This window comes from Akkermansia massiliensis, from assembly GCF_018847375.1.
GTDB lineage: Bacteria > Verrucomicrobiota > Verrucomicrobiia > Verrucomicrobiales > Akkermansiaceae > Akkermansia > Akkermansia massiliensis.
Genome location: NZ_CP072036.1, coordinates 2,588,735 through 2,646,405, shown reverse-complemented (window position 1 = coordinate 2,646,405; position 57,671 = coordinate 2,588,735). Strand labels below are relative to the sequence as shown.

Below are 57,671 nucleotides of genomic sequence, written 5' to 3'. Positions count from 1 at the left end.
ATGCCGGGCGCGGAAATGGCAAGAGTGTTCGTCTGCAAATGCAGCGGCTCCACCGTTCCTGCGGCCGCCTTGTCCTTTTCTCCGGCAGAGCCCGAGACGGACGGGTCCGTTAAAATAGCCGTTCCTATCAAAAGCGCCGCGATCCCCAGGCCGATGCCTATGGACCAGGATGTTCCCTTTTTTTGAGGGGCCTCGCTCATGAACAGCTCCGGGGGGAACGCGGCCCGTTATTTGGGATATTCCGTCTCCATGATGTGGGAGTAGGCTTCCGCCGTTTCCACAGCCACGGTTTCAATGTTCTTCATCAACTGGGCAAACTGGGCTTCCGTGAGGTCCATGCCTTCCAGAACGAAGGACTGGCGGTAGTAGACGTATCCGCTGTTGGGGTCCAGTTGGAAGGCGCCGGCCGTCTGGTCCGCATTCAGCTCACTGAGGATGATGCTGACTTCCACACGGCGGTTTTCAGGCACCTTGGCGGCAAAAAGCACGTCAATCACCAGCGTCTCCGGACGATCAATCATCGTGTACAGGAGGCTCACGGGCGTGAACGTATCACAGGGGACGAACGCGATGCCCGTTCTGAGGTTGTGGTTGTCCGCGGAAGTAATCCATTCCGTTTCTTCCCCTCTCTTTCTGAGAACGGTGTACACACGGTCCAAAAGGCTGAGCTGCTGGTTTTCCATATTGAAAATTGTTTAACAGGAGGGTTGCTTGCGAAGGCGCATGCAACGTACGCGCCCGTTTACTGGATTCAAGCTTACTGGCATCCTTCTGATTCGTCAAGCTCTCCTGACGTAAAGAAATTGAAAAAGCATGTACGCATCCGGCATAAAAACGGACGCCGCCCGGATGGACGGCGTCTGGGAAGTCTGGGAATAAAGTGCGTACCGAAGCGTACGGCGCCCTTACAGGATGTCTCCGGGCTGGTAGCCCGCGCCGTTCGGGAACCTGTCCGTCAGCTCCTGCACCATGGAGCGGAACGCTTCCACCTGGGCGTCCGCCATGCCCGTGGCGGAGGAGTTGGAGTCAAAGATGGCCTGGAGGTCCGCCCGGTCAATACCCAGGCGACCGTCTTCCGCCAAGCGGTCCAGCAGGTTGTTTTCCATGATTTTTCCGGCCCTCAGGTCGTTGGAGACGGCCACGGCGTGTTCCTTGATCACCTCATGGGCGGTTTCCCGGCCAATGCCGCGCTTGACGGCTTCCATCAGGATGGTGGTAGTCATCAGGAAAGGCAGGTAGCGGCGCAGTTCCGCGGCCACCACGGCTTCATACACCCCCATCTGGTTCAGGACGGTCAGGAATGTTTCAAACAGGCCGTCCGCGGCATAGAAGGAATCCGGCATGACTACGCGGCGCACCACGGAGCAGGATACGTCCCCTTCGTTCCACTGGTCCCCGGCCAGTCCGGAGATCATCATCAGGAAGCCCTTCAGGATGACGTGGAAGCCGTTGACGCGTTCGCAGGAGCGGGCGTTCATCTTGTGCGGCATGGCGCTGGAGCCGGTCTGCCCCTTGGCGAAGCCTTCCGTAGCCAGTTCATGGCCGGCCATCAGGCGCAGGGTCTTGGCGAAGGAGGAACAGCCGGAGGTGAGCTCCACCAGGCCGGAAACCACGGAAAAGTCCAGGGAACGGGGATACACCTGCCCCACATTCATCCACTTGGCGGGAATGCCCAGGTGGGCGCACACGCGGTCTTCCAGCTCCAGCACGCGGCCCGCGTCCTGCCCGAAGAGGGAGAGCTGGTCAAGCTGGGTGCCCACGGCGCCTTTCAGCCCGCGCACGCTGTAGCGGTCCATCAGGGAAATCCAGGAACCCAGGCCGTGCACGATGTCTTCCCCGAACATGGCGACGCGCTTGCCCATGGTGGTGGTCTGCGCGGCTACATTGTGCGTGCGGCCGGCGATGGTCACGTGCTTCCATTGTCCGGCAAGGGCGCTCATGCGGTTCAGCACGGCCACGGCCTTGTCCCGGATGATCTGCATGGACTTCCAGATCTGGAGCTGTTCCACGTTTTCCGTCAGGTCGCGGGAGGTCATGCCCTTGTGGATGTGCTCGCAGCCGGCCAGCTCGCAGAACTCTTCAATGCGCGCCTTCACGTCGTGGCGCGTGACGCGTTCGCGGGCGTCAATGGCGGGAAGGTTCACCTGGTCCTTCACCCGTTCGTAAGCTTCAATCACGCCGTCCGGAATATCCAGCCCCAAATCCTTCTGGGCCTTCATCACGGCGATCCAGAATTCGCGTTCCAGGACGATGCGGCCCTCTGCGGACCAGATGGATTTCATGGCGGCGGAGGCGTACCTTTCAGCCAGGACATTGGGAATCACGCTCATATCAAAATGTGTGTATGCGGGGGTTATCAAAAACGGTGAGCCGCCATGATCATGACGGGAGGGAAAAAAGCAAGCACTTTCCCGCAGCTTCACGGATTAGGAATCCCACGGGATTCCACGGTCCGGAAAAGAGGTCCTTTCCAATGTTCAGGGATGGCTGACAGGCCCCCAATAGACGCCCGATTAACATTCCCGCCATTCCCTTTTCACAGCCGCACACCACGCTGGGAGCCAGAGCCTCCCTGCCCTGGCGGCTCGCGATGGTTTCACCCACGAAAGGCAGGAGCCTGCCGCTCCCAGGAGACGGAGCCGCAAAGCCGCCTTCCATCGCCGTTCCGCTAGTTTCCGGCGGGAGGTTCCAAACCGTACCGGGCGTAGCCGGAAACGATTTCCTGGAGAATGGCGGAAATTTTTTCCAGGGAACGGACAGGAACGTATTCATACCTTCCGTGGAAGTTGTGGCCTCCGGCGCACAGGTTGGGACACGGCAGCCCCATGAAGGAAAGACGGGCTCCATCCGTACCGCCGCGCACCGGGATAATTTCCGGCTCCACGCCCACGGCCGCCATCGCCCTGCGGGCATGTTCCACCAGGTGCATGTGCGGGAGGATTTTTTCCTTCATGTTGTAATAGGAGTCCTTTACCTCCACCTGCACGGTTCCTTCCCCGTACTTCCGGTTCAGCAGGGCGGCGCACTCCTGCATGAATTCCTTCTTGCGCTCAAATTCCGCCGTGTCGTGGTCCCTGATGAGGTACTCCCCGACCGCCCGTTCCACATCCCCCCGGAACGAGTCCAAATGGTAGAAGCCTTCGTATCCTTCCGTAAAGGCGGGATTCTGGAACGCGGGAAGCATTCCCTGGAATTCCATGAGGACCAGGCACGCGTTCAGCATCCTGCCCTTCGCGCTGCCGGGGTGGATGCCGGTGCCGCGCACCGTCGCCACGGCAGAGGCCGCATTGAAATTTTCATATTCGATTTCCCCCAGGGCTCCTCCGTCCACAGTATAGGCGAAGTCCGCGCCGAAGCGCTCCACGTCAAAGGCATCCGCCCCGCGGCCTATTTCCTCGTCCGGCGTGAAGGCGATGCGTATCTCGCCGTGGGGCCGTTCGGGATGCAGCAGGAAGGAGGCGGCCATATCCATGATTTCCGCCACTCCGGCCTTGTCGTCCGCGCCAAGCAGGGTGGTTCCGTCCGTCACGACCAGGTCCTGGCCCGCATAGTCCGCCAGTTCGGGGAAAACGGCGGGGGAAAGCACGATGCCCTGTTCCCGGTTCAGGACGATGTCTCCGCCGTCGTAGGAGCGCACGATGCGGGGCTTCACGCCTCTGCCGGAGACGCCCGGGGCCGTGTCCACATGAGCCACCCAGCCGATGACGGGAACCTCCCTCTCCACGTTGGACGGGATGGAGGCGTACACGATGCCGGAGGCTTCATCCAGCTCCGCCTGGGCTCCCAGCGCCTTCAGCTCCCCGGCCAGCAGCCGGGCCAGTTCCGTCTGGCCGGGAGTGGACGGAACGCTGCGGGAATCCGCATCAGACTGGGAACCCACGGAAACATACTTTAAAAAACGGTCTAAAACGGAGATATTCATCAGAAAAATCAAGGATTGAGGAGAGTCTAGCACCGGGCCCCGCGAACACAAGCACAAGACACGGTTTATCCTTGCGATTCAAGATGGTTTACAGTATGTAAACAAAGCTTCTCCCCATGATGACTCCTCTACCTCTTGGCATTGCCGTTGCCTTATCCCTGACCTGCGGCGCCCTGCCCCTTCTGGCCCAGGGCGCCTATGTGCCGGGCCCCATGCCCGTTTCCGCCGGGACAAGGCAGGACCCCACGGACATGTACCTGGAAGCGTTAAAGCTGGTAACCAGGTCTGCCGAACTGGTGGAAAAACGCGACTACATAGGAGCCATCCGCCTGACGCAACAGGCGGAAGAAAAGTTGGGACGCCTGGTGAAGGCCTATCCACAATGGCGGCCCAACCTTCTTCAAACACGCCGCCAGCTCAACAGGGAGAAGCTGGACCAGTGGCAGAAGCTGGCGCAGCAGCAGGCCGCCGCCGTTTCATCAGGCCCCGGCCTGGAATTGGAACGTCCGGCCGCCGTGCCCAAGCGACCCAGGCCCAAGCCCAACATCGTCCTTCCTCCGGGCTACAAGGGAGTGGAGTTCCCTTCCCGCCCCGGAGAATCCCTCGTCAACACCATCCCGTCCCCGTCCGTTTCCCCCGGAGCGGCCCCGGAAGTAGTGGAAAGCAATTACGAGCGCATCCGCAGGCTGCTGGACAAAACCACCATTGAAAACAAGGCCCTGATCCAGGCGCTCAAGCGCACCCGCAAGGAACAGGAGGACATTCTGGCAAAACTGGCCATAGCGTCCGCCGGAGAATCCGTTTACCGGGACGAACTGCTCAAGGTCAAGAAGCAGATGGAGGATGAGAGAAAGACCAGCAACAAGCTCCTCCAGACCCTCACCAAGCGGGTGGAGGAGCTGGAACAGAAAGTCACCACGCTGGAACAGGAAAAAGTCCAGTATCTGGCGCAGATTGCCGATCTCCAAATTCAGCTCAAGGAGCACCAGGACAAGCTGGCCAAGGTCACGGATGAGAAAAACGCCCTCCAGAAGGACCGCGACCAGTTGGCCGCCCTGGTGGAACTCAACAGCCCGGACAAAACCAAAAACCTGCTGGACCGCAACCTGACTCTGGCGGCCCAGCTCAAGGACGCTCAGGATAAAATCGCCGCCCTGGAAACGGCCAAGTCCGACTCCGAAGAACAGCGGAAGGCCAACCTGAAAGCCCTGGAAGAGGCGCGGGAGGAATCCGCGGACCTGAAGCAGAAACTGATTGCCATCCGGGATGAAAACATCGGCTACCGCAAGCGCATTACGGAGCTGAACACCAAGCTCATCAATGCGGATGTGGAGCTGTCCAAACTGGAAGCCAATCCGGAAAAAAGCCCTCTCCTGCTGGAGGAAAACCAGTTGCTGCGCTCCACAATCGCCAAGCAGCTCCGCATCCTTTCCGTGCAGGACCAGAGCCGTTCCCTGCTCATCAGCACTTACAAGCGCCTGCTCCAGGAAAACGCGGACACTTCGGAAATCGCCTCCCTGATGGACAATGAAGAAGCCATCAAGCTCACCCCGGCGGAAAAGCAGATTGTCAACGTCATCGCCAGAGACAACAAGATAGACATCCCCCTGACGGACCAGCAGAAGGAAAAGATCAACAAGCTGGCCCAGGCCCTTTCCGCGGAACGCGACAAGGCCGCCCAGCTTGCCAGGGAACTGGAACTGGCGCGCAGCCAGACGAAGACAAAAGCGGCCAAATCCGCCAGGAATGACAAGAGCCATGCGGAAGCCCTGGCCCGGACCCAGAAGGCCCTGGAACAGAAAAACCTTCAAGTGGAGGAGCTAACCCGGCAGATGGATGAACTGAAAGCCCGTTCCGCCGAACAGGCGCGCCTGGCCGCCATTTCCGCCGGAGCCATTACGCCGGAGCAGGAAAAAGCTCTGAACAGGAGCATGGAAGCCACGGTGCGCCGGAAGCTGGAAGCGGAAGCCCTGGGACAGGGAGCCGCGGAGGCCTTCGCCAAAAAACGCTACGCCGCTGCGGAACAATTGTACCGCACCCTGCTGGACTTCCAGCCGGCCCACGTTCCGGCCCTGGTCAACCTGGGCACCATCCTGCTCCAGCGCAACAAGGCGGAGGAAGCCATCGAATACCTGAAAAAGGCCACGGAACTGGATGCAGCCTCCTCCCCCGCATGGTTCATGATGGGCGTGGCCCAGTACCGCGCCGGGCAGGACCAGCACGCCATCGCCTCCCTGACGGAAACGGTCCGGCTGGACCCGGCCAACGCTCCAGCCCTGCTTTACCTGGGCAACCTGGAAACCAGCGCAGGCAACTATGAAAAAGCGGTGGGCCACTTTGAAAACGCCTTGAAAATCCAGCCGGAATCACCGGACGCCCACTTCAACCTGGCCTGGACTTATTCCCGGCTGGGCCGTACGGCGCAGGCACGCAAGAGTTATGACGCCGCCATCCGCAGCGGCGGCCTGCCGGATTCCGACCTGGAACTCGCCATCACCGGGACCACCACCCTTCCCCGCAAAAAACAGGCTCCGGACAAAGCTCCCTCGCCTGCCGCGAACGAGGATGAAATGCGCCTGGCCGCAGCAGTAAGCGATCCATCCGCCATTCCCCACGATGCCTATGAGGTGCCCGCCCATGTGGCGGAGGACCCCAATGCCCTGGAAAGGCCCTCTGCCGGGCCCAAGCAGGTCGTGGTCAGCCACCGTCCGGAGGCCGGGCCCGTCTCCCTGGCGGACCAGATGAGGGAAACGGCCTCCGCGGCGCCTGCCGCACAGCCTCCTGCGGAAACCGCCACCGCCGCAGCGGAACCGCCCAAGCCGGAAAAACAGGAAGCACCCCGCAGGAGAAGCCGCTTCCGCATCGGTTCCTGACGGATCCGCCCCTTCCTTTTTCTCCTGAAAAACGCCATGTATCAAGTTTCCATTTTAGGACTGGGCCTCATCGGCTCACGGATTGCACGCCACATGACCGGACTGGGTGACAAGGTCACCGTCTGGAACCGGACGCCCCGGGAAGACTTTCCGGAAGCCGTTCCCACCCCGGCGGACGCGGCCCGCGCCTCCAAAATCATCCAGCTCTATCTGAAAGACAGGAATGCCTGTCTGGAAGTATTTGAACAGATGAGGGGCGCGCTGACCCCGGAACATGTCATCCTGAACCACTCCACGATTGACCTGGCCACCGTCGGCAAGCTCTCCCTGATGTGCTCCGCCATCGGCTGCACGTATGTGGACTGCCCGTTCACCGGATCCCGCCTTCCGGCGGAAAAAGGGGAGCTGGTCTATTATGCGGGAACGGACTCCTCCACTCTGGACCGCGTGCGGCCAGTACTGGAACACAGTTCCCGTGACATCCTGCACCTGGGGGGGATTGGGGCCGGAACCGTCGTCAAACTGGTCACCAACATGGTCTCCGCCACCATGGTGCAGAGCCTGAGCGAAGCCCTGGCCATCACCCAGGCATACGGCATTTCCCCTCAACTGCTGGGGCAGGCCATTTCCCGGAACGTCATCGCCTCCCCCCTGGCGTCCTTCAAGCTGCCCCTGATGGCGGAACGCGACTTTTCCACCCACTTCTCCCTGGACAATATGCGGAAAGACAGCATCTACGCCCAGGAACTGGCCGCTGAAAAGGGAATCCACACGCCCGCTGCCGCGCTGGTCTCCTCCATCATGGGGAAACTGTGCCGTGAAGGGCACGCGGAAGAAGACTTCGGCTGTCTGGCGGAACAATTCGACTAAGCTTTTCCCATTGATGAAATTCAGAGGAACATGCGCCCTTCTGCTGCTGGCCCTTCTCCTGCCCCCCTGCGTTCGGGCGCAGGAACAGAAGGAGGCAGGGAACGCCCCTTCCGCGGAAGCGCAGGCCGCTTCCCCCGTTCCCGTTCCGGACACCGCCCTGATCGATGACGCCTCTGACCGTCCGGTATTGCAGGGCAGCTCCAACGTGAGCGCCGTACCCCCCGCTCCCCAGCATCCGGCCGCGGCCCCTGCCGGAACGGAAGGACAGTCCGTCAAACGGCAGCCGTTCACCAGCGTTTCCGCTTCCAAGCAATTTCACGTTACAGGGATGGATTCCCTGTTGGCCGGGGCCATTGCCACGCGGGCGGACTCCATACGCACGGCCCTGGTGAAAATCCTCAAGCAGCCTGACGAATGGAAAAACAACATCATCATCCGTCTGGTAGGGGAGCCGGGAAGCCCGGTTCCGGCCAACCCCATCCGCATGCAGACCGTGATTGTGGGGAATACCCTCTCCTACAACATCTTCATTCACCTGGGACGCGGCATCAACCAGGACAAGCTGCGCCACGCCATCGTCTCCACCCTGCTTTATGAGATGATGCTGCGCACGGTGGACCCGGAAGGACTGCCGGACGAAGTAACGCTGCCCCCCTGGCTGATTGCCGGGCTGGAGCAGGCCGTCCTGTGGCACACCAATGAAGCGGACCGGGCCATGTACTCCACCCTGTTCCAGCAATCCGGCATCATGACCCCGGAAGAAATCCTGAACTGTCCGGAACCGGAAAAGGAACTGGACGCCACCTCCTACGCCGCCTATCAAACCTCCTGCGGCGCGCTGGTGCTCTGCCTGCTGAACCAGGAAAACGGTCCGGAAGGGATGAAACAGCTTCTGGACCAGGCCATTCTGGGCAATGACGATCCCAGGAATCTCATCAAACGCCATTTTCCGCAGCTCAACCTGACCCCCTCCTCCCTTCATAAATGGTGGACGCTCCAGCTTTCCCGCATGGCGACTCCTCCCCTGACGGAAACCCTCACGATCACGGAAACGGAACGTCACCTGCAGGAAGCCCTCACCCTGGTCAAATACGATCCGGACACCCGGACGACCGTCACCTTCCCCCTGGACAATCTGGACCAGGCCAATTCCCTGACGGACCTGAACAGGCAGCTTTCCAACATATCCGGCAGCCTGCTCAACCTCAGCCGGCGCTCCTTCCCCGCCTACCGGCCCGTCATTGTGGAATACGCCAAGCTTGTGGCCCTGATGCAGACCGGAAAAATCAACGGCCGGGAAGCCGCCCCGAAAATCGGGCAGCTTCGGGAAATCAGGGAGCTATCCATGAAAACCGCCCGGCGCGTCCGGGACTACATGGACTGGTATGAAATCAATACGCGGTCCGGAACCGGCAAGACATTCGCCTCCTACGCGGCAGCCGTCAAACTGCTCCGTGAACAGGAACAGCCGGCCAATACCCCCATTTCCCGGTATCTGGACGATATTGAAAAACTGTACACCCTCCCGGCGAAGGCTCCCGTTCCTTCCCTGCATGGAAAGAATTGAAGGAAACCCGTTCCGCTGCCTGGAACGGCCATTTCTTTCCAGATGAATCTCCGCCCTCCGGGGGGCAATAGGCATTCACGCATTTCTATTAAAAGACGGGAGATTTCGCGGTATTTTGATCTATACCTGATTCAACCATGATTGCTTTATTTTTCATAAGTTAATCATGCATAACAGGATAATTCCGCCGCGGATTTACAATCCGGAAGTCAACTTATTTTTTTGAGTTCAAAAAAGTAACGGCAAATATTCCCACATATAAAGTAGGAATAATAAACAACGCCTAATACGGAAACCTTATTTATTTATAAGAAGTTATTGAATTTGAAGCGGTCTTCCGGATTGTAAATCCGATACTGGCTCCATTCAGTAATTTTTTTAATAATTTCATGAAATCCTCTCTGTATCTTACGATGTTCCTGCTTTGCTCAGGGTTGGGAGCCCAGGCCGCCACATTGAAATATTTTTATGATTTCAACAAGCTTGACGGAAACCTGTCATCTTTAAATGACAATAATCTGGCCGGCCCAAATGCGGGCAACGCCACGTTCAGCGGATCAGGCTGGATGAATTATACCGATGGCTATGAAGGCCGGGGCTATGATAGCCGCACGAACGGCGGACAATTGACGCTGGGCTCCTCCAGTACGGGACTGGGGCTGAATGCTACGGAAGGTTTCAGCCTTTCCATTGCCGTCAAGGACTACTCCCCCGGCAATACATCGTCCTCGGCTATATGGAAAAGCATCCTGACCTTCACATCCGGCAACAGCCAGAACATGTACCTCCAGAAGGATTCCGGCGACGCCTCCACCGCCGGGGCATGGGCGGCCTATTGCGGCGGAAACGTGGGCAACTGGGCCAACCTGACGATTTCCAGGGATTCCTTTTCCAACATCATCATCACCTTCCAGAACGGGGAATTGAACATTTATCTGGACGGGCAGAAGAAAATCACGGCCTCCGGAGTCAATTTCACCGGAGACGTGCAGTCACTCAAGCTGGCGTCCACCGCCAATACGACCATGGATGACCTCCAATTATATGCCGGTGTCCTGAATGACGGGGAAATAGCCGCGCTGGCGGCCAACCCCGCCCTTCCCGTTCCGGAACCCGCCACGGCCACACTGAGCCTGCTGGGGCTGGTTTCCCTATCGTGCATGCGCCGCCGCCGGGGTTAAGTCCCCTGATTTTTTTTAAGGGAAAACAAGTTCGTTCTTGTTTTCCCTTTTTTATTCACTATCACTCTATCTGTTAGAACCTACATGAAAATTACCGCACTGTTCTTCGGCGTGTTCGCCGGCTGTCTCTCCTGCATCCCGGCCCATGCGGCGGACTACCTCTGGAATGGAGGAAACGGCTCCTGGACGGATTCCGGAGCGTGGCGGCTGGATGATTCCTCCGCCGACTGGAGCAATGGAAATACGGCCCAATTCCAGACGGATTCCTCCATCACAGTAGGAAGCGGAATCTCTGCGTCCGAAATGCTTTACAACGGTGCGGCCATCACGCTGAACGGAGGTTCCCTTACCCTGACGGGCGCGGCTGCCGGGAACAACGGAGGTTCCGCCACTCTTTCCAATACCGGGCTGATTCTGGACGCCCCCAATGCGGAAGACTCCTATGAAGTCCGGGATACCAGCCTCACCGGCTCCGCCACGCTCGCCAAGACAGGCGCCGGAACGGTTACCCTGGATGGAGCGCATACGGCCAGCGGCGTCTGGAACATCAACGCGGGCACCCTGGTTTTCACCGGGGAAAGAAACATCACCGCCAGTGACAACAACCGGATTAACGGAAAAATCAACATTGCCTCCGGAGCCGTGCTGGATGCCAGCAACGGCCGCCTGTTTCATAACGGCGTTTATACAGCCAATTTCCAGTCTCCCACCATTACGCTGAACGGAGGAACGCTCAAACTGAACCAGTTCGGGTATGACTCCGCCTCCCTGGGCAAGCTGCACAACAATTTTTACGCCCTTAAATTCGCTTCCGGAACCTCCAGCCGCATCGTCATTTCCCAGGGCTATGAATCCGGAGGCACGGCCAGCCGCGGCATTTACATCGCCGGCTGGGGCACGACGGCCACCATTGAACTGGGAGCCAACCAGACCCTTACATGGACTTCCTCCAATGCGCAGAACCAGGATGCCATTGTCTGCGAAACCGGAGCCGGCAGTGCGCTGGCGCTCGCCATCGGAGAAAATTCCGTACTCTACTTCAACCAGGTTTTTGCCAATAAAAACACGTCCGGCGAATACGGAGACCCCACCACCGCCAACTTCTCCGGCCTGAGCCTCATTAAATCCGGCGCCGGAGAGCTGGTCATCCAGAGGGCCAATACGATTTCCTCCGGCCGCACGGTCCGCGTGGATGCGGGCAAGCTGACGCTGGAGGTGGACAACGCCTTCGGCGCCGGCAGCAATCTGGGCAACGTAAGCATCGCTTCCGGAGCCCTGTTCTCCATGAACGGCCACACTCTTGCCAATGTCATTGACGTCCAGGACGGAGCCACGCTGGACATGGGCGGCAGCTCCTATGCCAGCATGGTCAACTGGCATGAAGGCGGCATCCTCCTGAACACGGAAAACAACAAGGGCACGCTCAACATCATGACCCGAGCCGCTCTGAAACTGGGCTCCAAGGCTTGGGCGGGAAGCGTGCTGACGGATACGGATACCGTTTTTACGCTCACGGCGGACCAGAATCTGGGAGCCCTGGGAGCAAACGTCAACTGCTGGACAGGCGGCCGCGGGTATAACAACACCCTCCAGAGCATCACCTTCACGGGCGGCCACGGAATCAACATTGACAACTACGGAGCCAAGTGGGCCGTCATTCTCTCGGAAAACGTCACCTTCCAGGACATCGGCAGCCTGACCTTCTCCAACAATGCCGCCGACATGTCCAATACAGAGGCCCTTTACGGCGCGGGGGCCATTGCCGCCAATGATACGGTCGCCTTCAGCAACACCGGAGCCCTTACGTTCAGCAACAACAGCGTGAGCGCGGATTCCGGCGCTTCCGGCGGAGCCATTTACGCCTCCGGAGGAGCCTCCTTCACCAGCACGGGCGCCATCAGCTTCTCCGGCAACTCCGCCATGACCCACGGGGGCGCCATCCATACGGGAGGCACCACGGGCAGCCTCACCTTCTCCGACATCTCGGAAAACATCTCCTTCTCCGGAAATACGGCCGGAGAAAACGGCGGCGCCATCAATAACGATTACGAAACCGTGGAATGGTCCAGCGTGGGCCACGTGGCCTTCTCCGGCAACCTGGCGGAGGCGGGCGCGGGAGGCGCCATCTGGTCCGGCGGGGACGTAACGGTCAATACCGCCGCCTCCTTCAGCATGACGGGCAACGAGGCCCGGGACGGCGGCGGGGGCGCCATCTATTCGGATGGAAACGTCACCTTCTCCGGCGTGGGGGCCCTGACCTTTTCAGACAACCACGCATCCACCTACGGGGGCGCCATCGGAGCCTACGGGGACATCACCATCTCCGATTCCGGCGCCGCCTCCTTCTCCGGCAACACAGCTTATGAAGGGGGAGCCCTGGACGCCTACAACGTTGCCATTTCCGGCAACACCGGGACGGTGCTGTTTGAAAACAACAGTGCGGAAAACGCCGGAGGCGCCATCAACCTGCAGGGAGGAGGCTCCATTTCCCTGACGGCGGACCAGGCGGACATCATCTTCCGCGGAAACACAGTCCAGGACGGAAGCGTTTACAACGCCATCCATTTCAACGACGGCGCCATGGCTTCTTTCAATGCGGCGGACAACCGCCGGATCCTCTTTGAAGACGGCCTCAGCTCCCAGGACGAATCTGTCGTGGACATCAGCGTCAATGACGCCGCCGGGGCCGGAGGCACGGTCGCCATGTCTGGCGCAAACAGCCAGTCCGGCATCCGGGCCAATACGACCGTGTACGGAGGCACCTTTTCCGTCAGCAGCGGGGCAACCTACGGCTACCATTCCGCAGACTGGAGCACGGAAGAAGCGCGAACCTCCTTCACCGTAAGCGGAGGAAGCCTCCACATTGGCGAACAGGCCGCCCTGAATGCGGCGGACGTGAGGCTGGAGGACGGAACGGAGCTGTCCGTCATGGGAACCGGCAGCCTGAATGCAGACACGCTGACGCTGGGAAACAACGTCTCCATCCTCGGAACGGGCGAAGGCAGCTTCTCCATCACTGCCAATGCCATTGATATTTCCAACGGAATCACGATTGACCTCTCCCGCGGCTCCATGATCAGCCTGGAACTGCATGCGGACACCCTGACGCTGGGAGGGACGCTGGCCTTGGGCGACGACCAGGTGGACTACACCTCCTCCATCTGGCAGAGGGACCAGTCCTACCTGGTCATGGATGCGTCCGGCGTCACGAACATGGACGGGACTTTCTCTGAAATCCTCTCCTCCCTCTCCAACTCCGCCACCATCACGGTGGGGAATCTGGGGCTGGAAGGCTATGACCCCTCTCTGGAACTGGGGCGCTGGGAACTGCGCTGGGACGAAGGAAACGCCCTCCATCTGGACTGGATTTCCAATGGCCTGGTAGTCCCGGAACCCGCTACCTCCCTTCTGCTTCTCCTGGCGGCAGGCGGCCTGCTCGCCGTCAGGAAGCGCACTATCTAACAACCGCCATCTCTTAATAAAACATGAACAGTACCTTTAAAACCTGCATGTGCGCCCTGGCCCTGGGCCTGTCCGGCGCTGTCCCCCTGTACGCGGCTTCCGCCACGGCAGCCTGTGAACAAACGCACTCCATCCTTTATGCGGGCGCGGACAGCCAGGCCATCATGAAGATCAAGGTGACCGTTACGGAAACCAGCCAGATCCTGAAGGGAATGACCTTCTCCATGGCCGGAACCACCTCCGTCTCCGACATCGCGAAGGCCCGGATTTTCTACTCCGGCGCCACTCCCTACTTCTCCCCGAACGCGGAGCAGGCCAACCGGAGGGCCATCCCCGTCCTCAACACCATCTCCAAGGGGGCCAAAACCTTCCAATTCGAGGGAAGCCACGCGCTCTCCGCAGGAGACAACTACTTCTGGCTGTGCGTGGACCTCAACCCCCGCGCGCGAGGGTTGAACAAGGTGGACGCCTCCTGCACGGGCGTGGCCCTGCTGGAGGACTCCAATGTAGCGGTCGCCAATCCTTCCCCGGAAGGCTGCGCGGAGGTGTATCCCTACCAATTCCGCGTGGTGCCCTACTACCGCAACACCAACCTGATGCAGTGGAACCCCAACCACCTGACCGCCCAGCACTTCAAATCATTCACGGACCTCATTTACTTCAACGTGGGATGTGACACGGAAGGAAACCTGACGGGGCAGAACAACGCCCAGTTCCTGAATGGCCTGGACAAGCTTAAAAACCTTCGCGGAACGGCGGGCAGCAAGATCATTCTGGGCGTGGCCCACTGTGACGGAGGGTTGACGGCTTTCACGGGAAATGCGGAAAAAAGGCGGCAGTTCGCGTACCAGCTCGTTTCCTTCGCCAGGGAAAAGGGATTTGACGGAATAGACATTGACTGGGAATACCCGGACAACGGCACGGAGTGGTACAACTTCTGCCTGCTGCTGGGAGAAGTGCGCTCCGCCATGGGAGCCAGCGGCATGTCCCTGAGCGCGGCGATCAATCCGTACTACCTGGCGCCCACCAGTGAAATGATGGACCTGCTGGACTTCGTCAACGTCATGAGCTATGACCGCGCCGGACAGCACTCCACCTATCCGGACATGCTCACGGACATCGAAGCCATCCGCAGGAAAAACATTCCGGACTGCAAAATCGTCGTCGGCCTGCCGTTCTACACCAACGAGACGCGCTCCAACCGCAACTGGGACGCCCAGAAAGGCTATTCCAACGTCGTCCAGCTCTACCCCAACATCGCCCCCGGCACGGACCTCTGCGCCATCGACGGCCAGCAGCACTACTTTAACGGCATCACCACGATTAAGAAAAAATGCCAGTACGTAAAAACCCAGAAGCTGGGCGGCGTGATGATCTGGTGTTATGATGGAGATTTGCTGCTGACGCACGCGAAATCCCTGGCAAAAGCCATGTATTCCATCATCAAGCAACAGGCTGTCCGCTAATGTTTTGAAGCATCTCTTGCTCCGGCGCGCATTCTTTTTTGGAGAACGCGCGTTTTTTTATGTGGTCTTTTTTGATTCAAAAGGATTCAGGGGTTGTCTTTCCCAAGATGATTTGTAATCATTTCCCCGAATTATTTTCATATCACTACACAATATGAACACGTCATTGAAACTCCACGGCCTGGTGGCCGCCGTACACACTCCGTTCAAGGCGGACGGTTCCCTGAATCCTTCCAGCGTTGACGCCCAGGCCAGGCTGCTTGCCTCCCAGGGCATCAAGCTGGCTTTCATTACCGGAAGCACTGGTGAATCCTCCTCCATGCAGCTTGAAGAACGAAAGGAAATCTACTCCGCCTGGAAGGAAGCTTCCGCCAAGTACGGCGTGGACGTCATCGCCCATACCGGTTCCAACAGCGTCTGGGACGCCCGCGAACTGGCCGCCTTTGCCCAGGAATGCGGATTCGTGGCGACCAGCTCCCTTGCCCCCTCCTACTACAAGCCAGGCACTGTCCAGCGTCTGGTGGAATGCTGCGCCTTCGCCGCTTCCGGCGCTCCCGACCTGCCCTATTACTATTACGACATTCCCGTGCTGACGGGCGTGCGTTTCAATCCGGTAGACTTCATCAAGCTGGCCAAGGAACAGATCCCGAACTTTGCGGGCATCAAATTCACCAATCCGGACCTGGCCCTGTACCAGACCACGTTGAACTACGACGAAAACGTGGACATCCCCTGGGGCGTGGACGAATGGTTCACGGGAGCCCTCTCCGTAGGCGCCAAGGGCGCTGTGGGAAGTTCCTTCAACTTTGCCCCGGCCCTGTACCAGAAACTCATGAAATCCTTTGCAGAAGGCGACGTGGAAACGGCGCGCGACTGCCAGTGGAAATCCGTGCAGATGATCAACATCCTGGCCTCCAAGGGCTACATGGGCTGCGCCAAGGCCCTGATGGGCTGGCTGGGCGTTGACCTGGGTCCCGCCCGCCTGCCGCAGGGCAACCCCACCGCGGAACAGCTCAAGGAACTCCGCTCCGAGCTGGAAGCCATCGGCTTCTTCCAGTGGTCCATGAACTAAACCGCTTTCCCTCTTATGGCTGCAACACTTGACCTGACCACCCTGGGCGCATTCTACCGCCGCCAGCTTCTGGAAGACGTTCTGCCGTTCTGGTTCCCGCGCGCTTACGACGAAAAGAACGGGGGCCTCTACCACTGCTTTGACGCGGACGGCACCCTGGTGGACACGGACAAATCCGTGTGGGCCCAGGGCCGCATGGCCTGGATGCTGCTGACCATGTACAACAGCATTGAGAAAAACCCGGACTGGCTCAAATGGGCGGAAAGCGCCCTGAACTTCCTGACGGCGAAATGCGTGGACCCTGCCGACGGCCGCATGTACTTCCATGTGGAGGCGGACGGCACCCCCATCCGCAAGCGCCGCTATGCGTACAGCGAATCCTTTGCCGCCATCGCCTTTGCCGCCCATGCGAAAGCTGCAGGAAATGAAGAATCCGCAAAAGCCGCGCGCCACTGGTTCGACGTCTTTACGGACATCTGCTTCACCCCCGGCAAGATGGTTCCCAAATTCACCGGGAACCGTCCCACGACGGGACTGGGAACACGCATGATTACGCTGGCGACCGCCCAGGAACTGCGCAAGTACCTGGGTGACGAGGACGGCTTCTACACCGGATGGATCGACCGCTGCATCAACGACCTCCGCACCCTGTTCATGAAGCCGGAGCTCAAGGCCGTGATGGAAGTGGTGAGCCCTGACGGCGCCATCATCGACCACTTTGACGAACGCACGCTCAATCCCGGCCATACCATTGAGGGGGGCTGGTTCGTGCTGGAGGAAGCCCGCTTCCGCGGCAATGATCCGGAACTCATCAAGGTGGGCTGCGACATGATCGACTGGGCTTTCGCGCGCGGGTGGGACAAGGAAAACGGCGGCCTGCTCTACTTTACGGACGTGTACGGCAAGCCCGTCCAGGAATACTGGCACAACATGAAATTCTGGTGGCCGCACGACGAGGCGCTCATTGCCATGACGCTCGCCTACAAGCTCACTGGAGAGGAACGCTACGCCATCTGCCACGACATGGTGCACAACTGGGCCTTCTCCCACTTCCAGGACGTGCAGCACGGCGACTGGTTCGGCTACCTGAACAAGGACGGCTCCAGGGCAAACACCCTCAAGGGCAGCCTCTGGAAGTCCTTCTTCCACCATCCCCGCGCCATGTGGTTCTGCGCCCACTACTGCGGCGCCATTTAAGGAAAAACAAAACATATTACTCTTACTAAAAGCCGTTTGCCAAATATGACAAACGGCTTTTACTTTTTATCTATCTTTAAAATGAAGATAATAGGAAATCTCTGCTGAAAAGGCATTCCAAAAAAATCCAGTCTGTTTTTATTTTCAGAGGATCAAAAACAATTGCTCCTCCTTCTGCGGTGTTTTATGATGCCGCTAACATGCTGGGAAAAGATCTGCACATCTTTTTTCATGAAATCATATATTTCAAGCGTGAACCCAACTTCTAATATCCATGAAAAGCACTCCTCATGCTAAATAAGCTCAATAGTGGATGAAGCAATAAAAGAGAAATATCATGACCGGTGAAAAATTCACGTTGATGCAATATTCCGTCAGCGCCGTCTTGGGGCTGATAGAAGCGGAAGATTTCGTTATACCAGAAATTCAGCGCCCCTTTGTCTGGAAACGAAGCCAAGTACGGGATTTAATTGATTCCTTATATAACGGCTACCCTACGGGCTATATCATTACTTGGAAGAATCCTGACGTGAAAACCAAGGATGGAGGAAAAGCCAACGGAAAAAAAGTACTTATCGACGGACAGCAACGTGTAACCGCCCTGATGGCCGCTATCGCCGGCAAAGAAGTCCTGGATGAAGATTTTAATAAAGACCGCGTCAAAATCGCCTTCAATCCTCTTGCTGATGATCCGAGCAAGCGTTTTGCGGTTCAAGACGCTTCTCATTTAAAAGACAAACGATGGATACCGGATATTTCCATCGTATTTGATGCCGATTTCGATGCGTTCGAGTTCTCCGTTGAATATTGTACCATCAATGAAGGAATCAAACCCAACATAATCAATAAATCCATTGCCTCTCTAAAAGGAATCGCCAACAGGCAAATTGGCGTGATTGAGCTGGATGCTACATTGGATATTGATGAAGTAACTGAAATTTTCATTCGTATCAATTCCAAAGGAACGTCTCTCAGCCAATCAGACTTTGTCATGTCCAAGATGGCCGCGGACATGGAACATGAAGGCAGTATGATGCGTAAAACAGTGGACTATTTCTGCCATCTGGCCGTGAAACCTGATTTTTACTCCTTATTGGTACGTGATGAGGAATTCCAGAATTCCAAGTATGCGGATAAAATCAAGTGGCTGGCTCATGATTATGATGACATTTACGATCCCGATTACGGCGATATGCTACGGGTATCATTCATGCACCAGTTCCGCAGAGGAAAACTTGCTGATTTGGTCAGCTTATTGTCCGGGAGGGATTTCGAAACCAAGGAATACCGGGATGATATCGTAGCGGAATCCTACCGGAAACTGGATGCCGGCATTGTACAATTTATCAACCAGCACAATTTTACACAATTTGTAATGGCCCTTAAGGGTGCGGGCTTTGTCTCCAGCAAACAGTTGAATTCACAAATGACGTTGGATTTTGCTTACACTTTGTATCTGATGCTGCGGAGTGATCCAACCATTCCAAACGAACAAATCAAACGGCATGTTCAAAAATGGTTCGTCCTCTCCACCCTAACTTCAAGATACATCGGATCTCCGGAGACGCAGATGGACCGTGATATGCGCAATATCGAAGAAAAAGGCTTCCTGAATTTCAAAACAGAAGTGGAGGCCTCTGCCCTATCGGAAACATTTTGGACGGTTACGCTGCCTCAGAACCTGGAAACGTCTTCTGTAAACAGTCCCGCCTTCAATACCTTCCTTGCTGCTCAAATTAACCTGAATTGCAATTCCCTGCTGATGAAAGGGACTAAAGTCTCCGATCTCATTACCATTTCAGGAGACGTGCACCATATTTTTCCGCGCAATTATCTGAAAAAGAACGGCATTGATAATAAGACAAAATATAATCAGGTAGCCAATTATATCTATCTTGATACGCAGGTAAATAAAGCCATTGGAGACGATCCTCCCTCTGTCTATTTTGCCAAAGTACAAGAGCAATGCGGGACTAAAGCCATTACACTCGGAAATATTTCCGACGAAGAAATGCTTTACCGCAATCTGGAGGAAAACAGTATCCCTCAAAATATTGTCAGCATGGATATAAGTGATTACGAATCATTCCTTCAAGAACGCCGCAAACTGATGGCGAAGCTGATGCAACGGTATTATCAGGAATTGTAGATCATGCTCCTGTAATATATAAATTTATAAAACCGGTTAAGGATAGACGATATCCTCCGTCCGCACCACCACGTCGCCGGGGTCCAGCATGGCGTTAATCAGGGAACAGAAGCGGAATTTTTTTATATCCTCCGCTTTGATGGAAAGCTCTTCAATGGCTCCGCACGCCAGCAGGAATGCGCGCTTGGTGCCGGGAAGCAGAAAAGTTTCCGGAGTCACCCAGGAGGAGCCGTCCCCGAACACGACGTTGCTGTACCGCGTATCCGTCACCTGCCCGTGCCGGAGGATCAGCACTTCTTCATCCTCTCCCAACCCCAGCCCTGCCGTCTGAAGCTCCGTCCGGTCCTCCCACTTGCAGAAGTAATCCAGCCGTGGATTTTCCACGCATGCCAGCCTTTTCACCAGCCGGGGACGGTAAGGTTCAAAGACGGGACGGCGCGCCTTTCCCTGCGTATCATACGTGATATGGCATTTGTAAATGCCGCGGCCTTCCGGACCCGGACAGGCCGACAGCACGGAGGCCAGATCGGGAACGGCGGAGCCTTCCGCTCCGTGAAGGTCCATGGCGGCTTCCACCCTGCGCTGGTGCCAGGGGAGCAGGCAGGGAACGCCATCCTCCCATTTGACGGTTTCAAAAATCAAACGGCACATAAACTTTGGCAATAGCTTCCCGGTATTCATCTTCCATGTGGCTCATGACGGTGATGCCGCCTCCGCTTTTGTACACCATTTCCTTTTCATCCTCTTCCATGAAGCGGATGGCGACGGCGGAATCCAAATCCCGCCCGTTGAAGAAACCGAAAATCCCGGTGTAAAACCCCCGCTCCATGTCCTCCGCCTCCGCAATGGCCCGGCAGGTGGCCTCCTTGGGCGCTCCGGTCACACTCCCGGCGGGCAGCAGCTTCAGCAGGATTTCCCCCAGGCGGGAACGCCAGTCTTCCGGCAGGCGGCCTGAAATCTCGGAACTGCATTGCAGGATGGTTCTTCCGCGCGTTTCCACCGGGCTGATGTAGCGGTAGCGCCTGACTTGCACATCTGCCGCCACCATGGAGAGATCATTGCGCATCAGGTCCACAATGGTGGCGGATTCCCGGTTTTCCTTTTCATCCGTCTCCAGCCAGTCGCAGGCTTCCTGCGTGGCGGCAGGAGCCGTTCCCTTCATCGGAAACGTGGAAATGGACCGCCCGCGTACCGTGACAAACGGTTCCGGAGAGAAGCAGACGCAGCCGCGGCCATGCACGCCGGGAACACGGGCGTCCGGCCCCAGCAGCATCCGGTAGGGAGCCCGTGCGAACCGGAACAGATGGCGCAGCGTCAGGTTGGTTTCCACGGGGGTCGCCACGCATAAATTCAGCAGGTAGGAGTCCCCCCTCATCAGATGGTTCCGGACGGAGGCGAAGGACGCCGCATACCGGGCCATGGAACAGGGGGAAGGGATGAACCGCAGCCGTTCCGGAAGCGGCGGCCAGTTGCCCTGCTCCCCCATGCCTCCCAGCGGCAGGGAAAAAGCCGCCATACGTTCGTGCCCCGTTTCCGGAAGCTCAAACAGGAGGTTGTGCTCCAGATCATGGGAGATCACAAAGAAGAACGGACGTTCCGCACGGCCCAGGGCATTCATGCGGAGGATGGTTTCTTCCCGTGTGTACATTGGCGGGAATTATTCTATCATGTGCGCGCCATGAGTCAACCGAACGTCTGGATCATCGACCACCGGGATTCCTTTACCTGGAATCTCGCGGAACTCGTCAGAGTGACGGGAATGGCCGTTCCGCGCGTGGTCTCCAACCTTTCGCCGGAACTGGAACAGGCGGTTCAGGCGGCAGAAAAACTCATCCTGTCCCCCGGGCCCGGAACGGTGGAGGACGAATGCCACCAGGCAACCTTCCGCCTTCTGGACCGCCTGCCCCCCTGCACTCCGGTGCTGGGCGTATGCCTGGGGCACCAGATCCTGGGCATACGCTTCGGGGCCCGGCTGGAACATCTCTCCCAGCCGCTTCACGGGGTCCGTGAACCCATACGCCGGACGGAGAGCTGCCCCCTTCTGGAGGGGCTGCCGGAGGAATTCCCCGCAGGCCTATACCATTCCTGGCGTCTTGCCGCCACTCCCTGGCCGGAGGAACTGGTCGTCACCGCAAGGGATTCCGGGGGAAACATCCAGGCCATTCGCCACAGGTCCCGCCCCCTTTACGGCATCCAGTTTCATCCGGAATCCATCCTGACGCCGGACGGGAAGTCCCTGCTCCGGAATTTCCTGTCTCTTCCGGCAAATGCGGTTGAGGGGAGTCCTGCCTCAAACGAATCAATGATCCACAGCCAGCATCAGGGATGAACGGGAGGATGCCGGAAAGTGTCTCATACCTGTATCATCCCGGCCCATATCCGGGCCGCTTCAGATATAACGCCTTTTATTCTCATGAACGCACAGGACGAACTCAAGATCAGGGACATGGAAATTCTGTTCCAGCCTTTTCATTCACGCAAGCTCGACACTCCCACCCGCATCGTTCTCCCGGCCATGACCCGGGGATTTTCTCCCAGCGGGGTTCCTACGGACCAGGTGGCCGCGTATTACAAGAGCCGGGCAAAACATGAAGTAGGGCTCATCATCACGGAGGGCACCTTTATTGACGAACCCAGCGCCTCCCCTTCCTCCAATTACCCCAATTTCTTCGGCGGGGCCTCCCTGCGGGGATGGAAAAAGGTGTTGGAAGCCGTTCATACCACGGATTGCAAAATAGCCCCCCAGCTTTGGCACGTGGGCATGGCCCGGCCCTTCAAGGGAGAGAACCTGCCCAATCCGGAACTGCCTCCCATCGGACCATCCGGAATTGACGTGAACACGCTGGAACAAACGGCGGAGCCCATGAGCATCGCCAAGATTGAAGAAGTCATCGACGCTTTCGCGCGCGCCGCGGCGGATGCCAAACGGCTGGGCTTTGACGGTGTGGAACTGCATGGAGCGCACGGCTACCTGATCGACCAGTTTTTCTGGAAGGAGACCAACAGGCGCACGGACGAATACGGCGGAGACCTGGTGGGCCGCACCCGTTTTGCCAGCAGCATTGTCCATGCCGTACGCAAGGCGGTCGGCAGCCAGTTCCCCATCATCTTCCGCTTCTCCCAATGGAAAACCGGCCATTACGATGCCAAGCTGGCGCACACCCCCGTGGAACTGGAAGATTTTCTGACACCCCTGACGGAAGCGGGCGTGGACATTTTTGACTGTTCCACGCGCCGGTTCTGGGAACCGGAGTTTGAAGGTTCCCGCCTCAACCTGGCCGGCTGGACCAAGAAGCTTACTGGAAAGCCCTCCATCTCCGTCGGTTCCGTGGGACTCAAGGGGGATTTTACGAATGCCTTTGACGGCGGCCCGGAAGCGGAGGCCGCCAGTGTGGAACCACTGGTGGAACGGCTGAAAGCCGGGGAGTTCGACCTCATTGCCGTAGGGCGCGCCCTGCTGGCGGATGCGGAATGGGCGGAAAAGATACGCCATGCCCGTGAAAAGGACATCCACCTGTTCACGAAGGAAGACCTGAAAACGCTGAAATAGGAACCGATGGGGCTCCGGATATGGGAAACGCTGTGCCCACGCCCTGCCTACTTTTCCCTGATGCGGACAGTCAGGTACAGCAGCCGCAGAATGGCCAGGGCCGGAAGCTGAAGCGTCAGCAGATACCACGGAGCGGGGCCGAAATATTCCAGCACGGTCCCGGCCGGAGCATACCGGGTAAAACCGTAATTCGTTCCGAGCCACACGTTCACCGGAATAATCAGAAGCAGGTAGGCGTCGCACAGGCCCAGCGTTTTCACGTCATCCCACGGACGCGCGCGCCATCCCAAGACGACGGGAAGATAAAGGGCGGAAATCAATAAAAGCCCGTGCCCCACAAAGAAGGCGAAGAACGCGGCGGAGGGAAAGCCGTCGTGAAGCATGGGGGTAATCAGCCCCTGGACGCTCGCCGTCAGCACGCCGAAATACGCCACGGCGCACGCCCAGGGCTTGCGGAACCACAGGGCAATAAAGCACACCAGCGTCATCAGGCTGCAAAAGTGCAGCGGAAGCCTGTCCTGCCAGGGCTCCCAGTGTTCCCTAACAATGCGCCCGAACGTTTCAATCAGGAAGGTCAGCAGGAAGACGGCGCCCAGCGCCTTCCCGATTAGCACGCGTTTTTCCATCCTGAGCCTCCGGCAGCCCCACAGGAGCCCCCCCGCGGCCAGAGCCACGACGCCCAGGGCCGCCCAGTGCGGCAGGCTCCAGCGGATAAACAGGGGTGCGATTTCTCCAGACATACAAAATCCGTCAACAGGCAGGAGGAGGTTCCGGACACGCATGAAGCTTGCCGCTGATGGATTCCACCCTGAGACGCAGAACATATACGGCGCGGACCATGCCGGGGGTAAAAGCCGCCTCTCGCCCCGTCTGGTGCAGCATGATGCGGCTCAGGGCATGGATTTTTTCCTCATCCTCCCGCAGGAACTCGACGACGCCCCGGCCCATGACGCAGCCGTAGGCATAACTGTACCGGCACGGGGTATCCCCCTCCATCAGCAGATGGTCCCCGTCCATCTCAAAAGAGACCTCCGGGCGGATTTGCAGGATATCCAGCTTCCTCCCTTCCCGGGCGCAGTGGAAAAACAGATTCAGGGAACCATCCCGTTCTTCATAACCGAAATTGAGGGGCACTACGTACACCTCCCTGCCGTCCCACAATCCCAGGCGGCACACCTTGAACCGGGCGACCATATCCAGCAAATCCGCGTGCCGGACTACTTCCCTGTCTTTTCTTCTCATAAGCCGGCAGCCTCCATCCATTCATTCATGCAAAGCGCGGCGCGCCCGGCCAGCAGGGTTCCGTTCCGTACGGAAGCCGCCCGGAGCCCGCAAATATCCGTCCCGGCGGCCATCAATTCACAGGCATGCCCGGTCAGCCACTCCTCCATCCGGGAAACGTCCGCCTCCAGATGAAACTGGAGAGCCAGCGCATGCTTCCCTGCGCAAAAGGCCTGATGCGGGGTAATCTCCGTAGACGCCAGCAGACGCGCTCCGGAAGGCACGTCAAACGTATCCCCATGCCAATGCAGAACGGGTGTTCCCTCCAAATGGCGGAGAGGAGACAGGCGCCCGGCCTCCGTCAGGGATATGCGCCCCCACCCTATTTCCCTGGCCGTACCGGGATAAACCCGGGCGCCGAGGGCATGGGCCATCATTTGAGCGCCAAGGCAGACGCCCAGCAAAGGCAGTTGACGCTCCAGACGCATGCGGACCAAATCCAGCTCCGTCTTCAGATAGGGATACCGTTCCACATCCCCCACCCCCACGGGACCGCCCAGCACTACGCAACAATCAGCCCCCAGCCACTCCTGAACGGAAGGATACGGAGCGCCTGCCTGGACGTACCGGATTTGAAAACCCCTGCTCCTGAAAAGGGGCTCCAGCGTGCCGAGATCTTCAAAAGCCACATGGCAAAGGGCCAGGCAGGTACGGGAGTGAGAACGGCTACTCATGGCAACGGAGGAATGGACTGCAACAGGAATATAGAAAAAAATCCTCCGGGAAAAGCTTTTTACCGCCTTCCGTCCGCATTTCCGGGACAATGGAAATCACAACGAGGAGGGAATCTCCGCCACATCAGCAAAAGAGCCCTCAGCCGCACGGCATAAATCCACAGGGCTCAATTCAATCTGGCAGCCCAGGCGGCCGCCGCTGACCACCATCTCCGGCAGAGCCTCAGCGCTGGAATCAATCACGGCGGGATACTTCCTCTTCATTCCCAGAGCGGTGCAGCCTCCGCGCACGTACCCCGTTACGGTGGTAATATCCTTCACAGGAAGCATGGAAAGAGCCTTGGCTCCCACGGCACGCGCCGCCTTCTTCAAGGAAAGCTCCGCGCCGATGGGAATCACGAACACGTAATACTGCCGCGGCGCGCCCTCCGTCACCAGCGTCTTGTACATCTTCTCCGCCGGCAGCCCCAGAGCCTGCGCCGTATGCCACGCGTCCACAAACTCGCGGCACTCATAGGAATAATGCCTGTAAGGGACATGCAGCATATCCAGCAGGCGCATGGCGTTCGTCTTCGCCTCCTTCTCCTTCTTTTTGGACATAAGCTTGAACCGGAATGCCCCTGCAGCATAGATAAAACGGCTCCCTTTTACAAGACCGGTTCTCTTTCCTTCCCTGCTGGAAAGTACGGCGCAGCCATGAGGCCGTTCATCAGGCTATACCCACCTGCTTATGGCGGGCAACCTCAGGAACGGCAAACAACGGAGGAGGGGGAAAAGGAAAAAACCGCCTCATTCTCCCTGAACCCTTGACTTGACGCTGACAGAAAAGCTAACATCCGGTATCATGGCAGATCATCACGTCCGGAGAAGCATTGGAGAACACATCCTGCGCTGCTTCGTCCTGATCGTGGCGCTCTTCATCATGTCCCTGGGCATCGCCCTGTCCGCCAAGGCCAACCTGGGCGTCTCCCCCATCTCCTGCACGCCGTATGTGCTCAGCCTGGCGCTCCCGCTGACGATGGGAACCGTCACCATCCTGATGCATCTGAGCTTTGTCGCCGTGCAGGCGGCCCTGCTGAAAAGGCAATTCCGTCCGGCGCATCTGCTCCAGATTCCCGTCGTCTTTATCTTCGGCGCCTTGACGGACTTCTCCATGTGGCTGATGGCTCCCCTGGAACCGTCCGGATACCTCTGGTCCGTAATCCTCTGCCTGTTCAGCTGCGCCGTCATTGGATTCGGCGTCTTTCTGCAAGTCAAGGCGGATGCCGTTCTGCTGGCGGCGGAAGGCATGAGCCTGGCCTTCGTCAAACTCTTCAAATGGGAATTCGGAGCCGTTAAAACCAGTGTGGACTGCACGCTCGTCTGCATCGGCCTGGCCTGCTCCTTCATGTTCCTGCCCGGATTGACGGGCATACGGGAAGGAACCGTGGTGGCCGCCGTTCTGGTGGGCATGATCGTCCGTTTTTTCAACAGGCACGTCTTCTGGCCGGACAGGCTGCTGGAACGGCTGGCACGCCCCGGAGCCGCAGGAGAAGTCCTTCCGCTGGCGCAAACAGCCGCTTACGCGCCGGACGCCCCCCTGGTCATCTCCATTGACCGGGAATACGGCTCCGGCGGCCATGCCATCGGCAAAATGATTGCGGAGCGGCTGGGCCTTCAATTCTACGACTCGGAACTGGTCTACCTGACCGCCTCCCAAAGCGGCCTTACTCCGGACTACATCCGCAAGCACGAACAGCAGCTTTCCAGCCGCTTCCTGCATGAACTCTATGCGCAGAACTACGCTTACACGGCGGAGGAACTGCCACCGGAAGACGCCACCTTCCTGGCCCAGAGCAAAGTTATCCGGGACATCACGGCCCGGCAGGCCTGCGTCATTGTGGGGCGCTGCGCCAATTTCATCCTGAAAGGGAGGCCCAACCTGTTCAGCGTATTCCTTCATGCGGACCGGGCCACGCGCATGCAGCGCGTCACTGAAAACTACGGGGTGAAGCCTGGCGGAGCAGCCAAAGCCATGGACCTCATGGATTCCCGCCGCCGTACCCACTGCCTGCACTATACCGGGCAGGAGCTGGGCAACGCCCGCCTCTACGACTTGTGCGTCAACACGTCCGACTACGGCCTGGAACGCACGGTGGAACTGATTCTGGAAGCCATCAACACCAGAACGGAGCAATCCCCCGCCTCGGAAACGGCCCCCGTCCGGGAACCCGCGCTCCCGGAACCGGAGGCCGAGGACATCCAGGGAGAAATCTCCCTGGCCTGACAAGACCTGCAACAGGGATGTGAAGCCTTGGGCATGCCCTCTCCTGCCATATATTTCCCGGGCCTTCCGGCAAGCGTAAGGCAGAAAGACAGTTTCCGCCGCTCCTTTTCCAACAGTTTTCCACTCTCCGGGCGGTCTTCCTCCGGGGAAAACAGGATAACTTGAGCAATTCACGGCCATGGAGCATGATACCGTTTTTTACCGTTAACGGCGCGGAATGGAAAAAGAAGATAGAAAGGCGCAAACCGGGACGCTCTTGTTTACACAAAACAAGTTGAAAGCTCCCTTTCCATGAAAAAACTCCTTCTCTGTTTGTTGTTTCTCCTGATTCCGGCTGTATCGGAAGCAGCGGAGTCCCTGCCGCCCACCCTGAAACCAGAAGCCTAGCACCGGGACCATGCCTACACCTAGGAAACGCGCCATGAAGCCGTTAAGGAACGCCACCGGAACATCAAGCCGGAATACGTCTTCATCGGAGACTCCATCACGGACAACTACCGTAAGGACAACCTTCCCTGCCAGGACTTTCTGCCCATCTGGAAAAAATACTATGCTCCCTACAATGCCTTCAATGCAGGCTTCAACGGCAATACGACGGATGACGTCCTGGCAAGAATCGGGGGCAAGGGAATCCTGGACCATGTCTCCCCCAAAGTGGTCCAGATCATGATCGGCACCAATGACACGGGACGCGGCAATACGGAGGAAGAAACTTTCAACGGCATCTGCCGCGTGGTGAACAAAGTCCATTCCAAACTCCCCCATGCCTCCATTCTCCTGGTCGGCATTCTGCCCAGCGACATTTACAACTGGCACGTAGCCGCGGCAGCCTACCCGGATAAAAAATTCAAAAGGGATATGGCCGTCAATGACAGGCTGGCACGCCTCTATGCCAAAAATCCGTTTGTTACATTTCTGGACATTCGCGACGTCTTTCTGGATGGAAACGGCAAGGTGCGGGAGGAATTATTCTGTGACCCGTCAGTCGTCGTCATCAACGGGAAAAAAGCCGGCCCCCTGCACCCCAACACGGAAGGGCAGCGCCTCATGGCGGAAGCCATTCAGCCAACCCTGGCACGGCTGATGAAAAAGCATTCCAAACAGGAATCACGGAGCATTTTCCCGTTCTCCCTTCCGGAATGAGGCATGAGCCAGTGATGCAGCTTGTTTGCCATAAAGCGTTTGTCTGCCCGTGGAACAAAGAAAATTTATCCTCTGCCGTCCGGAAAAACCTTCCTGGACACGGAACCATTGACAGCCCAGGGATGACAAAACGTCTCCCTTGACCATAACAAAGAACAGGCATTTTCAGGAAGTTCAGGGTTCCGCGCATTTCTCAATAGCCATTGCCTGCAACTAAAGAATTCTGGAAAAATCTCTTGAACTGAAACGGCGGCTTTCTCACAGAACAGCCTGAAATCCATACCCTCCTCTGCAGCCTTTCGTGTGCTGCACAGGGAGAATCAACGTTGTGTGACCTTTCACAGTCCAAAAAACCATGAGACTTTGGTCACTCCACCCTTCCTATCTGGATGCCATCGGCCTGATTGCCCTGTGGAGGGAAGGCTTGCTCGCCCGGAAAGTCCTGCTGGGACAAACAAAAGGCTACACCCGCCATCCCCAGCTCATCCGTTTCCGGGAAACGGGAAATCCCCTACAAACCATGGACCTCTACCTGAAAGCCGTCCATGAAGAATCCATTCGCAGAGGCTACAGCTTTGATTTAAGCAAAATTTCTCCTTGTGCGTGCCAGCCCTCTTCCCGCCTCCTTCTCCCGGATAAACAGCTCGAATACGAATTCCATCATCTACTGAACAAACTCCGGAAAAGGTCCCCCCAGCAATATTACCTGCTACAACAAACCACATCCATTCTCCCCCATCCCCTTTTTCAAGTGGTTCCGGGCGATATTTGTACTTGGGAAAAGTACACTTAACCCCAACATCACGATTAAAATATATCTTGATAAAATGGTTGGCCCAACAAGCAAATGATGATGCATCATTGTCCATGTCGCCCCACCCTAGCGGCATTTTTGCAACGTCATCATGTACGAGAGAACTGTTTGTGCCTCTAAGAGTGATGGAATCGTTTATTTCCATGACGTTATTCTTGCGATGCATCCATCTTTTGAAAAGTTCGCCGTTATTTTAAAAAAAGGAGAATGCCGTTCGAAAGGGTAAACTTGGACGAGACCTGAACAAAGATAAAGTCGTGGTGTCGACAGACAACACGGCAGAATCCGAAAAGCCAACTAATAAAAGAGTAGGAACAACATTACCGGAATCTGTAGGCTGAGCGTTCCCATGGCAGAATCAACCGCTTCCCATTCCTGGTAAACACTAACCAATTATCATGAGCAATCTGGATACATTTAAAACATACCTCACCAATAATCAAAATGATGAAGCTATCAACTTTCTGAACAATACCTATTTTCAAGGGGACAAAACCTACCAACTCAAAGTGAAAGATTTTGGAGGAGACCACGCGCATGCCAAAACGGGAGGAACGGAAAGCTCTCCCTGCATCACGTTCAAACCTGCATATTTGCGTCGTATACTGACAAGCCCTACTAACGAGGAGGAAGTTTTTGCCAAGTGCATTTCCACCCTGCGTCATGAAAGGATGCATGTAACACAATTAATCAAAGGGGAATTCAGAACAAAAACCCCGGATGAACTGGAATTCATGGCTTATTCGGAAGAATTGCTTCCAGATTCCGCTCTGCCTGCGTTATCTGATGTTATGTGGGAAGCGGCTTGGAAAAAATCAGACGATCATTATGGCAAGCTAACAATTCCTTCGCAGGCATACCAAGACCGAAAGACACTGATTGACCAGCTCCGCGCCAATAAGTAAAGGACAACAAAACAGAATCAACGTTTCAAACCTGTTTTTTATTTCCTTAATATCATACGTTCATACAAGAAGTGGAACAAGATTGTCTCCTCAAACAACAAATGTTGAAATGATATCTTTTGTTCCACTTCTCTTCCTTCCACCAAACACTGACCCCCAGACTTTCAATACGGTTGATAAAACGGAAAAGGCCTTAAAGCGTTCATGCTTTAAGGCCTTTATTTGGTGGAGCATAGCGGGTTCGAACCGCTGACCTCCTCAATGCCATTGAGGCGCTCTACCAACTGAGCTAATACCCCTTGACTTTCGTCTTGGTGCGTCCCGTTGAGGACGGGGGAAAAGTATCATGACAGCAGCGGACACGCAAGCTTTTTCTGCAAAAAAGATGACCATGGACGATTTTTTCCGGGAAATGCCGGACCGGGAAGAAGTTCCAAGCCGCGCATGCCCGGAAACAGGAACAGCCGGAACAAATGTGTTTGAATAAGGTTCACTCCTGTTTTACCTTTTCATAAACGATGAAACGCCTCCTTTTTCAGCATCGCATGCTTTCCGCCGCCGCTCTGGCGGCTTTTTTCCTGGCCGGTTCCCTGCATGCCCAGGAGCCTCCCGCAAACACGGGGCAACCGGCCCAAACGGAAGACAGCGGCATTTCCACTCCCCGGAGGGTCGCCGGACTGAGCGTTCTGGCATTCCTGATCGGCTGGATGATTTGGAGAAGCGGTTCGCGCCGCCAAAAGGACGGCAGCCAGGACCAGGATATTCCCCGTGATGACACTGAACCCCGGGAATGACGCCGTTTTTGAAAGGTTGCCCCTATCCTTTCCGTAGTCGTTGCAGGGAATATCCCCCTGCCCCATTCATTCATGAACGTTATTCTACCCATCCTGAGCCTCCTGTGCGGAGCCATGCTGACGGAAGCGGCTTCCGGCGTCTCTGACGCGGGAGATCCTTCCCCCGGCGTAGTGCAGGAGCTATGGTTCGGCATTCCGGGAGCATCGGTGAAGGATTTGACGCACGGGAAGATTTTTGACACTGCGGCATCTGCGGTTCACACGGTCAGCAGTCTGGATGTGGAGAACCTGGGCGACCAGTACGGAGCCCGTTATTCCGCCCTGCTCCGGGTACCCGTCAGCGGCAAGTACCGTCTTTACCTGTCTTCCGACGATTCCGCGGAGCTGTGGCTTGGCAAGGACGCCACCCAGAAGGACATGGCCTGCATTGCCACCGTCAAGGGGTATTCCGATCCCCATAATTGGAGCAACCAGCCCAACCAGGCTTCCGAACCCGTTCAACTGGAAGCGGGCAGATTTTATTTTCTGGTGGTGATTCACAAGGAGGACGGAGGTCCGGACCATATGTCCGTTGCCTGGTCCGGTCCGGACATTCCCTCTCCAGTCATCATTCCGTCCACGGCACTGTTCGTGCCTCCCGGCGTTTTGCCGGAAGACAAGCTCCAGCCTCCGGCAGCGGCTGATTGAGAAGCCTGTCCATTTCCTCCCCTTCCTGCTCCTCTATATTTTTTCAAGGCACATGACCAATTTATCATTAGGAAAAGGAGTGTTTCCCATGAATTTCCATTGCCGGAAAAGGAAATAACTTCCCCTGGCATGATAAAAAACCGGACCTCCCCACGTCAGGGAAGTCCGGTTTTTCTCGTCGTATATCATGTAGTTAATTGGAGCGGCCTGACACCAAAAATGCCAAAACACCCACTGAAACCAATTTAGCGGATTTCTAATCCGTGGTCACATAAGCCCTGTAAGGTTTTTCGGCAGAGAAGCCTTTCTTCTCCGGGGAGCGCTACCATCCCCCCAGGATATAAAGAAGAGGAAAGTCCTGGGAATAAGGGCCTCCCGGCCCTTGAAAAGTACGTTAACAGAAGGAAAATGTTCCTTTCCCTCTCCCTTGGGATTTTACGTTTCATACGAAACCGGTAGGCTTCCGTTCCCAGATGGATGTCTTTGAACCATCGGGAATTTTTTCTCAAATCCTTTCCCTTCAAGGTAGGAACTTGACCACGGATTAGAAATCCGTCTTCATTCCGGTTACTTAAACGCCTGCTTGCCGTGCGGCAATTTCTTGTGCTGCTCAATAAGATAGGTAACGAAAAGGAATAATGGGGCCTTAGTGCTCGGCACGGGTAATTTCTCCGGCATTGAACCGGAAACGGCACCAGGCTTTTCTGCAAGCCTGGTCAAGATTTATCCAATTCATTTATTTTATGATTATTCCATAACTTTTTTACAGATATTCCATTTCATTTATACACCTGTTATTCACATTCTATTTACATTTCTTTTTTCTCTTTTGTCCAGAACTTGAACTTCTTTTCCACGGCGGCAAATCGTGAAATACGGAAAGGCTATCCGGGAAAGGAACAGCAGATTCTCGCTCAAGACCCTCCCTCAACAACAGAATGAGAAAGGCAGGAAAACTGTTTTCCATCATCCCTCATTTCCACTCATGGCCTAAGAAGGGAGAAATGCCAGGAAGCGTTTGTTTCCGGCGCCAATTCCTCCACTCCTGCCGCCACAGGCTAAAATTACGGAGTAAGCTTCCGGTCAGCAATCCACCATTCAATCGGTTTCCCTTTTCATTCCTTGTAGCCTTTTCCGCAGGGATTTTTCATCTCTCTCCCTACTCCAAAAAACCGTTTTCTAAAGCATTGCCGGAGTCAGCTACGACCACATGCCCGCCCAAAAGGATATACCGTAACTGCCCCATTATTTACGGGAAGCCAGGAAAAAAATCTTTTCCGGGCACCGGATATATGGAATTTCCCGTCACCTCCTCTTTAGCGGAAGAAGGAAGCCAGCTACTCCCTGCAGCGTTTGTTTATTTACCACAGGCATGTCATCGGCCATCAGCTTCCTGTTCCCTTGAATACGGTTTTCCATTCATTTCCACGGCACAGAATGAGGGCCAATAAGGGGGATTTTAAATGTACATTCCAGGGAAGGCTTCTTCAGAGGATGTGTGACGCCAATTGTCCTTGTTCCAAACACGGACGAACGTTAGATTTTCCGCGCCGTATGACCAGAGCATCCAGAATAGAACGCCTTGATTATCTGAAAGACCAGTTGCGCAAGAGGGTCGTCATCCTGGATGGCGCCATGGGCACCAATATCCAGAAGTTCAGGCTGGAGGAGGAGGATTACCGTGGAGAACGTTTTGCGGATGCGGCCCGCTACCCCAACGACCTGAAGAATAATAACGATCTGCTGGTGCTGACCAGGCTGGAAATCATTCTGGATATTCACCGCCGCTTTCTGGATACGGGTCGCGCGGATATTCTGGAAACCTGCACTTTCGGCGCTACCAGCATCGGCCAGCATGATTACTTCTGGCACCGTCCGGAAGAAGGACGGCGCAAAGACCAGGAGTATTTCCAGGAGGTGGTGGATGCCCCTGAATTGAAGGCCCTGGTCCGGGATTTGAACATGGCAGCTTCCGCACTGGCCCGCCAGGCATGTGACGAAGCGGAAGCGTCCGACGGAAAGCCGCGCTTTGTGGCCGGCTCCATCGGTCCCATGCCTGTTACCTGCTCCCTGTCCCCGGACGTGAACGATCCCGGCTTCCGGGCCGTGAATTTCCGCCAGCTGAGGCAAGCCTACCGCGACCAGGTTCTGGCCCTGCTGGAAGGAGGAGTGGACATGCTGCTGGTGGAGACGATTTTCGACACGCTGAACGCCAAGGCGGCCCTGTTCGCCATTGAAGAGATTTTTGAGGAACAGCCGGAGGCCGCCGTTCCGGTCATGGTGTCCGTAACGCTGACGGACAAGGCCGGACGCACGCTGTCCGGCCAGACGATTGAAGCGTTCTGGAATTCCATTCGTCACGTGCGCCCTTTTTCCGTGGGCATCAATTGCGCCCTGGGGCCGGACCTGATGCGCTCCTTTGCGGAGGAGCTTTCCGGCCTGGCGGATTGCTACGTGTCCATTTACGCGAATGCCGGGCTTCCCAACCCGCTCAGCCCCACCGGCTACGACCTTCTTCCGGAGGACATGGCCCGGTTCATGAAGGAGTATGCCTCTCTGGGCCTGCTGAATATCGTAGGCGGCTGCTGCGGGACCACTCCGGAGCATATCGGCGCCATTGCTGCAGCCATGGAAGGGGAGCCTCCGCGCATTCCGGCTTCCCAGGAGCCCGCGCTGCGCCTGTCCGGATATGAAGCGTACAATCATACGCGGGAGAAGAATACCCTTTTTGTGGGGGAACGCTGCAATGTGGCGGGTTCCCCCAAATTTGCGCGCCTGATTCGTGAAGGGAATTATGAGGAAGCGGTATCCATTGCCCGCCAGCAGGTGGAGAATGGAGCCGTGGTGCTGGATTTCTGTTTTGACGACGGCCTGATCGACGGCCCCGAGGCCATGGTCCGCTTTCTTAATCTCGTTTCCGCGGAGCCGGATATTGCCCGTGTTCCCTTCATGGTGGATTCCTCCAAATGGGAAGTATTGGAGGCCGGCCTGCAATGCATGCAGGGCAAGGGAATCGTGAATTCCATTTCACTGAAGGAGGGGGAAGAGGAGTTCCTGAAGAAAGCGGCGCTGATTAAAAAGTACGGCGCTGCTGCCGTGGTGATGGCTTTTGACGAACAGGGGCAGGCTTCCAATTACGACGACCGCGTCCGCATCGCCAAACGTGCCTATGACCTGCTGGTGGAGCGGGTGCAGTTCCCGCCGGAGGATATCATTTTTGACCCGAACGTGCTGACCGTCGGCACCGGCATTGCGGAACACGCCAATTACGCGCTGGATTTCTTCAAGGCAGCAGGCTGGATTTCCCGGAACCTTCCCCACACCCACATTTCCGGCGGCATTTCCAATGTCTCCTTTGCCTTCCGCGGCAATAATCCGGTGCGGGAGGCCATGCATTCCGCCTTCCTGTACCACGCCACGCGGCAGGGGCTGGACATGTGCATCGTGAATGCTGGGATGCTGGAAGTGTACGATAATATTCCCAAGGACAGGCTGGAACTGATTGAAGACGTTCTGCTGAACCGGAATCCGGACGCTACGGAACGCCTGACGGATTACGCTGAAAAACTGGCCGCGGAGAAGACGGAAGACGGAAAGGAAAAGAAGCCCGTGCTGGCCTGGCGGGAGCAGGACGTCGCCAAACGCCTGGAGTATTCCCTCATCAAGGGCATTACCGAGTTTGTGGACGCGGATACGGCGGAGGCGTTCCGGGAGCTGGGCTCTCCACTGAACGTGATCGAAGGCCCGTTGATGGACGGCATGAAAGTCGTCGGGCAATTGTTCGGGGACGGCAAGATGTTCCTGCCCCAGGTGGTGAAGAGCGCCCGCGTGATGAAGCAGGCCGTGGCATGGCTCACCCCGTACATTGAAGCGGACAGCAAGGGTTCCTCTAAGACGGGAAAGGCCGTGATCGCCACCGTGAAGGGGGACGTGCATGACATCGGCAAGAATATCGTCGGCGTGGTGCTGGGCTGCAACGGCTTTGAGATGATTGACCTGGGCGTAATGGTCCATTGCGATACCATTCTGGACCGGGCGGAAGCGGAACAGGCGGACCTGGTGATGCTTTCCGGCCTGATTACCCCTTCCCTGGAGGAGATGTCCCACGTGGCCGCGGAGATGGAGCACCGGGGGATGACCATTCCCCTGATGGTGGGGGGGGCCACCACATCCGCCCTGCACACGGCCCTGAAAATCGCCCCCCATTACAAGGGCGCCGTGGTGCATACGGTGGACGCTTCCCAAGTGGTGCCCGCCGCCGCCGCCCTGGTAAGCGAGAAGAAGGATTCCTACATTGCCGCCGTGAAGGCACGGCAGGAGGAGTTGCGCAACAGGCATGAAAACAAGCCCGTCCGCGACCTCCTGCCCCTGAAGGAAGCCAGGGAATTGCGCTGGAAGGGAGCGGAGGGCGGTTATCTTCCCCCCGTGCCCGCACGCCTGGGACCGGTCTCCATCGGCAGCCTGCACGGCTCCGTCAGCTGCGGCTGCTGCAGTGACGACCCGCGCTATTACGTGACCGTGCAGGAGCTGATTGGGCATATTGACTGGACGCCCTTTTTCCACGCCTGGGAATTGCACGGTTCCTGGAACCGCGCCAGCCAGGAGTTCCGGACGAAGGACCCTTCCAAGGCGGAGGCGGCCGCGGCCCTGTACCAGGACGCACGCGACCTGCTGGACCAGGCCGTGAAGGAGAACCGCTACCAGGCCCGCGGCGTCATCGGCATTTTCCCGGCCAATTCCACGGCCAGCCATGACGACATTACCGTCTGGACGGATGAGTCCAGAAACGTTCCGCAGGCCATCCTGCTGACCCAGCGGCAGCAGTTGAACAAGCAGGGAAAGACCCGGCTGGCGCTGGCGGATTTCATCGCTCCCGAGGGGGTGAAGGATTATGTGGGGGCCATGGCCGTCAGCATTCACGGGTCCAGGCGCTGGGCGAAGGAATGGGAAGCCAGGAATGATTCCTACCGCGCCCTGCTGGTCAGCTCCCTGGCGGACCGCCTGGTGGAGGCTTTCGCTTCCATCGCCCATGGCAAGCTGCGCCTTTTGTGGAATATTCCGGAAGAGTCAGGGGTGCGCCCCGCCTGCGGCTACCCCAGCCAGCCGGACCACCAGGAGAAGGAAACCGTGTTCGACCTGCTCCATGCCCGGGAGGAAGCGGGCATGAACCTGACGGAGACCTGGATGATGCAGCCCGTTTCCTCCGTCTGCGCCCTCGTGTTCTCCCACCCGGAAAGCACCTATTTTTCCGTGGGCGTCACCGGGGAGGACCAGCAGAAGGATTACGCCGCCAGAAGACAGGCCGCCCATTCCTGACTTTCCCGTTTTTATTCCGCCTTTCCCCTTTATGCAGCATACCGACCAAATACAGGCCCTTTCAGAGTTCCTGCTGGAGTACGCCACCACGCTTATGGGCGCGGGGGTGCACACCAACCGCGCCGTGCGCAATATTTCCCGCATTGCCGCCGCGTACGGGTACAGCGCGGATATGACCATTTTCCAGCGCAATATCACCATGAGCCTGATTTGCAAGGATGACGAGACGCTGCGCCGCACCTCCGTCCGGAAGCTGAAGCCCCTGGCGTTCAACTTGAACCTGATCCAGCAGCTCAGCGAATTGAGCTGGCTCCCGGTGGACAACAACGTCAGCATTGCGGAGATGGAGCAGGCGTTCCGCTCCATCGTGCGCACCAAGAGGTTTTCCCGCTGGACGGACCTGCTTCTGGTCAGCGTGGGCAACGCCGCCTTCTGCCGCCTGTTCAACGGGGACCTGTGGGCCATGCTGACCGTGTTCGCCGCCACCCTGCTGGGCTTCCTGGTAAAACAGCAGCTTTCCCGGTTGAAGTACAATCCGCTGGGCGTCATTATCCTTTCCGCCTTCGCCGCTTCCATGGCGGCCGCGTGCGCCGTCATCTTCCAGCTCGGCTCCACGCCTCAGATCGCCCTGGCCACCAGCGTCCTGTTCCTGGTTCCCGGCGTTCAGATGATCAATTCCATCATGGACCTGATGCACGGCCACATCCTGATGGGCATCTCACGCGGCGTCCATTCCATCATGATGATTTCCTGCATCACCATCGGCCTTTCCGCAACCATGCTCATCGTGGGGGTAAACAGCTTATGAGTCCGGATTTTCTTTCCTCCATCCTCCTGGACGGCCTGATGGCCGCCATTGCCGCCACGGGGTTTGCCGTCATCTCCAATCCGCCCAAGCGCGCCATTGCCGTTTCCGCCCTGCTGGCGGCCATCGGCCATGCCTTCCGGTTTTACATGCTGCATTCCTGGTCCATTGACATTTCCAGCGCTACCTTTATCGCCGCCTTCACCATAGGCATGCTGGGCGTCATGACGGCCAAGCTGGTGAAGTGCCCGGCGGAGATTTTCGCCTTCCCCTCCCTGCTGCCGATGATTCCGGGCGTGTACGCCTACAAGACCATCCTGGCCCTGATGCAGTTCATGCAGGAGAACCAGGACACGGCCACCATGAACCGGCTGATTGTAGAGATTTGCAAGAACGGCATCACGGCGTTCTTCATCATCTTCTCCCTGGTGATCGGAGTAGCCATTCCCATGCTGATGTTCAAACGGTTGAGCTATACCCGCATCATCAAGCCGGAACATTGACCGCCAAACGCCGGAACCGGGACATTTTTCTCTTGCCAGACTACGCCCCGTATGGTTTACTACGCCCCGCAACGGCAGGAATGCCAGTGCAAGACAGCCCCATAGTGTAATTGGTAACACACCTGATTTTGGTTCAGTATTTCTAGGTTCGAGTCCTGGTGGGGCTGCCAATCCAACCCTCTCTTCAAGGAGGGTTTTTTGCTGCCTTTTTCCGGCGCCGTTTCCCTGCCCGATTTCGCCAGCAGTGAGATTTCCCCCGGCCCCAGTGAATTGCCGGCCTGCGGCACGGCGGTTGTCCTGGCGGAACCTTCGTGAACCTGCAGCGCACCAGGGATGCCACCGGACGTAAGGAAGCCGTCCTTCCCGCATGTTCATTCACGGCCGTGCGCCGGGAATAAGGGTTCCGGCCCTTTAGACTCCGGACGGCACAAAGAAAATTCCCCGCCGCTGTGCTGCGGAAAATGTTTTAAATACGCTAGCCAGGAAACCAGACAAGCCTGGCGGACAGAAAGGATAGCTTGAAGCGCTCAGGAGGAATTAATCAAGCTTCCATTCCCAGGCAACGGCAGAATGAACATGGCGGGATATGATATTCCCCCCACTCCATTTATTTCTGGAGAATACAGAAGGATTTCCCCCTTACAAAATTTGGAACAGAAAACGGAACGGGCACTTCCGGAGATTATCCGGAGGAGCCAGGGGAACGGAGTAACGGCCACCCTTTCCACTTTCCCCCGTTTCCACGCCTTCCGGACGAGGGCCACGTGGCATTTCCAGACGGTAAAAGCTCTTGCGTTACAGGGATTTTTTTGCATAATCCCCCGGCAGGAATGACGGAAAAACCTATACAACTTGGGCTTGCCGGACTGGGGACGGTCGGTTCCGGCGTTTATGAAACGCTGTGCCGCAACCACTCCCTTCTGGAAGCCCGGAGCAAGATTCCTTTCAGAATCAAGCGCATCGCCGTGCGCAATCTGGAAAAACCCAGGGAAACCGCCGTTCCCCAGGAGCTGCTGACGGACGACTGGCAGGACCTGGTGAATGACCCGGAAATAGACATCGTCATCGAACTGATCGGCGGCACGCGCCAGGCTTACGAGCTGGTGACGCTGGCCCTCCGCGCCGGGAAACCCGTCGTCACGGGAAACAAGGCTCTTCTGGCGGAGTACGGCGCGGAGATTTTCAAACTTTCCGCGGAAATGGGCACGCCCATTTATTTTGAAGCTTCCGCCGGAGGCGGCATCCCCATCATCCAGAGCCTGCAGAATTCCCTGATCTGCAACCATATCAATTCCATTGTCGGCATCATCAACGGAACGTCCAATTACATCCTCTCCGCCATGGGGGAACACGGGGCCGATTACGCGGACGCCCTGGTCCAGGCCCAGAAGCTGGGCTTTGCGGAAGAAGATCCCTCCCTGGACGTCAACGGCTGGGACGCCGCCCACAAGGCCCTCATCCTGGCGATGCTGGCGTACGGAACCACCATTTCCCCTGACAAGATTTACGTCAGCGGCATTGAGAACATCACCAGCCGGGATTTCGAGTTCGCCAGGAAGCTGGGGTATACCATCAAGCTCCTCGTCGTCATCCGCTACCATGAAGGGCAGGAAGACGCCCTGGAACTGCGCGTCCAGCCCTGCTTTGTCCATGACTGGCATATCCTGGCCTCCGTGAACGGCGTATTCAACGCCATTTCCGTCAACGGAGACATTGTAGGGGAAACGCTGTTTTACGGCCGCGGAGCGGGCAAAAATCCCACAGCCTCCGCCGTCATCAGCGACGTGATCACCGCCATGCGTGAAAGCCGCTATCCTGAATACCATACGGGGTTCAATCCGTATGCCAAGTCCTGCGGAATCATGCACATCAATGATACGGTCACCCCGTATTACGTCCGCTTCCAGGTGGCGGACCAGCCCGGCGTCATTGCGGAGATAGCCCGCATTCTGGCCACCTTCGGCATCGGCATATCCGCCACCTCCTCCGCTCCCAGCCATATCGCTGAAGACGGAGCCCAGTGGAACGACCTCGTTTTCATCCTCCATTCCTGCCCGTGGGGCCAGCTTCAGAAGGCCCTGGAGGAAATTGCCCGCATTTCCTGCGTGGCGGCGGAACCCCGCGTACTCCGCATCGAACACCTTCTTCCTCAATCCTAACCTACATCATCATCCTGTTACATGGCTCTTATCGTTCAAAAATTCGGGGGCAGCTCCGTCGGCACCATTGACCGCATCCGCAATGTGGCGCGCCGCATCCATGACACCGCCAAAGACGGCAACCAGGTGGTCGCCGTCGTTTCCGCCATGAGCGGGGTGACGGACAAGCTGATCGGCCTGGCCAAAGAGTTGTCCGAATCCCCTTGCGAACGCGAACTTGACGTGCTGATGGCCACCGGAGAGCAGCAGTCCATCGCCCTGCTCTGCATGGCCCTGCACGAGCTGGGGGAAAAAGCCATGTCCTTCACGGGGGCGCAGGCGGGCATCACAACCTTCGGCAGCCATACGCGTGGCCGCATCCACAGCATCAACCCCACGCTGATGAACAAGTACCTGCTGGAAGGCAACATCCTCATCTGCGCCGGCTTCCAGGGAGCCACGGAGGAAGGAATGGTCCAGACGCTGGGCCGCGGGGGGTCCGACCTTTCCGCCATCGCCATCGCGGCCGCGCTGAAAGCGGACGTGTGCCAGATTTTTACAGATGTGGACGGCGTGTACACCTGTGATCCCCGCGTGGTGAAAGACGCCAAGAAGATACAAACCCTTTCATATGACGAGATGCTGGAGATGGCCTCCAACGGTTCCAAGGTGATGCAGTCGCGCTCCGTGGAATTCGCCAAAAAATTCGGCGTCGTCTTTGAAGTTCGCAACTCCATGAACACCAACCCCGGTACAATCGTGCAAGAAGAAACTCCCTCCATGGAAGCCGTCGTCATCCGCGGCATTTCCATTGACCGCAACCAGGCCCGCGTTACCATTACCGGCATTCCGGACCAGATCGGCTACACGGCCCAGATACTGGGCGCCCTGGCAGAAGCGGAAATTAACCTGGACATGATTCTGGCCAATACCGCTCATGACGGCTACGTCCGCCAGTCTTTCACCATGCCCTCCAACGAACTGGGCCGCGCCCAGGCTGCCCTCAAGCCGGTCATGGCCGCCCTGGGTTCCACCGTGAAGGTGGAAACGGAAGCGGGTCTTGCCAAGCTTTCCCTGGTAGGCATCGGCATGCGTTCCCACTCCGGCGTGGGAGCTACCGCGTTCAAGGCCCTGGCGGACGCCAACATCAAGACCGGCATGATTTCCACCTCGGAGATCAAGATTGCCGTGATGGTGGACGAGTCAGACATTGAGGAAGCGGCCCGGGTGGTGCACAGGGCGTTCAATCTGGGCGTCTAACACTTCCCCCTTTTTTCAGGCCCGGTTCACGGAAACGTGAACCGGTTTTTTCATGTATTTTCCCCCCTGTCCGGGACAGGGAGGGGAATGCTGAAATACAAAAAAAGGCCTGCTTCCTGAAAGGAACCGGACGGGGAGATGAAACATGCCCGGGCAACAAGGAAGGGCCTGCCGGAAAAACGGAAAGAAAAAAGAGTAAGACGTTATTTGCCGGAAGAGGGCCGGAAGCGGGCAGCCTCCGATTCTGCGGTGATCCTGGCGGGTTCGATATGAAGGAGTTTCCTTATAGCTCGGCCCCGATCGCTCTCCGCCATCGGGAAGTAAATGACGTCGTCTCCCAGATCATAGGAATCCAGGCCCGGGATACTGTCCGCCGGAGCAAAAGATTCCGGCGTGTCCGGCAGTTTTTTTACCTCCTTGGAGGAGGCAAGGGTATAATACATATAATTACCGGAATACAGTTCCGTTTTAGGGGAGCTGCCCGGTTCCGGTTTAGAGAAGCTGACCGCAGAGTGTTTATGGGCAGCCCAGCTCCACTGGATCAAAGCCTCCACAGGAATGTCCCCTCGGAGAGATTGGACGACGCGGGCGTAGTACGTTATCTCCTGGTCCGTTTCTACCGTCTTATAAATAATAACCGCCAGGAGAATGTCGCTTCTCCGCAGGTACATGGCCGGGCTGTAAAGAGAAGCATCCGCGGCCACTTCAGCCTGCGTGGGAAAGGGGGGGGAAGATGGCGCTGCGCTGGCCGATACGGGTATCAGTCCGGAAAGCAAACAACAAAAGAGTGGTGTTTTATCCATAGAAATGGGTAGATTACTTTCTTTCCCATTATGTTCAAAAACGGAGCGAATGCTTTAAAAGCATTCGCTCCGTAAAAAAGAAGTTGATGAATTATTCAGCGTCTTTCAATGTCGCCCGGTTGATTAACCAAATGGGGCCAGTCAGGAAACTGCCAATGGAGATGTTGTCTCCCGGACACATTCCTGCGTGACCCTTTCCGGCAAACACAATAATGTCGCCCGGCTGCGGGCTGCAATAGCCTGTATCCTGGCCGTCGGCATAGTCCGGGTCGCCCAGGAGCTTTTGCACACAAGCGGCCATGTCCCTTGCACGGATGATCACGTGGGTTTTACCTCCCAGCGCATCGGCGTTCGCCTTGTCTCCAATGAGCTCCGCCCCTGCTTCGTTCTTCAAGTCCTTTCCGAAGGAACTCAGCGCGATACTCATGCGCAGGGCGCAGCTGTTATAATAGCTGCGCAATTGCTCAGGTACATTGTCCTCAATTTCCTTCAGGTGGGCCTGATAGAGCCACCCCCCGATGTAGGACCAAACCTGTCCGGGATTGGGCATGGTGACATAATCCACCATATTGTAGCATTTCAGCAGTTTTTGGGCATCCTCCGTCTTCCAAAGATTGACGGGGGCATCAATTTCCCAAAGTTCCAGGTCAGCCCCATCCATTTGAGGAACGAATTCTTCCGCATTGGGATAGGGGGCAATGGCATCCGGAACCTTCAGGTTCTCATGATGGAGCTTGACGTAATGGTAACCTTGCTTGAGTTCCTTCTTGCCCTCCGCCTTCTTGGAGGAGTTGCCGTCCTTGAGTTCCACCACTTTCTGGTTGTCTATTTCCAGGTAACCGTTGTCGTCCATCTGAATGGTAAAGGCATATTCCTTATCGAAGGGGATACGGATGTATCCTTCCCAGTCATGGACGCCGGTTTCTTCCGTCTTGTGCCAGACGATTTTGGGAGCGTCTTTTTTCTTCACCTTGTAACGAGGATTATTTTCAGCGTCGAGCGGGTGAAATGGTATAGTTGATATAGCCATAGTGTTTATGTTTTCAATTCATTTATTGTTGAATGAACTGGTCATTCAGTCCATGGTCACCTTGAAAGATTTCTCTCTCCCCATCAACACGTTCAACGCGTATTCGGCAGACAGGGAAAGGGCCGAAACGGCGCAGGAATCAGGTGAAAATAAAGGGCATCAAAAATACAAGCATTGATGGCCAATAATTAAACATTCCAATCTCTCCGTCCCGGGAAGAAATAAATGCGCCTTCCGCCTGCACATTCCGGAATTTTGCCAAACCGTCTCCAATACGAAATATAAGAGGCGCCTCCAGAAGGAATATACCTCTCCGGACTATTGACGAGTGTTCATCTACAGGGAATTGGTCATTTTTCCCTGTAACCATGCAGAGGCCGCAAAGGAAATTCCTTTACTGCACCCGTATGGTCTGTTCAATCAGTTCGTTCAGGCGGGGGGCGGAAACGCCGCCGACCATTTCCTTCAGCTTCATGCCTTCCAGATACAGGACCGTTAGCGGAACGGCTTCCAGCCCGTACTTGCGGGCCACGTCCGGATAAGCGTCTGCGTCAATCAGCACGGCGAACGCCTTGCCGTCCTGCGCCGCGGCGTAGGACTTGACCGCCTGCACGTAGTCCGTGGCCGGGCGGCTCCAAGGGGCATAAAAGACAATCAGCACCTTGCGGCCGGAGAGTTCCGTGAGCTGCCTCATGTCCTCCCCCTTGTAGTCCATCCACACGGGGGCCTTCTTTTTAGGCTCCGCGGGGGGGAGAACTTTTTTGGGAGGGTCAAACGTTCTTTCCAGGGGGCGCGGAGCGGGCTTCTTCTCCGCGTAGCGGGCGCGCCGTTCGCTGGAATCGTCGCATCCGGTCAGGCCGGCCATCAGCAGGCCGCTGACCAATATGAACAAGCCCTGTTTCATTCCGCAGGCAAGTATGCCCGGGGAAGGCGAATTTGCAAGACTGAAACCCGTCCCGCTTTTCGCGTTGCCCCCGCCCCCCCTTCTCTGTTATGGTAGCCGTTGCATGAACGGCGTCCCTCCACTGGAATTTGCAGGGGTTTCCCACTGGGCGGCTTTGGCCGTTCTTCTGGCGGCGGGAGTTTGCATCATGGAACTGGGGCAGTCCTACAAGAAAACCGTCAGGAACCGCACCACGTTCTGGCTGGGAGTCGCCTGCCTGTTCAGCCTGGTTCCGGACCTGGCCGCCATGCTGGCGGATGAACCGGAAAAGAGCTGGACGTGGATGCTTCCCCTGCATTTCTGCTCCGTCATGCAGGTGCTCTGCGCCCTGAGCCTGTGGATTCCCTCCCGCCTGCTGCGCTCCGTGGTGTACTACTGCGTGCTGTGCGCCACCTTGCAGGGGCTGCTCACCCCATCCGTGGCCCACGATTTCCCGTCGTGGACGTACTTCGCCTTTTTCCTGTCCCACGGCGTAACGGTCATCACGGCCCTTTACCTGCCGCTGGCCCTGGAATGGAAGCCGGCGCGGTGGGATTTCCTGTGGGCCCTTCTGCTGGCGAACGTATATCTGGCCGCCGTCCACCCCGTCAACATGCTTCTGGAAACCAATTACGGGTTCACCGTGGCTACGCCTGCGGGCGGCTCCGTGCTGGACCTGTTCGGGCCGTGGCCCTGGTACCTGCTGTGGATGCAGATTCCGGCGCTCGTGCTGATGTACCTGCTCACGCTTCCCTTCCGCCATTATCCCAGAGGACGCACGGGCAGTTCCCTGTTCCATCATTGAGAAAGGCCCCACCATCCGCGCCAGACTGTTCATGCCGGAACTACTGCGAAAGAGGAAAGGCGCGGACTCCCGATTCCGGACAAGAAGGGCCGGAACGAGCCTTTTATTGGACAATAGGCTTGAGGATGCCGATGTAGGTGTCCGACGTTCCGGTTCCGCGATAGATGGAATCTATCCTGATCTTGATGGTGTGCACAGGCTGCCTGTAGTACGGCGGCACGACGATCTGGGGCGTCCAGTCATCCCGCAGCGTGGCGTCAAAGGTGTAATTACCGTTCAGCGTTACCTGGATGACTTTGGGGCGGCTGAACATAGAATAGGCTATGTTCGGATGCCGCCGCGCTTCCGTATCCCTTTCCGGATTGGTCACCGGGGAAATGCCGGTTTCCAGCATGATGCCCAGCAGCCGTCCCGGATTCTTGAGCTTGATTTCCAGGGTTTCCCCCTGCCCGTCTCCGGAAACGCCTTCCGCCCAATAGCCGGTGCCGTTCTTCAGGTTATCCGGGGAGCACGGCGCGCCGTAGGGGTCCTTCTCCAGAGTAGAGCTGGCCGTCACATCATACTGGTCCGTCAGGGTTCCCTTTTCACCGCGGATGGTGACCTGGCCGTCCTTGTCCAGCACCCAGCCGGGGCCGGGCGTCAGCACCACGGAGGAAGCATAGGGCCTGCCGTCCGCTCCCAGCAGGGACCAGGTATAAACGCCTTTGGGCGTAGTCACAATGGATTTGGCATCTGCGGACGGGTCCAGCTTGACGGATTGGTTGGTCATCTCCGAGCTGTATACATTCACGACCGCCCTGGGGGTGCCTCCCGTCCAGGTCATCACCGGAGAGGCGAGCAGCGTCAGACGGGGTTCCCCCATGTTGACCTTCGGTTCCGGCGTAATGGCAATATCCTGCGTATAAGGCACGGAAAACTGGAAGGTAAGCACATGAGTACCCGCCTTGTTGGGAACCTGGGCCACCAGCCAGTGGGTGATTCCGGCAACGGGGGACATGGTGGGAGCGTCCGCCTGAAGATGCCGCCCTTCCACCAGGGAGGAATCACATTTCAAATCGTCCACGGACGTCACGATGTCCTGCACCGCCTTCGTAAAAGGCAGGTTGCGTATGGGCTCCGGCTTTGCGGCATTGGCCTGTTCATCCGGCGGATCATACTGGAACGGCACGCCCACGGAGATGGTCTTGCCCTTGACGCCTTTGGGGATGTCCAGCGCGCAGGTGTAAATCAGAAAGGCCTGGTGCTGTTTCAGGGACACGGTAACGTCCAGGGCGTTCAGCCGGATTCCGTCCGCCTGCGTCAAATCCATGGGGACCGGCAAGCCGGGCGCCGGAGCAATGCATTGAAGGGAGACGTTCCGCGACCGGGGTTGCGGGGCCTTTTCTGCGGCGCTCTGTTCCTTATGCTGAGGGTCTGCGGCCAGGACCGGCATGCAGCACACGGCGCCGGTCAACCAGATCAGGGTAGCCAATCTCATGGCCGTTAAAATAACGCCTTGCAGCACGTTCATCAAGGCTCATTTGAGGCAGATGGATAAGCCTTTTCCTCCTCCTGCTTCCCGCCTTAAAAAACAAGGGAGAGGCCATTTTTTAATCCGTAAAATCCGTAGCCGGCAGGCATTCGTTTCAAGCCCAGGAATGTTGTCCCATGTTTTTTAAAAGGGCTTGTTGAGACTTTTCCGGAACGACTTTTTGCCGGATGGGTGAAGAGCGGCGCCCTTGTGAAGGGGAGCAGAAGGAGGCCGCTCCCAACCGGATAGAAAACCGGCATGGACATCAGATGCTTTACCATGTTATTAATCAACAAAATTCATTCACTGGTAATAATCAACAGGAATTTTTACATAACAGGAAATACACGCTGCAATATCCATCCATCCGGCCCCTTAACGCCTTCTTATTGCCGGGGGTTTCCCATGAAAAAGCCCCCTCCGGGAGAGGCGAATAACGTTCTGCAGGAAGGCGCCCGTCAAGCAAAAAAAATGGAGTGTCAGGCAGACAAAAAAAATTCACGCAAGACAGGAGCAAAATTTCTCGGAAACCGGGATAAAGCACAACATGTGGGATACAGAAAAAAAGACTGTACAATATTTCCTTTTCATCGCGATTATTTTTCAGTAGATAATGCAAACGCTACGCGCCGCCCCAACCCCGCGACGGAGCGCTGCCTCACGGGATTTCTCCCAAACGCTTTCTACTTCGCAAGCCATGACTATAGACAACTCGCAAACCATACTCAAACTGCGTACAGGACAGGAAATCATCCTCCCCCAGAGGAAGGACCTTCTGGGCGGTCTGAAATTCACCAGAAGATTTTCCCACAACGAAGTCCATCCCTATGATGAAGTGGACTGGACCCGCCGCGACGTCCGCATCATGGATTGGAAGACCGGCAAGACCATTTACGAGCGCCTGGGCCTGGAAGCGCCCGCGCACTGGGATGACAACGCCGTCAAGATCACGGCGGACAAGTACCTTTTCGGCAGTGAACCGGGGTCCCTGGAATATGAAGACAGCTTCCGCAATATTTACGACCGCATTTCCAACACCTACACCGTATGGGGCTGGGAGGAAGGCTACTTCGCCACGCTGGAGGACGCGGAGATTTTCAACGAGGAAATCAAGGCCATGCTGGTGCAGCAGATTTGGGCTCCCAACTCTCCCGTATGGTTCAACATCGGCCACTGGGAACAGTGGCGCTGGGGCCGCCCGGACCTGCGGGAAAGCTATACCGGCCACGGCAACAAGGCCTACCACACCAAGGGCACCAAGAACAACCTGAAGACCTTCACGGTCCAGTCCACGTATGAATATCCCCAGTGCTCCGCCTGCTTCCTGACGGAAGTGGGGGACAGCATGGAGGACATCCTGGATCACCTGACCACGGAAGGCCGCATTTTCGCGTCCGGTTCCGGCGTGGGCATCAACCTTTCCACCCTCCGTTCCTCCAGAGAGCCCATCAGCGGCAAGGGACGCTCCTCCGGCCCCATTTCCTTTGACCGCGGCTGGGACCGCATGGCCGGGGCCATCAAGTCCGGCGGCAAGACGCGCCGCGCTGCGCGCATGGTGCTGATGTTCAGCGACCACCCGGACATTTTCGAGTTCATCAGCACGAAGAACCGCCAGGAAGACATCGCCAAGGTGATCCTGCGCGAGCACAACGTGCACGTAGAGCTGAAGCAGATTGCGGAAACCAAGCTGGTGGCGGGAACCCCGGCGGAAAAAGCCGCCGCGCGCCTCATTCTTTCCCTGCCGCTGGCTACCCGGAACAGCTTTGACCCGCACATGGACGCCCTGCTGTACGGGGAAACGCTTTCCCACCAGAACGCGAACCATTCCGTCTCCCTGAAAGGCGACTTCTGGCAGGCCCTCGCCAACAACGGCAATACCTACACGCGCTGGGTCACGAACCCGGCCCACATTGAACAGACTTTCCGGGCCCAGGAACTGCTGGAAGCCATGGCGAAGTCCATCTGGGACAACGGGGAGCCCGGCGTGCACAACAATGACGTGATCAACCTCTGGAACCCCGTCAAGTCCATCGGCTCCATCACTACCTCCAACCCCTGCTCCGAGTACGTCTTCCTGAACAATACGAGCTGCAACCTTTCCTCCTTCAATGCCTACCGCTTCCTGACGAAGGATGAGGACGGCAAGCCCGTCTTCGACGCGGACGCCCTGACCCACGCCGCGCGCCTGGCGATGGTCTGCGCTGACCTGAACGTGGAACGCGGCGGCTTCCCGATTGAAGAAATCGCGGAAGGCACCTACAAGTACCGCACCACGGGCATCGGCTTCGCCAACGTGGGCGGCTCCCTGATGGCGCTGGGCGTTCCGTACGATTCCGACGAAGGCCGCTGGATTGCTTCCCAGCTTTGCAGCGCCCTGACGGCGGCCTGCTGGACGGCCTCCGCGGAGATGGGAGCGGAACTGGGTTCCTACGTGGAATACCCCGCCAGCAAGAAGGACCTGCTGGCCGTGCTGCGCCTGCATAACGCGGCCCAGAAGCTGGCGACCGCCCTGCCCGCCCAGAAGGATTCCAAGACTCTGGACGACCTGATTGAGAACATCATCGCCAACGCCGGCGGAGTGCTGCCGGAAGCGCAGGGGCTGACCGCCTCCTACGCCCTGCATGCCTATCTCAAGAGCTTCAAGGCTCCCACCCTGATGAACAAGGAGCGCATCGCCCCCGCCGCCAAGCTGGCGGAAGCCGCCTCCGGGATGTGGGCCAAGGTCGCCAAGGCTACGGCGCACCGCAACGCCTTCGTCTCCGTGATGGCCCCCACGGGCACCATCTCCGCCCCGCTGGGCTGCTACGATGAAGGCACCACCTCCATTGAACCGGATTACACGCTGGTGAAGTGGAAGCAGCTTGCGGGCGGAGGCTCCCTGAAAATGTTCAACCGCCTGGCCCTGGAAGGCCTGCGCTCCCTGGGCTATGCGGAAGACTTCGTCAATGAAGCCGCCCTGGAAGTGGCCGGCCTGGACGGCCTGATTTCCGCGTTCCAGGGGAATATGGACGCCGTCGTGAACCAGCTCATCGTGGACCCCTGCAACGACCAGGCCGGACCCGTGCGCCTCGCGTGGCGCCGCCTGCTCTCCGGCACGGAATCCCGCAGCGAGATTCAGGAAAAGGTGGCCTATATCAGCAACCCGGCCAACATGTCCGTGCTGACGGCGGATGAACTGACCGTCATCAATGGCTCCGCCCACATTGAGTCCATCCCGTGGCTGGACAAGAAGGACCTTCCGGTCTTTGACTGCGCCGCCACCAACGGCAACGGCATCCGCGCCATCTCCCCCGCCGGCCACGTGCTGATGCTGGGAGCCCTCCAGCCCTTCATTTCCGGGGCGTGCTCCAAGACGGTGAACATGCCCGTCTCCGCCACCGTGCAGGAAGTCTACGATTCCCTCATCATGTCCCATGACCTGGGCGTGAAGTGCATCGCCATTTTCCGCGCCGGCTCCAAGGCGAACGCCGTTTACGTGGTGGACACGCCGGAAACCCGCATGTTCAAGGCCAACCACGTCTGGGAACAGCTGGTGAACGCCGGATCGGACGCCATTGACGAGATCATCGCGGAAGCCTCCAAGCCGCGCCAGCGCAAGCTGCCCGGCCGCCGCCTGGGCCAGACCGTGAAGTTCTCCGTGGGCGGCCAGCTGACGGGCTACCTGACGGTGGGCGTGTATGCGGACGGCACCTGCGGGGAAGTCTTCGGACGCCTGGGCCAGGTGGGCTCCTTCGCCTCCGGCATGTTTGAGGCGTACTGCAAGCTGCTCTCCACGGCCCTCCAGTTCGGCGTGCCGCTCAAGGAAGTGGTCAAGGGCTTCCGCAATTACTCCTTTGAGCCTTCCGGCTTCTGCCGCGTGGGGGACGATACGGAGGCGGATACCTGCACGGAAATCCGCTCCTGCGCCTCCGTGGTGGACCTGATCGCCAAGATTCTGGCGTGGCTCTTCCCGGAAAGCAACGGCTACCGCCTGCGGGACGTGTTCTCCATCCCGAGCGTCAGCCTGCCCGGCCAGGCTCCGGACACCACGGTGAGCGTGCTGCCCCCCCGCATCATCACCGCTCCGGTGCATCTTGAAACCCCGGCGCTGCCGGAGGTTCCCGCCGCCGGCAAGGCGCCGGAAGGCACCATGCTCAACGGCGCTTCCCTGTGCCCGCAGTGCCATTCCCTGGCCTACGTGCAGGACGGCAAGTGCAAGTCCTGCCGCTCCTGCGGGTATAAGGATGGCGGCTGCGGAGAATAAACGGTAAACGGCTTATTCCCGTACCTTCTATTTCAAGGCGGAACCCGGCCAGCTTCCGGGTTCCGCCTTGCTGATGCTTTCCCCAGCTCCAATCCATCAGAATCAATCAAATGGCTATGTGGAACCCATGGCGCGGATGCCACCGGTACAGCGCCGGGTGCAAATTCTGTTATATTCATCAAGCCGACAGACGGAGGGGAATGAATACGGACGAGATCGTGAAAACAGACAATTTTCATGCCCCCGTGCTGAAGAATAAAAAGGGAGATTACAGAATGAAACCCGGCCAGACCGTGTATCTGGGCTTCTCCACGGATTTTCTCATCCGGGAGGCGGACCCATGGCGCGGCGAATGCTGGGAAATGATCCGGGAACGCCGGGACCTGAATTTTATTTTCCTGACCAAAAGAATTGAACGGTTCATGGAATGCATCCCCGGTGACTGGGCGGACGGCTATGACAACGTCACCATAGGCTGCACGGTGGAAAATCAGGACAGGGCGGATTTCAGGCTCCCCATCTTCAACAAGCTTCCCATCAAGCATAAAAACATCATTTGCCAGCCGCTTCTTGAGCAGGTGGACCTGGCCCCGTATTTGAACCAGATTGAACTGGTCGTCGCAGGCGGAGAATCCAACAGCTGCGCCAGGCCCCTGAATTATGAATGGATCTTATCCATCCGGGAACAATGCATCCGGAGCAAGGTCCATTTTGAATTCAGGCAATGCGGGACAAACTTCATCAAAGACGGGAAAATGTACCGTCTTCACGTCAGGCAGCTATGCAGCCAGGCGAAGAAGGCCGGCATCAACTGCTGACCTCCTGCCCGGCGTGCGGCAGAAAAAAGCGCCGCCCCCACGCGTTCCGGACTACGGGGCAAAAAACCACCCGGAAGAAGGAATGATAGGCGTTTGCCTTGAAATCCGGCGTAACTTCATTCATAGTACAGCGTGAACGCCTGAGCCCGTTCCTCTATCTTTCCATGAAACCCTACTACACCCTGGCCGATCTTCTGGATGAAGAACATCCGTTTGATGCCGGAGAATCCGTTCCCGCCAGACTGGCCGTGATCGGCTTCCCCATCGCCCATTCCAAATCTCCCGCCATGCAGCAGGCCGCTCTGGATGCCGCGGGCATCCGTGCGCGCTACATCCGCATCCAGGCTTCTCCGGAAGAGTTTGCGGACGTGGTGCGCCTGCTCCGGGAAAAAGGATTCCTAGGAGCCAACGTCACGGTGCCCCACAAGCAGGCCGCCTGCTCCCTGTGCCATGATACGGACGCCCTCTCCCGCGCTACGGGTTCCGTCAATACGCTCGTCTTTCAAAAGGACGGCTCCGTTTCCGGCTTCAATACGGACGGTCCGGGCTTTGGACGCGCCATCCGGGAAGAATTTTCCGTGGACCTGCGCGATTTGAAGGTAGTGCTTCTGGGCGCCTGCGGCGGGGCCGGGCTGGCCCTGGCCTACACCTGCGCCATGCAGCACTGCGAGCGGCTGACGCTGGCAGGCAGGTCAGAAGAAAAGCTCCAGGCCCTTAAGGACAAACTGAGTTCCTTTTTCATTGACGAACACAGGCTGGAAGGACCATCCGACCGTCTGGCGGCCCACCTGAACAACACGCCGCGGTTCAATTCCGCCGTGGCGGAAGCGGACCTGATCGTCAACGCCACGTCCCTGGGCCTGAAACCTACGGACCCCTCCCCCGTGCCGTCCGCCCTGCTTTCCGCCCACCACCTGGTGTATGATTTACAGACGCATGACGACGCTTTCCAGATGGAAGCCCGCTTCCAGGGAGCCAGGGTCTCCAACGGCCTCTCCATGCTGGTTCACCAGGGGGCCCTTTCCTTTGAACGCTGGTTCGGCATCAAGCCGGACATTTCCGTCATGCGCCAAGCCCTTGAACAAAAGCATGCCTGACACCAAACCCGATTTTGACATCCGGGCTTTCCGGAACGCGCTGGTGGAGTGGTTCCGGCGGGAGGGGAAGGATTACCCGTGGCGCCGGACCACGGACCCATGGCACATCCTGGTTTCCGAGCTGATGCTGCAGCAGACCACCATTCCCACCGTTCTGGGAAGGTATGAACGGTGGATGCGCCAGTTCCCCACTCCCGGGCACCTGGCCTCCGTGGACGAACAGACGGCCCTGCGCTCCTGGGAGGGGCTGGGGTATTACCGCCGCGTGCGTTCCCTCCAGGCCATCGCCAGGGAGATTGTCCACGAATTCGGCGGAGAGTTCCCGGACAACCCGGAAGGGCTGAAACGCCTGCCGGGCATCGGCCCGTATACGTCTGGGGCCCTGCTTTCCTTCGCCTTCAACAAGGCCGCCCCCATCGTAGACGCCAATGTGGCGCGCGTGCTGGCCCGCATTGACAATTATTCCGTGCCTGTGGATTCCACGGAAGGGTTGAAGTACCTGTGGACCCGCGCGGAAAATCTGGTGGATCCGGAACATGCCCGCGAATTCAATTCAGCCATCATGGAATTGGGGCAGACCTACTGCAGGATCAGCGCGCCGGACTGCCTGCTCTGCCCCGTGCGCCCATTCTGTTCCGCGGAGCAGCCGGAAATGCTGCCTGTCAAGAATCCCAAGCCGGAAATTACCCGGGTGGAACACCACGACGTTCTCTACCTCCGCGGTAAATCCATCCTGCTGGCAAGATGCCCGGAAGGGAAGCGCCACGCCGGCATGTACCGTTTCCCCCAGCGGGAGGACGACCATACCCTTTCCCTGCCCCATGTGCTGAAACAGACCTACAGCGTCACCCGCTACAAGGTGACCCGCTACATCCACCATGTGACGGAATCCCCGGCTTTTCTGGAGGGGGAGGAACTGGTTCCTCTGGACAAGGTGCACGAGCTGCCCATGGCCTCCCCGGACCGCAAGGCCCTGAATTCCCCCATTCTAGGCAAACTGCTGGACCAAATCAGATGAATCCCAGACTGACACCGGAACTGGTTCTTTCCGCCTACTGCCAGGGGTGTTTTCCCATGGCGGACCCGGAAACGGGAGAAATTTCCTTTTACGAACCGGATCCCCGCGCCCTGATTCCGCTGGACGAACGCTTCCATATCCCTCACGGTCTCAAGCGCGTCCTGAATAAAAAACCTTTTGAACTCCGGATGGATACCGCTTTTCCGGATGTGGTCCATGCCTGTGCCCGGACGGACGAACCGGAGGAACAATGGATAGACGGGCAGATTGAGGAAGTGTACGGCAGGCTTCACGAGATGGGCTTTGCCCACAGCGTGGAGTGCTGGGATGAGGAAGGATTGCAGGGGGGCCTTTACGGGGTCTCCCTGGGGAAGGCGTTCTTCGGGGAGAGCATGTTTCACCGGAAAACGGATGCCAGCAAGATTGCCCTGGTAGCCCTGGTTCAGTACCTGCGGGCCCACCAGTTCCTTTTTCTGGATACGCAGTGGACTACGCCGCATTTGCTGAAGTTCGGCACGTACGAGGTTCCGGCGGGGGAATACCGGAAGCTGCTGAAGAGGGCGCTGGAGGGGTGAGGAGAAAATTTGGAGTTTATTTATTTTAATGGACAAAATGGGAATAAATGAACAGAATGAACTCCATGGACGGAATGTCTCATGGATTTATTCCCAAGCATGGAGGATACCGGAATCTGGTGGTATACCGGGTTGCGGAGATCATTTATGATTTCACGTTCCGGTTCTGCAATAAATACGTGAAAAATCAAGGCCGGACTTATGACCAGATGGTTCAGGCAGCCCGTTCCGGCATGCAGAATATCGCGGAAGGGAGCGTGGATTCAGGAGTCAGCAAAGCGTCTGAATTGAAACTGACGGGAATTGCCAAGGGAAGCCTTCAGGAACTAAAGGAAGACTACCTTTCCTATCTGCGCCAGCGGGGATTGGAACAGTGGGAAAACAACAGTCTTTACGCGCAAGAGCTGATCAGGGCCAGGTTTTCTTCTGCACAGGAAGTTATCCGGTGGGTGGGCAAGCACAGGAATTTCCGCCCGGACCATTTTGGAGCAAATACAGCCGTTATCCTCATTAACGTAGCCCTTGGCCTGCTTGCTAAATTGATTCAAGCCCAGGAAAAGGATTTCATGCAGAACGGCGGCATCCGTGAACGCATGACCCGCGCACGGCTGGAACAGCGCAAACACAGAGGCAAATAATCTTCTTATTTAATATTTTGGTCCACTCCGTCCATCAAGTCCCTTTAGTCCATCCCTCCCCCGTCTCCACAAAAAAGCCCGTGGTTCCGGAGAACCACGGGCTGTCTATTAACCCTTAACAAAAAAGGCTTACGCCTGTTCCAAAGCTGCCTGGGCGGCGGCCAGACGGGCGGTCGGGACGCGGTAGGGGGAGCAGCTCACGTAGGTCAGGCCCAGCGTGTTGCAGAACTTGACGGAAGCAGGGTCGCCGCCGTGTTCGCCGCAGATGCCCAGCTTGATGTCCGGACGGGTGGAGCGGCCGAGTTCCACGGCGATCTTCATCAGCTTGCCGACGCCTTCCTGGTCGATGGAGGCGAAGACGTTTTTCTTGATGATTTCCAGTTCCTGGTACTGCGGCAGGAAGGAACCGGAGTCGTCGCGGCTCATGCCCAGGCCCGTCTGGGTCAGGTCATTGGTGCCGAAGGAGAAGAACTGGGCGGTTTCCGCGATTTCGTCAGCCGTGACGGCGGCGCGCGGGATTTCAATCATGGTGCCGACGAGGTAGTCCACCTTGGCGCCCTTTTCTTCAAATACCTGCTTGGCCACCTTGTCAATGATGGCTTTCTGGATGTCCAGCTCCTTCTTGAAAGCCACCAGGGGAACCATGATTTCAGGCACCACGGCGAAGCCTTCTTCCTGGGAGACTTCCACAGCGGCTTCAAAGATGGCGCGGGCCTGCATTTCCGTGATTTCCGGATAGGCGATGCCGAGGCGGCAGCCGCGGTGGCCGAGCATCGGGTTGAACTCGTGGAGTTCAGCCACGCGGCGCATGATGACTTCCACGGGCATGCAGATTTTCTGAGCCAGGTCAAGCTGCTGTTCCTTCGTCTGGGGAAGGAATTCGTGCAGGGGCGGGTCCAGCAGGCGGATGGTGCCCGGCAGGCCCTTGAGCGCCTTGAAGATGCCCTTGAAGTCGCCCTTCTGGTAGGGAAGGAGCTTGGAAACGGCGGCCACGCGGTCGCTCTTCTTGGTGGAAAGGATCATTTCACGGACGAAGTCGATCCGATCCCCTTCAAAGAACATGTGCTCCGTGCGGCAGAGGCCGATACCGGTAGCGCCGAAGGCGATGGCGGTTTCCGTCTGCTTGGGGGAGTCCGCATTGGTGCGCACTTTCATCTTCGTGCAGTCGTCGCACCACTGCATGAGCCTGGCGAAGTTCTGGTAGGTGCGGCTGTCTTCCGGCTTCATGGTCTTGGAGATCAGCACCTGGATGATTTCAGAGGGGGAGGTTTCCACCTTGCCGGCGTACACCAGGCCGCTCGTTCCGTCGATGGACATGTAGTCGCCTTCATTGAAGGTCATGCCTCCAACGGTGACGGTGCGGTTGTTGTAGTCCACGATGACTTCATCAGCGCCGCAGACGCAGACCTTGCCCATCTGGCGGGCAACGAGGGCCGCGTGGGAGGAAACGCCGCCGCGGGCGGTCAGGATGCCTTCAGCGGCAATCATGCCGCGCAGGTCTTCCGGAGAGGTTTCCAGACGGACCAGGAGCACTTTTTCACCGTTGTCCGCAGCTTCCACGCAGCGTTCCGCATTCAGGTAGATGCGGCCGGTGGCGGCGCCGGGGCCGGCGGGAAGGCCGCGGGTGAGCATCTTGGCCTGCTTGATGGCTTCACGGTCAAAGATGGGGGTCAGCAGCTGGTCCACCTGGTCCGCGGGGATGCGGCGCACGGCGGTTTTCCAGTCGATCAGGCCCTGCTCCACCATTTCACAGGCGATGCGGAAGGCGGCCACGCCGGTGCGCTTGCCGTTGCGGGTCTGGAGCATGTACACGGTGCGGTCCTGAATGGTGAATTCAAAGTCCTGCATGTCGTGGAAGTGGTTTTCCAGCACTTCGCGGATGCGCATCAGTTCATTGAAGGCGGCGGGCATCACGTCGTGAAGGGCCGCTACGGGAGCAGGCGTACGCACGCCGGCCACCACGTCTTCACCCTGGGCGTTCATCAGGAATTCACCGTAAAATTCGTTTTCCCCGGAGGCGGGGTTGCGGGTGAACGCCACGCCGGAACCGGATTCTTCACCCGTGTTGCCGAACACCATGGCCTGCACGTTGACGGCGGTGCCCCATTCGGACGGGATACCGTATTTCTGGCGGTAAACGATGGCGCGGTCATTGTTCCAGGAACCGAACACGGCGCCGATGGCGCCCTGAAGCTGTTCCCAGGGGCATTCCGGGAATTCATGGCCGGTGCGTTCCAGCACCAGCGCCTTGAAGCGGGAGACCAGTTCCTTCAGGTCATCCGCGGAGAGCTTGGTGTCTTCCACATCCGCGTTGCCG

General features: G+C 57.5%; 46 protein-coding genes and 2 tRNA genes (2 of these 48 running past the window's edge). 31 read left to right on the top strand and 17 right to left on the bottom strand.

What is annotated here, in order from left to right; genetic code table 11:
* The 4 genes from J5W70_RS11025 to pepT all read right to left on the bottom strand — a co-directional run.
* Positions 1 to 200 carry the beginning of an efflux RND transporter periplasmic adaptor subunit gene (locus J5W70_RS11025; protein ID WP_022398268.1) on the bottom strand. 910 nt of this gene lie to the left of the window's left edge, so the window shows 200 of its 1,110 coding nt (coding positions 1-200); its start codon is at positions 198 to 200; the stop codon falls past the left edge of the window.
* A gap of 27 nt (positions 201 to 227) precedes the next feature.
* Positions 228 to 683: a YbjN domain-containing protein gene (locus J5W70_RS11020; RefSeq protein WP_022398267.1), complete on the bottom strand. Its 456-nt coding sequence runs from the start codon at positions 681 to 683 to the stop codon at positions 228 to 230.
* Between the two features lie 222 nt (positions 684 to 905).
* Positions 906 to 2,330 (bottom strand): adenylosuccinate lyase, encoded by a 1,425-nt coding sequence (gene purB, locus J5W70_RS11015; RefSeq protein WP_022398266.1) that lies wholly within the window; start codon positions 2,328 to 2,330, stop codon positions 906 to 908.
* 338 nt (positions 2,331 to 2,668) lie between these two features.
* A complete protein-coding gene (pepT, locus tag J5W70_RS11010) occupies positions 2,669 to 3,922 on the bottom strand; it encodes a peptidase T (RefSeq protein WP_022398265.1) in 1,254 nt (417 codons plus the stop codon).
* A gap of 116 nt (positions 3,923 to 4,038) precedes the next feature.
* On the opposite strand from pepT, the gene J5W70_RS11005 reads away from it, so the two are divergent.
* From J5W70_RS11005 to J5W70_RS10965, 9 genes are all read left to right on the top strand, one after another.
* Positions 4,039 to 6,795, top strand: coding sequence for a tetratricopeptide repeat protein (locus tag J5W70_RS11005; protein WP_022398264.1), 2,757 nt, complete (start codon positions 4,039 to 4,041; stop codon positions 6,793 to 6,795).
* A 36-nt stretch (positions 6,796 to 6,831) separates the two neighbouring features.
* The gene (locus J5W70_RS11000; RefSeq protein WP_022398263.1) at positions 6,832 to 7,665 is read left to right on the top strand and encodes an NAD(P)-dependent oxidoreductase; all 834 of its coding nucleotides are present in this window, start codon (positions 6,832 to 6,834) and stop codon (positions 7,663 to 7,665) included.
* Positions 7,666 to 7,678: 13 nt separating this feature from the next.
* A complete protein-coding gene (locus J5W70_RS10995) occupies positions 7,679 to 9,232 on the top strand; it encodes a hypothetical protein (protein WP_022398262.1) in 1,554 nt (517 codons plus the stop codon).
* Between the two features lie 389 nt (positions 9,233 to 9,621).
* A complete protein-coding gene (locus tag J5W70_RS10990) occupies positions 9,622 to 10,413 on the top strand; it encodes a LamG domain-containing protein (RefSeq protein WP_022398261.1) in 792 nt (263 codons plus the stop codon).
* An 84-nt stretch (positions 10,414 to 10,497) separates the two neighbouring features.
* Positions 10,498 to 13,875, top strand: a complete 3,378-nt coding sequence (locus tag J5W70_RS10985) for a beta strand repeat-containing protein (RefSeq protein ID WP_022398260.1) — start codon at positions 10,498 to 10,500, stop codon at positions 13,873 to 13,875.
* A 23-nt stretch (positions 13,876 to 13,898) separates the two neighbouring features.
* Positions 13,899 to 15,341, top strand: coding sequence for a glycosyl hydrolase family 18 protein (locus tag J5W70_RS10980; RefSeq protein WP_022398259.1), 1,443 nt, complete (start codon positions 13,899 to 13,901; stop codon positions 15,339 to 15,341).
* A gap of 154 nt (positions 15,342 to 15,495) precedes the next feature.
* Positions 15,496 to 16,413 carry a dihydrodipicolinate synthase family protein gene (locus tag J5W70_RS10975; protein ID WP_022398258.1) on the top strand — a complete coding sequence of 306 codons (918 nt, stop codon included), beginning with the start codon at positions 15,496 to 15,498 and terminating at the stop codon, positions 16,411 to 16,413.
* Positions 16,414 to 16,428: 15 nt separating this feature from the next.
* Positions 16,429 to 17,610: an AGE family epimerase/isomerase gene (locus J5W70_RS10970; protein WP_022398257.1), complete on the top strand. Its 1,182-nt coding sequence runs from the start codon at positions 16,429 to 16,431 to the stop codon at positions 17,608 to 17,610.
* Positions 17,611 to 17,947: 337 nt separating this feature from the next.
* Positions 17,948 to 19,759 carry a GmrSD restriction endonuclease domain-containing protein gene (locus tag J5W70_RS10965; protein ID WP_022398256.1) on the top strand — a complete coding sequence of 604 codons (1,812 nt, stop codon included), beginning with the start codon at positions 17,948 to 17,950 and terminating at the stop codon, positions 19,757 to 19,759.
* 36 nt (positions 19,760 to 19,795) lie between these two features.
* On the opposite strand, the gene J5W70_RS10960 is transcribed toward J5W70_RS10965, so the two are convergent.
* Positions 19,796 to 20,410 (bottom strand): aminotransferase class IV, encoded by a 615-nt coding sequence (locus tag J5W70_RS10960; protein WP_022398255.1) that lies wholly within the window; start codon positions 20,408 to 20,410, stop codon positions 19,796 to 19,798.
* On the bottom strand, positions 20,391 to 21,407 hold the full coding sequence (locus J5W70_RS10955; protein WP_022398254.1) for an aminodeoxychorismate synthase component I: 1,017 nt from the start codon (positions 21,405 to 21,407) through the stop codon (positions 20,391 to 20,393). Before J5W70_RS10955 ends, J5W70_RS10960 begins: the two co-directional genes overlap by 20 nt.
* A gap of 30 nt (positions 21,408 to 21,437) precedes the next feature.
* Here J5W70_RS10955 and J5W70_RS10950 point away from each other — a divergent pair, with 30 nt between their 5' ends.
* Positions 21,438 to 22,088: an anthranilate synthase component II gene (locus J5W70_RS10950; RefSeq protein WP_022398253.1), complete on the top strand. Its 651-nt coding sequence runs from the start codon at positions 21,438 to 21,440 to the stop codon at positions 22,086 to 22,088.
* Between the two features lie 84 nt (positions 22,089 to 22,172).
* Positions 22,173 to 23,309: an NADH:flavin oxidoreductase gene (locus tag J5W70_RS10945; protein ID WP_022398252.1), complete on the top strand. Its 1,137-nt coding sequence runs from the start codon at positions 22,173 to 22,175 to the stop codon at positions 23,307 to 23,309.
* Between the two features lie 47 nt (positions 23,310 to 23,356).
* On the opposite strand, the gene J5W70_RS10940 is transcribed toward J5W70_RS10945, so the two are convergent.
* The 4 genes from J5W70_RS10940 to ybaK all read right to left on the bottom strand — a co-directional run bounded on the left by J5W70_RS10940 (position 23,357) and on the right by ybaK (position 25,864).
* Positions 23,357 to 24,049 carry a YwaF family protein gene (locus J5W70_RS10940; protein ID WP_215832819.1) on the bottom strand — a complete coding sequence of 231 codons (693 nt, stop codon included), beginning with the start codon at positions 24,047 to 24,049 and terminating at the stop codon, positions 23,357 to 23,359.
* 10 nt (positions 24,050 to 24,059) lie between these two features.
* The gene (locus tag J5W70_RS10935; protein ID WP_022398250.1) at positions 24,060 to 24,551 is read right to left on the bottom strand and encodes a pyridoxamine 5'-phosphate oxidase family protein; all 492 of its coding nucleotides are present in this window, start codon (positions 24,549 to 24,551) and stop codon (positions 24,060 to 24,062) included.
* Positions 24,548 to 25,264 carry a glutamine amidotransferase gene (locus J5W70_RS10930; protein WP_022398249.1) on the bottom strand — a complete coding sequence of 239 codons (717 nt, stop codon included), beginning with the start codon at positions 25,262 to 25,264 and terminating at the stop codon, positions 24,548 to 24,550. The genes J5W70_RS10935 and J5W70_RS10930 overlap by 4 nt, the downstream gene beginning before the upstream one ends.
* Before the next feature lie 96 nt (positions 25,265 to 25,360).
* Positions 25,361 to 25,864 carry a Cys-tRNA(Pro) deacylase gene (gene ybaK / locus J5W70_RS10925; protein ID WP_022398248.1) on the bottom strand — a complete coding sequence of 168 codons (504 nt, stop codon included), beginning with the start codon at positions 25,862 to 25,864 and terminating at the stop codon, positions 25,361 to 25,363.
* A 244-nt stretch (positions 25,865 to 26,108) separates the two neighbouring features.
* Between ybaK and J5W70_RS10920 the strand changes: the two genes are divergently transcribed.
* From J5W70_RS10920 to J5W70_RS10905, 4 genes are all read left to right on the top strand, one after another.
* Complete coding sequence (locus J5W70_RS10920; RefSeq protein ID WP_022398247.1) at positions 26,109 to 27,530, top strand: cytidylate kinase family protein; 1,422 nt, start codon at positions 26,109 to 26,111, stop codon at positions 27,528 to 27,530.
* 450 nt (positions 27,531 to 27,980) lie between these two features.
* On the top strand, positions 27,981 to 28,673 hold the full coding sequence (locus J5W70_RS10915) for a GDSL-type esterase/lipase family protein (RefSeq protein WP_102728834.1): 693 nt from the start codon (positions 27,981 to 27,983) through the stop codon (positions 28,671 to 28,673).
* 355 nt (positions 28,674 to 29,028) lie between these two features.
* Positions 29,029 to 29,466 (top strand): pyrimidine dimer DNA glycosylase/endonuclease V, encoded by a 438-nt coding sequence (locus J5W70_RS10910; protein ID WP_022398245.1) that lies wholly within the window; start codon positions 29,029 to 29,031, stop codon positions 29,464 to 29,466.
* 419 nt (positions 29,467 to 29,885) lie between these two features.
* Entirely contained in the window at positions 29,886 to 30,392 is a 507-nt protein-coding gene (locus J5W70_RS10905; protein ID WP_022398244.1) for a hypothetical protein, read from the top strand.
* A 223-nt stretch (positions 30,393 to 30,615) separates the two neighbouring features.
* On the opposite strand, the gene J5W70_RS10900 is transcribed toward J5W70_RS10905, so the two are convergent.
* A tRNA-Ala gene (locus J5W70_RS10900) sits at positions 30,616 to 30,691 on the bottom strand.
* Between the two features lie 219 nt (positions 30,692 to 30,910).
* Here J5W70_RS10900 and J5W70_RS10895 point away from each other — a divergent pair.
* From J5W70_RS10895 to J5W70_RS10860, 8 genes are all read left to right on the top strand, one after another.
* Positions 30,911 to 31,186 carry a hypothetical protein gene (locus tag J5W70_RS10895; protein WP_215837059.1) on the top strand — a complete coding sequence of 92 codons (276 nt, stop codon included), beginning with the start codon at positions 30,911 to 30,913 and terminating at the stop codon, positions 31,184 to 31,186.
* 72 nt (positions 31,187 to 31,258) lie between these two features.
* Positions 31,259 to 31,873 carry a PA14 domain-containing protein gene (locus tag J5W70_RS10890; protein WP_022398242.1) on the top strand — a complete coding sequence of 205 codons (615 nt, stop codon included), beginning with the start codon at positions 31,259 to 31,261 and terminating at the stop codon, positions 31,871 to 31,873.
* 1,554 nt (positions 31,874 to 33,427) lie between these two features.
* Positions 33,428 to 37,189 carry a methionine synthase gene (metH, locus tag J5W70_RS10885; RefSeq protein ID WP_022398240.1) on the top strand — a complete coding sequence of 1,254 codons (3,762 nt, stop codon included), beginning with the start codon at positions 33,428 to 33,430 and terminating at the stop codon, positions 37,187 to 37,189.
* A gap of 31 nt (positions 37,190 to 37,220) precedes the next feature.
* A complete protein-coding gene (locus J5W70_RS10880; RefSeq protein ID WP_022398239.1) occupies positions 37,221 to 37,997 on the top strand; it encodes a threonine/serine exporter family protein in 777 nt (258 codons plus the stop codon).
* Positions 37,994 to 38,497 (top strand): threonine/serine exporter family protein, encoded by a 504-nt coding sequence (locus J5W70_RS10875; RefSeq protein WP_022398238.1) that lies wholly within the window; start codon positions 37,994 to 37,996, stop codon positions 38,495 to 38,497. The genes J5W70_RS10880 and J5W70_RS10875 overlap by 4 nt, the downstream gene beginning before the upstream one ends.
* A 95-nt stretch (positions 38,498 to 38,592) precedes the next feature.
* Positions 38,593 to 38,667: transfer RNA gene (locus J5W70_RS10870), tRNA-Gln, on the top strand.
* A 660-nt stretch (positions 38,668 to 39,327) separates the two neighbouring features.
* Positions 39,328 to 40,656 carry a homoserine dehydrogenase gene (locus J5W70_RS10865; RefSeq protein WP_022398237.1) on the top strand — a complete coding sequence of 443 codons (1,329 nt, stop codon included), beginning with the start codon at positions 39,328 to 39,330 and terminating at the stop codon, positions 40,654 to 40,656.
* Positions 40,657 to 40,677: 21 nt separating this feature from the next.
* On the top strand, positions 40,678 to 41,895 hold the full coding sequence (locus J5W70_RS10860; RefSeq protein WP_022398236.1) for an aspartate kinase: 1,218 nt from the start codon (positions 40,678 to 40,680) through the stop codon (positions 41,893 to 41,895).
* Between the two features lie 203 nt (positions 41,896 to 42,098).
* On the opposite strand, the gene J5W70_RS10855 is transcribed toward J5W70_RS10860, so the two are convergent.
* Positions 42,099 to 42,698 carry a hypothetical protein gene (locus tag J5W70_RS10855; RefSeq protein WP_022398235.1) on the bottom strand — a complete coding sequence of 200 codons (600 nt, stop codon included), beginning with the start codon at positions 42,696 to 42,698 and terminating at the stop codon, positions 42,099 to 42,101.
* A gap of 91 nt (positions 42,699 to 42,789) precedes the next feature.
* The gene (locus tag J5W70_RS10850) at positions 42,790 to 43,728 is read right to left on the bottom strand and encodes a PA14 domain-containing protein (protein ID WP_022398234.1); all 939 of its coding nucleotides are present in this window, start codon (positions 43,726 to 43,728) and stop codon (positions 42,790 to 42,792) included.
* A 52-nt stretch (positions 43,729 to 43,780) separates the two neighbouring features.
* On the opposite strand from J5W70_RS10850, the gene J5W70_RS12860 reads away from it, so the two are divergent.
* Positions 43,781 to 43,906 carry a hypothetical protein gene (locus J5W70_RS12860; RefSeq protein WP_257228277.1) on the top strand — a complete coding sequence of 42 codons (126 nt, stop codon included), beginning with the start codon at positions 43,781 to 43,783 and terminating at the stop codon, positions 43,904 to 43,906.
* 216 nt (positions 43,907 to 44,122) lie between these two features.
* Here J5W70_RS12860 and J5W70_RS10845 read toward each other — a convergent pair whose 3' ends face one another.
* A complete protein-coding gene (locus tag J5W70_RS10845; protein ID WP_022398232.1) occupies positions 44,123 to 44,632 on the bottom strand; it encodes a thioredoxin family protein in 510 nt (169 codons plus the stop codon).
* Positions 44,633 to 44,735: 103 nt separating this feature from the next.
* Here J5W70_RS10845 and J5W70_RS10840 point away from each other — a divergent pair, with 103 nt between their 5' ends.
* Entirely contained in the window at positions 44,736 to 45,455 is a 720-nt protein-coding gene (locus tag J5W70_RS10840) for a YwaF family protein (RefSeq protein ID WP_022398231.1), read from the top strand.
* Between the two features lie 103 nt (positions 45,456 to 45,558).
* Here the strand turns inward: J5W70_RS10840 and J5W70_RS10835 are convergent, their stop codons facing one another.
* Together J5W70_RS10835 and J5W70_RS10830 are read right to left on the bottom strand one after the other, a co-directional pair.
* Positions 45,559 to 46,932, bottom strand: a complete 1,374-nt coding sequence (locus tag J5W70_RS10835; protein WP_215832817.1) for an NADase-type glycan-binding domain-containing protein — start codon at positions 46,930 to 46,932, stop codon at positions 45,559 to 45,561.
* A gap of 86 nt (positions 46,933 to 47,018) precedes the next feature.
* A complete protein-coding gene (locus J5W70_RS10830) occupies positions 47,019 to 47,246 on the bottom strand; it encodes a hypothetical protein (protein ID WP_215832816.1) in 228 nt (75 codons plus the stop codon).
* A gap of 416 nt (positions 47,247 to 47,662) precedes the next feature.
* On the opposite strand from J5W70_RS10830, the gene J5W70_RS10825 reads away from it, so the two are divergent.
* The 6 genes from J5W70_RS10825 (at position 47,663) to J5W70_RS10800 (ending at position 55,354) form a co-directional block, all read left to right on the top strand.
* Positions 47,663 to 51,208: an adenosylcobalamin-dependent ribonucleoside-diphosphate reductase gene (locus J5W70_RS10825; RefSeq protein ID WP_215832815.1), complete on the top strand. Its 3,546-nt coding sequence runs from the start codon at positions 47,663 to 47,665 to the stop codon at positions 51,206 to 51,208.
* 110 nt (positions 51,209 to 51,318) lie between these two features.
* Positions 51,319 to 52,026, top strand: coding sequence for a DUF5131 family protein (locus tag J5W70_RS10820; RefSeq protein WP_215442616.1), 708 nt, complete (start codon positions 51,319 to 51,321; stop codon positions 52,024 to 52,026).
* A 164-nt stretch (positions 52,027 to 52,190) separates the two neighbouring features.
* Positions 52,191 to 53,123 carry a shikimate dehydrogenase family protein gene (locus tag J5W70_RS10815; RefSeq protein WP_022398225.1) on the top strand — a complete coding sequence of 311 codons (933 nt, stop codon included), beginning with the start codon at positions 52,191 to 52,193 and terminating at the stop codon, positions 53,121 to 53,123.
* Positions 53,116 to 54,141 (top strand): A/G-specific adenine glycosylase, encoded by a 1,026-nt coding sequence (locus tag J5W70_RS10810; RefSeq protein WP_022398224.1) that lies wholly within the window; start codon positions 53,116 to 53,118, stop codon positions 54,139 to 54,141. Before J5W70_RS10815 ends, J5W70_RS10810 begins: the two co-directional genes overlap by 8 nt.
* Positions 54,138 to 54,716, top strand: a complete 579-nt coding sequence (gene aat / locus J5W70_RS10805; protein ID WP_022398223.1) for a leucyl/phenylalanyl-tRNA--protein transferase — start codon at positions 54,138 to 54,140, stop codon at positions 54,714 to 54,716. The genes J5W70_RS10810 and aat overlap by 4 nt, the downstream gene beginning before the upstream one ends.
* 47 nt (positions 54,717 to 54,763) lie before the next feature.
* On the top strand, positions 54,764 to 55,354 hold the full coding sequence (locus tag J5W70_RS10800) for a four helix bundle suffix domain-containing protein (RefSeq protein ID WP_022398222.1): 591 nt from the start codon (positions 54,764 to 54,766) through the stop codon (positions 55,352 to 55,354).
* 129 nt (positions 55,355 to 55,483) lie between these two features.
* Here the strand turns inward: J5W70_RS10800 and ppdK are convergent, their stop codons facing one another.
* On the bottom strand, positions 55,484 to 57,671 hold the 3' portion of the coding sequence (ppdK, locus tag J5W70_RS10795; protein ID WP_102726264.1) for a pyruvate, phosphate dikinase. Its footprint extends 557 nt past the window's final position; the window shows 2,188 of its 2,745 coding nt (coding positions 558-2,745); its start codon lies beyond the right edge, outside the window; its stop codon occupies positions 55,484 to 55,486.

Bases quoted from the DNA above. Each gene is read 5' to 3' on its own strand.
- J5W70_RS11020 (WP_022398267.1), bottom strand. From the start codon at position 683: ATGGAAAACCAGCAGCTCAGCCTTTTGGACCGTGTGTACACCGTTCTC.
- purB (WP_022398266.1), bottom strand. From the start codon at position 2,330: ATGAGCGTGATTCCCAATGTCCTGGCTGAAAGGTACGCCTCCGCCGCC.
- pepT (WP_022398265.1), bottom strand. From the start codon at position 3,922: ATGAATATCTCCGTTTTAGACCGTTTTTTAAAGTATGTTTCCGTGGGT.
- J5W70_RS11005 (WP_022398264.1), top strand. From the start codon at position 4,039: ATGATGACTCCTCTACCTCTTGGCATTGCCGTTGCCTTATCCCTGACC.
- J5W70_RS11000 (WP_022398263.1), top strand. From the start codon at position 6,832: ATGTATCAAGTTTCCATTTTAGGACTGGGCCTCATCGGCTCACGGATT.
- J5W70_RS10995 (WP_022398262.1), top strand. From the start codon at position 7,679: ATGAAATTCAGAGGAACATGCGCCCTTCTGCTGCTGGCCCTTCTCCTG.
- J5W70_RS10990 (WP_022398261.1), top strand. From the start codon at position 9,622: ATGAAATCCTCTCTGTATCTTACGATGTTCCTGCTTTGCTCAGGGTTG.
- J5W70_RS10985 (WP_022398260.1), top strand. From the start codon at position 10,498: ATGAAAATTACCGCACTGTTCTTCGGCGTGTTCGCCGGCTGTCTCTCC.
- J5W70_RS10980 (WP_022398259.1), top strand. From the start codon at position 13,899: ATGAACAGTACCTTTAAAACCTGCATGTGCGCCCTGGCCCTGGGCCTG.
- J5W70_RS10975 (WP_022398258.1), top strand. From the start codon at position 15,496: ATGAACACGTCATTGAAACTCCACGGCCTGGTGGCCGCCGTACACACT.
- J5W70_RS10970 (WP_022398257.1), top strand. From the start codon at position 16,429: ATGGCTGCAACACTTGACCTGACCACCCTGGGCGCATTCTACCGCCGC.
- J5W70_RS10965 (WP_022398256.1), top strand. From the start codon at position 17,948: ATGACCGGTGAAAAATTCACGTTGATGCAATATTCCGTCAGCGCCGTC.
- J5W70_RS10960 (WP_022398255.1), bottom strand. From the start codon at position 20,410: ATGTGCCGTTTGATTTTTGAAACCGTCAAATGGGAGGATGGCGTTCCC.
- J5W70_RS10955 (WP_022398254.1), bottom strand. From the start codon at position 21,407: ATGTACACACGGGAAGAAACCATCCTCCGCATGAATGCCCTGGGCCGT.
- J5W70_RS10950 (WP_022398253.1), top strand. From the start codon at position 21,438: ATGAGTCAACCGAACGTCTGGATCATCGACCACCGGGATTCCTTTACC.
- J5W70_RS10945 (WP_022398252.1), top strand. From the start codon at position 22,173: ATGAACGCACAGGACGAACTCAAGATCAGGGACATGGAAATTCTGTTC.
- J5W70_RS10940 (WP_215832819.1), bottom strand. From the start codon at position 24,049: ATGTCTGGAGAAATCGCACCCCTGTTTATCCGCTGGAGCCTGCCGCAC.
- J5W70_RS10935 (WP_022398250.1), bottom strand. From the start codon at position 24,551: ATGAGAAGAAAAGACAGGGAAGTAGTCCGGCACGCGGATTTGCTGGAT.
- J5W70_RS10930 (WP_022398249.1), bottom strand. From the start codon at position 25,264: ATGAGTAGCCGTTCTCACTCCCGTACCTGCCTGGCCCTTTGCCATGTG.
- ybaK (WP_022398248.1), bottom strand. From the start codon at position 25,864: ATGTCCAAAAAGAAGGAGAAGGAGGCGAAGACGAACGCCATGCGCCTG.
- J5W70_RS10920 (WP_022398247.1), top strand. From the start codon at position 26,109: ATGGCAGATCATCACGTCCGGAGAAGCATTGGAGAACACATCCTGCGC.
- J5W70_RS10910 (WP_022398245.1), top strand. From the start codon at position 29,029: ATGAGACTTTGGTCACTCCACCCTTCCTATCTGGATGCCATCGGCCTG.
- J5W70_RS10905 (WP_022398244.1), top strand. From the start codon at position 29,886: ATGAGCAATCTGGATACATTTAAAACATACCTCACCAATAATCAAAAT.
- J5W70_RS10895 (WP_215837059.1), top strand. From the start codon at position 30,911: ATGAAACGCCTCCTTTTTCAGCATCGCATGCTTTCCGCCGCCGCTCTG.
- J5W70_RS10890 (WP_022398242.1), top strand. From the start codon at position 31,259: ATGAACGTTATTCTACCCATCCTGAGCCTCCTGTGCGGAGCCATGCTG.
- metH (WP_022398240.1), top strand. From the start codon at position 33,428: ATGACCAGAGCATCCAGAATAGAACGCCTTGATTATCTGAAAGACCAG.
- J5W70_RS10880 (WP_022398239.1), top strand. From the start codon at position 37,221: ATGCAGCATACCGACCAAATACAGGCCCTTTCAGAGTTCCTGCTGGAG.
- J5W70_RS10875 (WP_022398238.1), top strand. From the start codon at position 37,994: ATGAGTCCGGATTTTCTTTCCTCCATCCTCCTGGACGGCCTGATGGCC.
- J5W70_RS10865 (WP_022398237.1), top strand. From the start codon at position 39,328: ATGACGGAAAAACCTATACAACTTGGGCTTGCCGGACTGGGGACGGTC.
- J5W70_RS10860 (WP_022398236.1), top strand. From the start codon at position 40,678: ATGGCTCTTATCGTTCAAAAATTCGGGGGCAGCTCCGTCGGCACCATT.
- J5W70_RS10855 (WP_022398235.1), bottom strand. From the start codon at position 42,698: ATGGATAAAACACCACTCTTTTGTTGTTTGCTTTCCGGACTGATACCC.
- J5W70_RS10850 (WP_022398234.1), bottom strand. From the start codon at position 43,728: ATGGCTATATCAACTATACCATTTCACCCGCTCGACGCTGAAAATAAT.
- J5W70_RS12860 (WP_257228277.1), top strand. From the start codon at position 43,781: ATGGTCACCTTGAAAGATTTCTCTCTCCCCATCAACACGTTCAACGCG.
- J5W70_RS10845 (WP_022398232.1), bottom strand. From the start codon at position 44,632: ATGAAACAGGGCTTGTTCATATTGGTCAGCGGCCTGCTGATGGCCGGC.
- J5W70_RS10840 (WP_022398231.1), top strand. From the start codon at position 44,736: ATGAACGGCGTCCCTCCACTGGAATTTGCAGGGGTTTCCCACTGGGCG.
- J5W70_RS10835 (WP_215832817.1), bottom strand. From the start codon at position 46,932: ATGAGATTGGCTACCCTGATCTGGTTGACCGGCGCCGTGTGCTGCATG.
- J5W70_RS10830 (WP_215832816.1), bottom strand. From the start codon at position 47,246: ATGGTAAAGCATCTGATGTCCATGCCGGTTTTCTATCCGGTTGGGAGC.
- J5W70_RS10825 (WP_215832815.1), top strand. From the start codon at position 47,663: ATGACTATAGACAACTCGCAAACCATACTCAAACTGCGTACAGGACAG.
- J5W70_RS10820 (WP_215442616.1), top strand. From the start codon at position 51,319: ATGGCTATGTGGAACCCATGGCGCGGATGCCACCGGTACAGCGCCGGG.
- J5W70_RS10815 (WP_022398225.1), top strand. From the start codon at position 52,191: ATGAAACCCTACTACACCCTGGCCGATCTTCTGGATGAAGAACATCCG.
- J5W70_RS10810 (WP_022398224.1), top strand. From the start codon at position 53,116: ATGCCTGACACCAAACCCGATTTTGACATCCGGGCTTTCCGGAACGCG.
- aat (WP_022398223.1), top strand. From the start codon at position 54,138: ATGAATCCCAGACTGACACCGGAACTGGTTCTTTCCGCCTACTGCCAG.
- J5W70_RS10800 (WP_022398222.1), top strand. From the start codon at position 54,764: ATGAACAGAATGAACTCCATGGACGGAATGTCTCATGGATTTATTCCC.